This window comes from Clostridium folliculivorans, from assembly GCF_024341905.1.
Taxonomy (GTDB): domain Bacteria; phylum Bacillota; class Clostridia; order Clostridiales; family Clostridiaceae; genus Clostridium_AR; species Clostridium_AR folliculivorans.
In genome coordinates this window covers 115,343-173,013 of the sequence record NZ_BQXY01000002.1, presented here as the reverse complement: position 1 = coordinate 173,013, position 57,671 = coordinate 115,343, and the positions used below count along the sequence as shown (strand labels likewise).

General features: G+C 30.6%; 44 protein-coding genes and 1 pseudogene (2 of these 45 running past the window's edge). 9 read left to right on the top strand and 36 right to left on the bottom strand.

The window, feature by feature from the left end; genetic code table 11:
* On the bottom strand, positions 1-1,368 hold the 5' portion of the coding sequence (locus OCU55_RS07155; protein WP_261851641.1) for a glucosaminidase domain-containing protein. It extends 417 nt beyond the left edge of the window; only the first 1,368 of its 1,785 coding nucleotides appear in the window; its start codon is at positions 1,366-1,368; its stop codon lies beyond the left edge, outside the window.
* Positions 1,369-1,625: 257 nt separating this feature from the next.
* Positions 1,626-2,072, bottom strand: a complete 447-nt coding sequence (locus OCU55_RS07150; RefSeq protein WP_261851640.1) for a hypothetical protein — start codon at positions 2,070-2,072, stop codon at positions 1,626-1,628.
* Positions 2,073-2,314: 242 nt separating this feature from the next.
* Between OCU55_RS07150 and OCU55_RS07145 the strand changes: the two genes are divergently transcribed.
* The 5 genes and pseudogenes from OCU55_RS07145 (at position 2,315) to OCU55_RS07125 (ending at position 4,505) form a co-directional block, all read left to right on the top strand.
* Complete coding sequence (locus OCU55_RS07145) at positions 2,315-2,533, top strand: spore coat protein (protein WP_427847039.1); 219 nt, start codon at positions 2,315-2,317, stop codon at positions 2,531-2,533.
* Positions 2,534-2,549: 16 nt separating this feature from the next.
* Positions 2,550-2,912, top strand: a complete 363-nt coding sequence (locus OCU55_RS07140) for a spore coat protein (protein ID WP_261851638.1) — start codon at positions 2,550-2,552, stop codon at positions 2,910-2,912.
* A 17-nt stretch (positions 2,913-2,929) separates the two neighbouring features.
* Positions 2,930-3,824: pseudogene (locus tag OCU55_RS07135) on the top strand (alcohol dehydrogenase catalytic domain-containing protein).
* A gap of 28 nt (positions 3,825-3,852) precedes the next feature.
* Positions 3,853-4,071 carry a spore coat protein gene (locus OCU55_RS07130; protein WP_261851637.1) on the top strand — a complete coding sequence of 73 codons (219 nt, stop codon included), beginning with the start codon at positions 3,853-3,855 and terminating at the stop codon, positions 4,069-4,071.
* 104 nt (positions 4,072-4,175) lie between these two features.
* Entirely contained in the window at positions 4,176-4,505 is a 330-nt protein-coding gene (locus OCU55_RS07125) for a spore coat protein (RefSeq protein ID WP_261851636.1), read from the top strand.
* A 133-nt stretch (positions 4,506-4,638) separates the two neighbouring features.
* Here the strand turns inward: OCU55_RS07125 and OCU55_RS07120 are convergent, their stop codons facing one another.
* From OCU55_RS07120 to OCU55_RS07060, 13 genes are all read right to left on the bottom strand, one after another.
* Positions 4,639-5,007: a hypothetical protein gene (locus OCU55_RS07120; protein WP_261851635.1), complete on the bottom strand. Its 369-nt coding sequence runs from the start codon at positions 5,005-5,007 to the stop codon at positions 4,639-4,641.
* Between the two features lie 50 nt (positions 5,008-5,057).
* Positions 5,058-5,411 carry a hypothetical protein gene (locus OCU55_RS07115; protein WP_261851634.1) on the bottom strand — a complete coding sequence of 118 codons (354 nt, stop codon included), beginning with the start codon at positions 5,409-5,411 and terminating at the stop codon, positions 5,058-5,060.
* A gap of 295 nt (positions 5,412-5,706) precedes the next feature.
* A complete protein-coding gene (locus tag OCU55_RS07110; protein WP_261851633.1) occupies positions 5,707-9,462 on the bottom strand; it encodes an alpha-L-arabinofuranosidase C-terminal domain-containing protein in 3,756 nt (1,251 codons plus the stop codon).
* Positions 9,463-9,870: 408 nt separating this feature from the next.
* Positions 9,871-12,225, bottom strand: a complete 2,355-nt coding sequence (locus OCU55_RS07105) for a YhgE/Pip family protein (protein WP_261851632.1) — start codon at positions 12,223-12,225, stop codon at positions 9,871-9,873.
* A 127-nt stretch (positions 12,226-12,352) separates the two neighbouring features.
* Positions 12,353-12,679, bottom strand: coding sequence for an ArsR/SmtB family transcription factor (locus tag OCU55_RS07100; RefSeq protein WP_261851631.1), 327 nt, complete (start codon positions 12,677-12,679; stop codon positions 12,353-12,355).
* A 274-nt stretch (positions 12,680-12,953) separates the two neighbouring features.
* Positions 12,954-15,956 (bottom strand): exonuclease domain-containing protein, encoded by a 3,003-nt coding sequence (locus OCU55_RS07095; protein ID WP_261851630.1) that lies wholly within the window; start codon positions 15,954-15,956, stop codon positions 12,954-12,956.
* 375 nt (positions 15,957-16,331) lie between these two features.
* Complete coding sequence (locus OCU55_RS07090) at positions 16,332-18,566, bottom strand: MASE3 domain-containing protein (RefSeq protein ID WP_261851629.1); 2,235 nt, start codon at positions 18,564-18,566, stop codon at positions 16,332-16,334.
* 20 nt (positions 18,567-18,586) lie between these two features.
* Positions 18,587-20,584, bottom strand: a complete 1,998-nt coding sequence (locus OCU55_RS07085) for a PAS domain-containing sensor histidine kinase (RefSeq protein ID WP_261851628.1) — start codon at positions 20,582-20,584, stop codon at positions 18,587-18,589.
* Positions 20,585-20,826: 242 nt separating this feature from the next.
* Positions 20,827-21,555, bottom strand: a complete 729-nt coding sequence (locus OCU55_RS07080; protein WP_261851627.1) for a nitroreductase family protein — start codon at positions 21,553-21,555, stop codon at positions 20,827-20,829.
* A gap of 114 nt (positions 21,556-21,669) precedes the next feature.
* Positions 21,670-22,620, bottom strand: a complete 951-nt coding sequence (locus tag OCU55_RS07075; protein WP_261851626.1) for an alpha/beta hydrolase — start codon at positions 22,618-22,620, stop codon at positions 21,670-21,672.
* A 194-nt stretch (positions 22,621-22,814) separates the two neighbouring features.
* The gene (locus tag OCU55_RS07070; protein WP_261851625.1) at positions 22,815-24,194 is read right to left on the bottom strand and encodes an MATE family efflux transporter; all 1,380 of its coding nucleotides are present in this window, start codon (positions 24,192-24,194) and stop codon (positions 22,815-22,817) included.
* A 19-nt stretch (positions 24,195-24,213) separates the two neighbouring features.
* The gene (locus OCU55_RS07065) at positions 24,214-24,666 is read right to left on the bottom strand and encodes a MarR family winged helix-turn-helix transcriptional regulator (RefSeq protein WP_261851624.1); all 453 of its coding nucleotides are present in this window, start codon (positions 24,664-24,666) and stop codon (positions 24,214-24,216) included.
* Positions 24,667-25,157: 491 nt separating this feature from the next.
* The gene (locus OCU55_RS07060) at positions 25,158-26,327 is read right to left on the bottom strand and encodes a serine/threonine-protein kinase (RefSeq protein WP_261851623.1); all 1,170 of its coding nucleotides are present in this window, start codon (positions 26,325-26,327) and stop codon (positions 25,158-25,160) included.
* Between the two features lie 264 nt (positions 26,328-26,591).
* On the opposite strand from OCU55_RS07060, the gene OCU55_RS07055 reads away from it, so the two are divergent.
* The gene (locus tag OCU55_RS07055; RefSeq protein ID WP_261851622.1) at positions 26,592-28,274 is read left to right on the top strand and encodes a methyl-accepting chemotaxis protein; all 1,683 of its coding nucleotides are present in this window, start codon (positions 26,592-26,594) and stop codon (positions 28,272-28,274) included.
* Between the two features lie 94 nt (positions 28,275-28,368).
* On the opposite strand, the gene OCU55_RS07050 is transcribed toward OCU55_RS07055, so the two are convergent.
* The 8 genes from OCU55_RS07050 to OCU55_RS07015 form a co-directional block, all read right to left on the bottom strand.
* Entirely contained in the window at positions 28,369-29,412 is a 1,044-nt protein-coding gene (locus tag OCU55_RS07050) for a GGDEF domain-containing protein (protein WP_261851621.1), read from the bottom strand.
* A gap of 132 nt (positions 29,413-29,544) precedes the next feature.
* On the bottom strand, positions 29,545-30,036 hold the full coding sequence (locus OCU55_RS07045) for a diguanylate cyclase domain-containing protein (RefSeq protein ID WP_261851620.1): 492 nt from the start codon (positions 30,034-30,036) through the stop codon (positions 29,545-29,547).
* Between the two features lie 404 nt (positions 30,037-30,440).
* Complete coding sequence (locus OCU55_RS07040) at positions 30,441-31,421, bottom strand: ABC transporter ATP-binding protein (protein WP_261851619.1); 981 nt, start codon at positions 31,419-31,421, stop codon at positions 30,441-30,443.
* A 225-nt stretch (positions 31,422-31,646) separates the two neighbouring features.
* Positions 31,647-32,615: an ABC transporter ATP-binding protein gene (locus OCU55_RS07035; RefSeq protein ID WP_261851618.1), complete on the bottom strand. Its 969-nt coding sequence runs from the start codon at positions 32,613-32,615 to the stop codon at positions 31,647-31,649.
* 4 nt (positions 32,616-32,619) lie between these two features.
* Positions 32,620-33,471: an ABC transporter permease gene (locus OCU55_RS07030; protein ID WP_261851617.1), complete on the bottom strand. Its 852-nt coding sequence runs from the start codon at positions 33,469-33,471 to the stop codon at positions 32,620-32,622.
* Positions 33,472-33,476: 5 nt separating this feature from the next.
* Positions 33,477-34,430, bottom strand: coding sequence for an ABC transporter permease (locus OCU55_RS07025; protein ID WP_261851616.1), 954 nt, complete (start codon positions 34,428-34,430; stop codon positions 33,477-33,479).
* Between the two features lie 181 nt (positions 34,431-34,611).
* The gene (locus OCU55_RS07020; protein WP_261851615.1) at positions 34,612-36,189 is read right to left on the bottom strand and encodes an ABC transporter substrate-binding protein; all 1,578 of its coding nucleotides are present in this window, start codon (positions 36,187-36,189) and stop codon (positions 34,612-34,614) included.
* 639 nt (positions 36,190-36,828) lie between these two features.
* A complete protein-coding gene (locus OCU55_RS07015) occupies positions 36,829-37,887 on the bottom strand; it encodes an aldose epimerase family protein (RefSeq protein WP_261851614.1) in 1,059 nt (352 codons plus the stop codon).
* 820 nt (positions 37,888-38,707) lie between these two features.
* Here OCU55_RS07015 and OCU55_RS07010 point away from each other — a divergent pair.
* Complete coding sequence (locus OCU55_RS07010) at positions 38,708-40,117, top strand: glycoside hydrolase family 5 protein (protein WP_261851613.1); 1,410 nt, start codon at positions 38,708-38,710, stop codon at positions 40,115-40,117.
* Between the two features lie 244 nt (positions 40,118-40,361).
* Here the strand turns inward: OCU55_RS07010 and OCU55_RS07005 are convergent, their stop codons facing one another.
* The 3 genes from OCU55_RS07005 to OCU55_RS06995 form a co-directional block, all read right to left on the bottom strand.
* The gene (locus OCU55_RS07005; protein WP_261851612.1) at positions 40,362-41,609 is read right to left on the bottom strand and encodes a sensor histidine kinase; all 1,248 of its coding nucleotides are present in this window, start codon (positions 41,607-41,609) and stop codon (positions 40,362-40,364) included.
* A gap of 133 nt (positions 41,610-41,742) precedes the next feature.
* Complete coding sequence (locus OCU55_RS07000) at positions 41,743-42,429, bottom strand: response regulator transcription factor (RefSeq protein ID WP_261851611.1); 687 nt, start codon at positions 42,427-42,429, stop codon at positions 41,743-41,745.
* A 129-nt stretch (positions 42,430-42,558) separates the two neighbouring features.
* Positions 42,559-42,975 carry a hypothetical protein gene (locus tag OCU55_RS06995; protein ID WP_261851610.1) on the bottom strand — a complete coding sequence of 139 codons (417 nt, stop codon included), beginning with the start codon at positions 42,973-42,975 and terminating at the stop codon, positions 42,559-42,561.
* A gap of 204 nt (positions 42,976-43,179) precedes the next feature.
* Here OCU55_RS06995 and OCU55_RS06990 point away from each other — a divergent pair, with 204 nt between their 5' ends.
* Positions 43,180-43,671: a DUF6803 family protein gene (locus tag OCU55_RS06990; protein ID WP_261851609.1), complete on the top strand. Its 492-nt coding sequence runs from the start codon at positions 43,180-43,182 to the stop codon at positions 43,669-43,671.
* A gap of 208 nt (positions 43,672-43,879) precedes the next feature.
* On the opposite strand, the gene OCU55_RS06985 is transcribed toward OCU55_RS06990, so the two are convergent.
* From OCU55_RS06985 to OCU55_RS06975, 3 genes are all read right to left on the bottom strand, one after another.
* A complete protein-coding gene (locus tag OCU55_RS06985) occupies positions 43,880-45,253 on the bottom strand; it encodes a sensor histidine kinase (protein WP_261851608.1) in 1,374 nt (457 codons plus the stop codon).
* Positions 45,253-45,939: a response regulator transcription factor gene (locus OCU55_RS06980; protein ID WP_261851607.1), complete on the bottom strand. Its 687-nt coding sequence runs from the start codon at positions 45,937-45,939 to the stop codon at positions 45,253-45,255. Before OCU55_RS06980 ends, OCU55_RS06985 begins: the two co-directional genes overlap by 1 nt.
* A 429-nt stretch (positions 45,940-46,368) precedes the next feature.
* Positions 46,369-48,363, bottom strand: a complete 1,995-nt coding sequence (locus tag OCU55_RS06975; protein WP_261851606.1) for a methyl-accepting chemotaxis protein — start codon at positions 48,361-48,363, stop codon at positions 46,369-46,371.
* A 366-nt stretch (positions 48,364-48,729) separates the two neighbouring features.
* Here OCU55_RS06975 and OCU55_RS06970 point away from each other — a divergent pair, with 366 nt between their 5' ends.
* Positions 48,730-50,529 carry a DUF2207 domain-containing protein gene (locus OCU55_RS06970; protein WP_261851605.1) on the top strand — a complete coding sequence of 600 codons (1,800 nt, stop codon included), beginning with the start codon at positions 48,730-48,732 and terminating at the stop codon, positions 50,527-50,529.
* Between the two features lie 121 nt (positions 50,530-50,650).
* Here OCU55_RS06970 and OCU55_RS06965 read toward each other — a convergent pair whose 3' ends face one another.
* The 7 genes from OCU55_RS06965 to OCU55_RS06935 form a co-directional block, all read right to left on the bottom strand.
* Entirely contained in the window at positions 50,651-51,976 is a 1,326-nt protein-coding gene (locus tag OCU55_RS06965; RefSeq protein WP_261851604.1) for an APC family permease, read from the bottom strand.
* A gap of 432 nt (positions 51,977-52,408) precedes the next feature.
* Positions 52,409-53,458 carry an ACR3 family arsenite efflux transporter gene (gene arsB, locus OCU55_RS06960; protein ID WP_261851603.1) on the bottom strand — a complete coding sequence of 350 codons (1,050 nt, stop codon included), beginning with the start codon at positions 53,456-53,458 and terminating at the stop codon, positions 52,409-52,411.
* A gap of 80 nt (positions 53,459-53,538) precedes the next feature.
* Entirely contained in the window at positions 53,539-55,284 is a 1,746-nt protein-coding gene (gene arsA / locus OCU55_RS06955; RefSeq protein ID WP_261851602.1) for an arsenical pump-driving ATPase, read from the bottom strand.
* A 20-nt stretch (positions 55,285-55,304) separates the two neighbouring features.
* Positions 55,305-55,676 carry an arsenite efflux transporter metallochaperone ArsD gene (arsD, locus tag OCU55_RS06950; RefSeq protein ID WP_261851601.1) on the bottom strand — a complete coding sequence of 124 codons (372 nt, stop codon included), beginning with the start codon at positions 55,674-55,676 and terminating at the stop codon, positions 55,305-55,307.
* A gap of 17 nt (positions 55,677-55,693) precedes the next feature.
* Positions 55,694-56,044, bottom strand: a complete 351-nt coding sequence (locus OCU55_RS06945) for an ArsR/SmtB family transcription factor (RefSeq protein WP_427847038.1) — start codon at positions 56,042-56,044, stop codon at positions 55,694-55,696.
* A 183-nt stretch (positions 56,045-56,227) separates the two neighbouring features.
* A complete protein-coding gene (locus OCU55_RS06940) occupies positions 56,228-56,656 on the bottom strand; it encodes an arsenate reductase ArsC (RefSeq protein WP_261851599.1) in 429 nt (142 codons plus the stop codon).
* 339 nt (positions 56,657-56,995) lie between these two features.
* Positions 56,996-57,671 carry the 3' portion of a phage replisome organizer N-terminal domain-containing protein gene (locus OCU55_RS06935; protein WP_261851598.1) on the bottom strand. It continues 92 nt past the right edge of the window, so the window shows 676 of its 768 coding nt (coding positions 93-768); the start codon falls outside the window, past its right edge; the stop codon is at positions 56,996-56,998.

Here is a 57,671-nt window from a genome sequence, read left to right as displayed (position 1 = left end):
AATATTATTAGCCTTAGCTGCATCAATAAAAACCTGGCCTTCATTCGCAAGTACACCATCTGATCTAAATAATTTATTAAGGTCACTAGCCGTTGTGCCATCTACATAACTTAATTTTATAAATTGGTATATGTAAGTAGGGTCATTTATTATGTAACTTGGATCTATGTTTTTTTGTACAGTTTGCTTTATGTACTGGTACCCATCGGGAGAATTGGTCCATTTTTGAATATTAGTTGTACTTCCATCAGAATTTTGCTGCGGCTGCCACATATAATATCCTTGAATGCCGTTTTGAATTTGCGCATATCTCCATTCCCATTGCTTTGTGGTACTATTTACTACATCAACTGCAGGTTCATCAGCCATTTGCTTATCTAGCATACTTGTAAGTGATATGTTATAACTTGAATATACCACTTCTTTTTCGTCAACTAATAATATCCTAATTCCTTCTAGTCTTAAACTTTGTCCCTCAGTTCCAGCTGCTTGTCCATCTTTAACCCAATTCTGCCAACCTACATTTTGAACATGAACTTGATACTTTACATGTAACCACGCTGGAGCACCTTCTAGCATTATTTTTATACCTTCAAGTCGTAGACTTCTTCCGGAAGTACCAGACATCTGTCCATCATACACCCAACCTTGCCATCCTATATTTTGAACGTGAGTTTGATATTTAATCCTCATTCCAGAAGTTTGATTTTTTAATGCTATATTTATTCCTTCTAGTCTGTACGAAAGCCCTTCTGTTCCACTTAACTGTCCATCGTAAACATAATCTTGCCAACCAACATTTTGAACATGCGTCCTATAAGTAATACCTAATTTTCCATAAAGAGATGAATCTTCTTTTACTATCCTTATTTTCATTGCTTCTAGTCTTAAGGATCTACCTTCTGTGCCCCCAAGCTGTCCATCTTGTACCCAATTCTGCCATCCTATACTTTGTACATAAGCTTGGTATTGAATATGGTAACCAACTGGCGCCCCTTCTAACATTATCTTTATGCCTTCAACTGCTAAACTCTTGCCTGAAGTCCCAGAAAGCTGTCCATCATAGACCCAATTTTGCCATCCTACATTTTGAACATGAGTTTGGTATTTTATCTTCATTCCTGATATAGGGTTTTCAATAGATATTTTTATGCCTTCTAACCTATAAGATAAACCAACTGTCCCAGAAGTTTGCCCATCAAAAACACTATTTTGCCAACCTACATTTTGAACATGCGACGAATATTTAACACTTATAGATTCACCTGTGTTATCAATAGCAAACACATCTACTGGATGAATATAAATAAGTGCTAATAACAATATTATAGGCGCAATATAAAGTAACCGTTTAATAAATTTAATCATGTACACCTTCCCTTCAAGCAATGCCATATTAAATCTAAACAAAACTTCTTTAGCTAAAACATTGAATTTATAATATAAATATAATCAATCCATACTTATACCGCAAATTTCGATAAAAATCACTTAAATTTACCTGTGGTTATATGAATTATTATAATTTAATTATAATTTATCTTAATATGTACAAGCAATAGTGAAAATATCATAAACGGATGTAAATATTGCCATCTAGCTCTTATCTATATCTTTATTTCTATTTAAATACCAATTTCATCATCAACTTCTTTTTTTAGTTTACCAAAAGATAGTTCTTTATTTTTTGCGCCCAATGTAACATATCCTTTAGCAAGATCTTCAGTTGTATTCTCTAAAAGCTTCATAAATTGTGTATATGCAAAGTTAAGCTTAGGATCCTGCATGTCTTTTCCGAAAACTTCATAAAGGAGGTCCTCTATCATTTGATCCATCCCCCATAATTTAATATGCAAAAGTTCATGTATTACTAATTCATCTAAATTTGTTGACTTAGGATTAAAATTATTTATTAAAAGTATCGCCTTTTTATCTTCTGAATTTATCTTTACATCACCTGATTTTCTCCAATCTTTTTCAACAAACTGATATTGAATATCCCAATCTCTTAATCTTAAAATATCTTGCCATTTACCTAATAACTCTTTTAAATTGTCTTCTTCAAATCTCATAATACTTTCACCTCTTTTTAAGATTGATTCTACCCTTCATTTATAAATCTTTAATTAAATAAATATTTTAATAGAATCCATAAAATAATTTTAACATAATTAATATAAAATGGAAAATAAACACAATTAATTATTGCTATATAAATGCTTATCTTATTAAATATTTCATTATCAATGTATGCTACCTTTAAGTATAACTGATTTTTGTAAGTGGAATAATAAAGCTGTTATAACCATAGGAGGTGAATGTTTTGGAACAACAAACTTTTGCGCCAGCAGAAACTATGCAAATACATGAACTACTCAACTTCAAAACTATTTGTATGACAACATCCAAGATGATGGAAGGGGTAGTTTTTGATCAAGAATTAAAGGCTTTATTAGAGAAAGATGTTAGATTGTCAATTTCAGCCATAAATGACTTACAAGTTCTACTCGGAAAAGCACCAAAATTGAGATAGGAGGTGTAAACAAAATATGATCAATGATTATTTGGAAGTAAGAAATGCAGAAGGAATGCCGAAAATGGTAGATGAAACCATGTCTCTAGCTTTCTTATTAAATGCCAAAAACGGAGTAAGACATTATGCCATTGCTTTAACAGAAGCTGCTACCCCAGAGGTAAGAGCCGCTCTGAATGCTCAATTAAATGATGCGATAAATCTACATGAAGAATTAACCAATCTCATGATTAGAAAAGGTTGGTTTCATCCTGTTGATTTGGAAAAGCAATTTCAAATGGATATGGAATCCTCCAGAAACGCAGTACAGATTGCAAGTTTAAATCTTTTTCCTGAGGATACAAGCAGACTTGGGGACTTTGCAACTCCATATAAATAGTAAGGAGGTAAAATTTTATGAAAGCTGTAACATTTCAAGGTATTAAAAACGTAGAAGTAAAAGATGTACCTGCACCATCAATACAGAAAGCTGACGATATAATTGTGAGAATCACTAATACAGCAATTTGCGGATCTGATTTGCATCTTATTCATGATATGGTTCCCAATCTACATCAGGATTACATAATTGGTCATGAGCCAATGGGTATCGTAGAAGAGGTAGGGCCCGATGTAACAAAATTAAAAAAAGGAGACAAAGTTGTTGTTCCTTTTAACGTAAGTTGTGGAGAATGCTGGAGTCAAGCCTGGAAATACTGTGGTTATTTTAGGCTGTAGACCTGTAGGTTTATTAGCACAAAAATTTGCTTGGTTACATGGTGCTGAACGAGTTATCGCAGTTGATTATATAGATTATCGTTTGAAACATGCTGAAAAATACAACTTAGTAGAGACTGTTAACTTTGAGCAACATGACAATACTGGTGAATACTTAAAAGAATTGACTCACGGAGGTGCAGATGTTGTTATTGATTGCGTAGGAATGGATGGTAAGATGACACCTATGGAGTTTGTTGGATCAGGTTTAAAACTTCAAAGTGGTGCACTGGGAGGTTTTAATATAGCAACTCAAGCTGTTAGAAAAGGCGGGATTATACAAGTTACAGGAGTATACGGCGGAAGATATAATGCTTTCCCTCTTGGTGACTTAATAAACCGTAATATTAATATAAGAACAGGCCAAGCACCTGTAATTCCTTACATGCCAATACTTTACAATCTACTTACTGAAGGAAAAATTGATCCAAGTGATATTATCACACACAGACTTCCACTTGACGATGCACCTCATGGGTATAAAGCTTTTGATACAAAAACTGAAGATTGTATTAAGGTTATATTAAAACCATAAATTGTTATTTAATTAAGGAGGTTACAATATGAATGACCAGTTTATTACACCTCATGAAACCTTACAATTACATGAACTATTAACACTAAAAAATCTTAGTTTAACAAAGGCAATTACTATGTCGCCTTTAGTAGAGGATAATGAATTAAAATCAATTATGAAAGAAAGCGTCTCAGCTGAACAAGTTCAGATAGGAGAATTAAGAGCATATATGGAACAGTCTTATGTAGCTAAGTGCAATCAATAAAAAATTATATTGATGCCTTGTCTATATTTTTTACACAAAAACTATAATTTCCCTAAATTTTTTTAATATATAACCTAAATAAAAAGTCCTAAGGAGGTGATTTTATGAACTCTGTAATAGAAAATCTTACTGGCCTAAACAAGATGAGTGATCAATTAATTGCTACAGATTTTTTACTTTCAGCCAAAAGTGCTGTAAGAAATTACTCTATAGCATTAACAGAAGCAACTACTCCAGAACTTAGATTGACTTTAAGAAATCATTTAAATGCAGCTATTGCTACACATGAAAAGATTTTTAATTATATGTTAAATAAAGGTTATTACAATGCTTATGATATTGCTGAGCAATTTAAAATAGATATGCAAACTACAGATACGTCATTGAACCTTAAAGAAACTGCAGACAACTTCTTATCTAACTTACTTAAATAATAATATTATTAAAATTCAAAGTTTAGGGTTCCTAATTTAACCAATCTTACAGTTATTCTTTTTATAATTATATATTATAAAATAGCTGTAGACTAGGTAACTTATGGGAACCCTATTGCATTTTTCCATATCATTAGTGAGTCTTCAATGGATCATAATCGATTATAACATCTAATACTAATGTACCGTCTTCCTTTATATCCTTTATTGTTACTTTTATATTGTTTGAATAATTAGCAACTAATTTATCATAAATTGCATATTGGTACTTATAATTATTTTCATCATAATGATATAAGTATAGTGTTCTTGTTCCAATATATCCTTTATTATATATTGCAGTTATTGTAGTTGCTCCACTCTTTACTTTTTTAACTTTAACATCTGGCTTCGTATATCCATCCATAGTAAAATAGATATCATTTATCTGCTTTCCAGTCTTATTAGCAACATATATATTAGGCCATGATTGCATTATCATTGTTCCAGAAAATCCTGGCATATTAATTCCCCCATTTTTGAATTTTATAAAAGTCTCTGAAGTGATCTTCTTCAGTGAGTTCTTGTATTGTCATAATCTAAGGTAACACTGAAATGTAGAGAGCCTGTCTTATCTACACTTGTAATCAACACTCGTATATTATTACAATAACCAGCGGTCATTTGATCATATATTATATACTGATGTTTCACGTTATTTTTGTCATAATGATATAAATATAATGCTTTTGTTCCAGCATAACCTCTGTTATATATGCTTATAGTCTTGGTATCTCCACATTTTATTTTTTTTATCTTAGGGTCTTTTGCTCTATAATCTTCTATAGTAATAAATATATCTTCTAGATCTTGATCAGATTTATTTACTACGAAAATTGTTGGCAATACTTGTGGTATAACATACATTTTTCTCACTCTCCCTAAATCCTTAATTTACAAAAATTTGCATAACTTATAAATACATGATACTCTCCATTAAACTTAAAGTAAACTATAGAACCGTATATTCAACCTTAAGAAAAGCTTAATTTTATATAACTTTCAAAACAATAAGGACAGGTAGCTTTGCTTTACTACCTGCCATTATTGTTGCTTATTTAATTTTAACCAATGTTTAAGAATATTGTTGAAATAAAGTGGTTATGCATAAGATTTATCTGATGGTTAACCGCTTAATTCCAATACAGACTTTAACAAGTCCTTATATTATATCAAAAACTAATACATTAACAGAGTTTGATGGTAAATCTAATATTACACAGTTACTACTTAATTCAACTTCCACCTCAACAGGAATAATTTTTTCATCATTCTTCTTATTAACATTAGGAAGATGAACAATATCTTCTTCTCCAGTTAATAGAATTAGTTTAGCTCTATCAGATAAACTAATGTCTTGAATGTCTATATTTATTTTTTTATTAAAGTTGTCCGCATTTACAAGTTTAATATAAACATGTTCAGAATCTCTTGTTACTGAATTAAATATTTGGTCATTATAAGCTTCAAGTTTATATTCTAATACTTTACTATAATTTGAGCCATCATTATATGAACAAACTAAATTACAACCAGTAGTTCCACCATAATTTACTGTAATAGTATACGCTGTATCATTCTTAATTTCCTCGTACGCCGAAGCCCTTAAGTTTCCAGCCGCTGTACTAGATGAATAATCGCCTAAAGTATAGCCCTCTACCCCATTTTTAAAAACTTTCACACCAGTAGCATTACCACTGTAAGCAATTGCATACTCTAATACATTTTTACTTTCAAGCTCAATGTTAGTTAGCCCTACTCCAACATAGAATCCGTCAACCCCATTAATTTTAGAGGCTGAGACTTCTACTTTATAATTGTTCCATTTATCATTCATAATATATAATCCATTAAGACCTGATGCTTGAGCTTTAAGAACTATACCTTTTGTTGAATCAATTGTATAGCCTGTTGATCCTGGAATCATACTCCAAAGATCACTTAATTCCTTTGTGAAATCTTGTTCAAAAATTATTTTCCCACTTTCGTTACAAATAACCTTTACACTTTTTATAGTAATTTCTGCATTTCCAGTTGCAATTTCAATGCCTCCATGTGGAATTAATTCTTTCTTTTCACCTTTTCTGTAAGTTGAGAAAGAAGTCTTTAATGCTTTCTTTCCTATATATTTAGCAAATAATTGTTGTACATAATAGTTTGGTGTATGCCATACTGTTTCATCATCAAACCAGATACAATCTGGTGTCCATCTATAAACATCATCAGTTAATACTTTGTTGAATAAAGGTGCTGTTGCTGCAAGTCTTACTACATCTGAATTGTTTTCAAAACCAGTCATTACTGCTGCTTCAGCTATTGCTCCTGCTAATGTATTCTTATCTGTAGAAGCGTATTCTCCGACAAAGACCTTTGAAGTTTCATTTTCATTTAAACTACCGTCAGTATTATAAGCTCTATAATAATAGTTATACCTATCAACATTGTTTAGTAAGTATTGATTTGAACGATAATAATGTTCATCAGCAATTGTTTCCATGTAATGGCTTTGTTTCTTATACCAAGATACTTCTTCTTCAGTACTTATCTTACCGTCAGTAAAGCTTACTTTTGCAGTTCCTGTTAAATTACCACTTAAGAACTTCCAACCGTTTTGATACGCATCATCATCAGCCTGGGCTCCAACAGTTGAAATAATATATAGTACATAGCCTGGATAATTCTTTTCCATATATTCATCAATTGCTGCCTTAAATATTTCAAAACTAGCAAAAAACTCTACTCCCCAGTTTTCATTTCCAACTCCTAAATAATGAAGATCAAAAGCTGCTTCATGTCCCATCTTTTTACGTAGTTTTGCCCATTTATTATTTTCAAAATCAGTACTTATTGCGAAGTCTATAAGGTCAGTAAAGTTATTTATATATCTATCTCTAAGTTCTCCTCCTGCTGGGTTAGCATAGTCCGAACGAGCCTGACATAAAACTCCACAGGCCATTACAGGAAGTGGTGTTGCATTTAGATCTTCAGCTAATTGGAAGTATTCCATGTAGCCAAGTCCCATTGTCATACCATATCCCCATACATTAAAATTTTCCTTACGTAACTCAACATTGTCTACAGAATCTTTCCAATCATAAACATTGTCCCATATAAATGATCCTTCTGAAATACATCCTCCTGGAAAACGTAAGAAGGTTGGGTGAAGTTCTACTAAAGCCTCAACCAAATCTCTTCTCAATCTATAATTGGGATTGCCATTATAGTTAGAGTTAGCAGTCTTTGAGGTTTCTTCTTCAGAGATTCCCCATACATCTTCAGGAAATAAAGATACCATATCAATTGATACTTCACCTTCAAAACTTAACACAAGCTGACCAAGTACTGACTTAGAGCCAGTTAATACAACTTTACTTTCTACACCGTACTTTTTCCAACAATTATTACCTGCTACCTTAACTACCGCCACATCACTAATAGCATTATTATCACTATCTTTTAATTCAAGTGTTATAGTAGATTCTTTCTCTGCTTTTGCCCAAATTGTAAAGTCATATTTTGCGTCTTTTCTTACAAACATCGAACAATAGTTATTAGTATCGGAAAAGCCCCTGTTAGATATAGTTGCACCACTGGCAACTGTTACATAATAAGAGTTTATTTCTTTATCTTCTATATTAAAAAAATCATTTAATCCACCTTCATTTTTAACTGTAACCTTATCTAAATCTCCATACCAAGCTTCTAAAGGAGTATGATTTCTTCCTGTAGAAACTGCATTTTCTCCAGAGTTTACTGAATAAGTATCAAAAGTAAATGCTTCAAAGGAACGATTTCTTACCAGCTCTGCGTATATTCCGCCATCAGCAGCATTATTTATATCTTCATAAAATAGTCCATATAATGTTTCACTTATATCAACAACCTCATTGCTTCCATCAATTGTTAGTGTATATTGTGGGAGATCTTTAGGAAGAACAGATATTTCAAAAGACTTTTCTGTTGTATAACTCCCCTTTTGTAACTTAGCAGTAATTGTTATTCCTTGAGGTTTTTCTATGGCCTTTACTACACCTTCATCAGTTATAACATCTTTATTGCTTGATTGCCAGTAAACATTTACTTTTCCACCCATCAAAGTTGTAGGTAAGGTTACATCATTTGATAAAACAGACGCTGGAAATGATAAGTACTTGTCTTTTGCTAAATTTACTATTCCATCATCAGTCAAAGATTCACACATAACCTCAATAACTTCATCTTCACTTAAAGCTGCTCGATAAACACGAAAATCAGAAAGTGAACCACAGAAATCAACATCCACTTCATGTTGAGATTTACCTATGCTGTTGCTGCTATAATTTTCTTCATTATTAAATGTGTCAAACCATTCTCTTAGTTTTGCATAAGTTCCGCTAGAAGTTTGACTTATTAATCCGTTTGCAACTATCTTACCATTAACATATATGACTGGACCGGCACTACTTAAAGTTCCTCCTTCTGTTCCCAAAATCGTGTATGAAACATGGAGCCACTCTCCTACAGGATAAGTTTGTCCAGCATCAGCAACAATATCTGCACCTGAGTTTAAGACACCACGTAAATTACGAGTTAAGAATAAATATGGCCCAACAGGTCCTTTTCCAAAATCAAAAATTCTCTCCCATACACTTAATCCTTTATCTAAATATACCCATGTTGATATAGTTAACCCAGTGTTATCATTTACACCTTTAAGTAAATTAGAAGGTAACTTTATGTAGGAAGTTTTATGGCTTCCTCCTGCAAACTTTACAGCAGTTTTACCAGCAACTATATTAATAGTTGGCTCAACTTCTCCTAATACTTCTCCATGGTTTTTGTTATCAGAACTATCCTTACCTACGTGATTTAAATCATCAAATTTATAATGAGCAATTATATTATCACTATAATTAACCTTACTATTATACTGTCTCATGTAATATCTCCCTTCATACCATTTTGTTTATTAATAGTTTATATTTATATAAACTATTTTACCTTATTATAAAATAGTATGTCAATTTATAATTTTATAATTGGCATGTTAATATCCAAAAAAGCAAACTGTAAATCCTTGTTAAGCACCTGATAAAACCAATTACACACTAGCTTCATATAGTATTTTCATTTTTTAGAAATTATAATTATAAGTATTTTCTACTGTATATTGCTACATTTAATTCATATTATATTAAAATAATGATTTATCTTATTTATAATATTAAAATAAAGAAACAGTTTATTATAATTAATAAATTAATTTTAAAAAACTAATTGAAATGCAAAAAAAGTAGTTCAATTTGAACTACTTTTTCTCTATATATTATTAAATTATTTTGTTTATTTATGCTGCATTTAACTCTTGAGCATCATCATCATTATCTTTACTCTTAAACATATTAAGTATTATCCTTAAGGTATATCCACCACCTAAGAAAGCAATCATAAATGTTAAAAGAATAATTATATCTTTGTGTAGCACTGACGTATTTATTCCACCTATAATCATTCTAAGTGTATTTATCGCATAGGTCATCGGGAAGATTTGACCAACAACTCTATAAAAAGTTGGAGCAGTCTCTATTGGGAATGTTCCTCCTGAAGATGATAGCTGTAAAAGGAATATAATAAACATTATTGGTGTTCCTATTACCCCAATAGCATGAGATACTCCATACATTACACTAAAGAACACAATTGCAATAAAAATATTACTTATATAAAAGCTTGTTATGCTTGTAGCATCTATATTTAGACCTTTCACTAACGCAAAGCTTAAAATCAAGGCTTGTAAAGCTGCCGTTGCTGCACCAAACGCAAATTTGCCACCAAAGCTCTTAATAAACTTATTTTCAGTCACATTAAGTTTCTTCGCTATTGATAATACAAGGTTTATAAACATCGAACCTAACCATAAAGATAGACATACAAAGTATGGTGCAAGTCCTTCTCCATAATACTTAATAGCATTTATTGAATTGTCCTTAAGGGTAACTGGTTCTGATACAAACTTAGACATATTATCTGAGTTAAACTTCAAATTCTCATTCATTTTATCAAAACCACTATTTAGTCCATCTTTAAGTTTAGCAGTTCCATCGTTAGCATCATTTAATCCATTCTTTAGCGTTACGGATCCACTACTTAACTTATTAAGTCCATCTGTTAATTCTCCAGTCTTTACCACAGCTGTATCTAATCCATCTTTTAAACTAGTAGTTCCAGCACTGGCAGATTTTAATCCATCACTTATTGAAGTTGAACCAACACTTAACTGATTCAAACCATTAGAAAGCTCACCAGTTTTTTCAGTTGCTGTATTTAAACCTGTTTGTAAAGCAGAGCTTCCGTTTTGAATGGCCTTTGCTCCAGCTATGAGCTGATCTGCACCAGCTGCTGCCTTGTTTTGAGTTTCTGATAGGCCACTTACTAATTGATTTATACCAGAATAAAGATTCTTGGAACCGTCACTTAGCTGCTGTAAAGTATCAGGTAGCGGTTTTACTGCTTCTGCTAAACCTGAAAGATGCCCACCTAGGTTATTATTTTGATTAACAGTATTTAAGTTTTGAATAGTTCCGATTATCAAGGCTAACTTCTGCTTATCGGCATCAGTTAAAGTTGAATTATTAATATCATTTAGAAGGCTTGAATCAATCTTGCTATTTGCATTGCTAATCGCACCACTCTCTAAATTAACTCCATCTGCTAATGCTTTAACATTGTCATAAGTCAAATCTTTTGCACTAGACTTTAATGCAGAAGTTCCATCACTAAGTGCCTTAGCACCACCTACTAATTTAGGTATTTGATCATTGCTAGCTGTTAAGCTTTGTTTAAAAGCATTAAGGCCATCAACTAATTTTCCAGCACCATCAACAACCTGAGTTTCTCCATTAGAAAGTGTATTTAATCCTGACTTTAAATCTCCTGATCCATTAGACGCTTGATTAAGGCCACTTGATAAAGCATTGCTTCCATCTAATAATTGCTTAGTTCCATTTTCAAGAGTTGTAGCTCCGTTACTTGCTTGCATTAAACCATCTCTTAATTGGCCTGATCCACTTGCAGCAGTACCTAGTCCGTCAGCTAAAGTTTTACTTCCATCTAAAAGCTTCTGAGTACCATCTTGTAACTCTGCGGCACCATCACCAGCATCTTTTATAGAAACCTTAACATCGTATAAACTGTCAACTAATGCTTTAGAGATCTCTTTCTGAATACTTGAACTCACTTCAGTCTTTATACTTTCTGCTACCTTTTCTGATATTTGAGAAAACACGAAGTTTCTTCCTTTATTTCCTTCATAAATTACCTCAGGAGTATTAAATGTTCCATCCTGTGAAGCTGCAATTTTCTTTGAAAAATCTTCAGGTATTTCTATCATTGCATAATAGTCAGTACCTTTTACTCCTTTTTGTGCCTCTTCATAGCTCACAAACTTCCAAGCTACTTTATCATTTGTTTTTAGATTCTTCTCAAGTTCTTTTCCTACTGCATACTCCTTGCCATCCTTAGTAACTGACTTATCCATATTTACAAAGGCTACTGGCACATTGTCAAGTCTGCCATATGGATCCCAGAATGCTCCAAGGTAAATAGAAGAATAAAGCATTGGTATGAACATTACTGCTGCTAATGCTATGCTTAAAATAATAATTAATGTTTTTTTACTGCTTGTCCTATTTTTTCTGTTCATTCTTTTACCTCCCTTAAATATTGCTACTATTTTCTTATCATGTAAGATAAGTTTTTTAACTTGGGGGTCAAAATGGATAATATTTTAGTTTATTCGTTTAATCAATTAAACCAACACTACAAAAAATTTATCTAAAATGACAAGTGCCCTCTATAAAACTCATAAGTAGCTTAATTTTTTCTATTGGACTTTTTAGTGTAAGAAAATAATAATTTTCTGTACCTACTTTCTTTATTGCTACAAAACCTGCTTGCTTTAAAATCTTTAGATGATGCGATATTGCAGGTCTAGAAAGTGAAATTCCTTCAGTAATCTTATTTACATTAAGCCCTTCTTCTTCCTGTGCTAAAAGCATGATTATATTCTGTCTATTTTCATCTGCTAAAACATTGAAATAAGGAATGCACTGCCTAAATGTATCTATGATTTGCTGTTTATTTGGCCTATTATCCATATTAACCTCCAATCGTTTATTGGTTTAATCTCTTAAACATATTAATATAATAAAACTTTCTAATTTCATTGTCAATACATGTCGAATAATGTATACAATTACACGAAAATCTTATTTTTTTATTTTACATTATGTAGTTATAATAACTAATTTTGCCTTATAAATTATTATATATACGTTAATTTAGGCTTTGTTTAATAGTATTGTTAAAATTAAGTGGTTATAAAGCATAGGATTGATAACCACTTAATTTAATAACATATACAAAACAAACTTAAAGAATTAATATATCTTTAAAGTATTGTGTTATAGCTTTTTCACTATTTCCTAGATTTATTCTTACTTCATTTATATAAATCATTAATTGTTCAGAAAGACAAATATTTACATCATACTTCAAATTCCTTTTTTCATATTCCTTTGACATAAACTTATTCAAGTAAAGCTCAACATCTTTTATAGAGAAAAGTTCATTTTTTTGTTTCTTACCTTCTAATTCTTCTATTAAAATACTCTTAACTTCTTTCATTATTTTGTAAAGATTCATTTGTTTCCATCTTATTGTTCTTAGTTTTAAATCTTCAAAAATATCTTCTTGTTCTTTTCTAATTATAGGAACGCCATGTAGCTGTTTTTCAAGCTTCCTAATTGTTGAGTTGTTCCTATCAAATTTACTCATGATAAAAAGTGCTCCATAATCATATTCTGTTCTTATAATTCTTCCATAGATTTGTTTAAGATCAATCGATACAACAGGAAAATTAACATTCGCATAAGATTGCCAATAATCTTTTCCTTTTTCAAGCCCCTTTTCAACTAAAGATTTATATAATGGTTCTTTACTATTAATATTAGGTACCTTATCCAAGATTACAGTAGTCATAGTATCTCCAGGAATATCTATTCCTTCAAAATAGCCCTTTGATCCTAAAAGTATAAATCTTTTTTCTCTCAATTTAAGTTTTTCTATGTCTTTTTTTCCTTCTACAATTCTTACCCCTAAATTTTTAAGTTCCAGTGCAGCAGCTGATTTAAAAGCTTGCAATCTTTTTTTACTTGTAAAAAGAATAATTATGTTTCCTTCAATGTTATTTAAAAGCTCTAAAACAAAACTTTTCATTTCTTCCGAGAAAGCTCCAATATCATTTGGATCCATACCATCAAAACTGTATATTGCACTTCTTCCTTTATAATCAAAAACCGGCTCTATAGGAGGTACCTCTAGTATTTCTTTGTTTTGGGATTTAGCTATGTTGATTCCTAAGTTATTTTTTAAATTATTATATCCATTATCCGTACTTAATGTAGCAGATATAAACAAACAACTCTTAGTTCCATTAAGAACTTTTTCATAAAAATCACTTGAAACATCTAAAGGAATGCTTGATATCTTCCACCATTTAAGACTTTTTTCAACTTCAAAATAAAAACAGTAGTCATTTTTACTTTGTTCAATCACATTTTCAATTAACTTAATATATCCACTTATAGCTTCAACTTTTTCAATCATTATCTTAAGTCGTTTATCTTTCTCTAGAGCTGTTATCTCTTTTAAAACATTAACGGCCTTATCAATATTTAAATTTAAGTCCGCTACATCTTCTTTCAAATATTGTAAACAGTTTATAATTGGTGTTATATTAGGATTATTTTTATTCAAGTGTTCTTTTATATTATAATCTCTACTTATTAAGTTAGAATTTATGTAGTTATCAAAAGCTAGTCTTACATTGTCCAGCTGTTCTAAGCAACGATTTATTCCTACTTGTATATTTTTTAAAGGTAAATTATTATTTTTTGCTCGGAGGGAAAGGTAATATAAAAAACCATTTTTTCCTTCTTCATCATATATCTCTGTTAAAAACTTATGAAACTCGTATGATATAAGTGTTTCTTCAAAAGCATCATAAGCTTCCTGTACAAGATTATGAGCTTCATCAATCACGATATTTTCAAGTGGAGCTAGACTCTGATAGGGCCACTTAACTAATAAAGAATGATTCACTACTATTAATTGAGATTCTTTTAATGCTTCCACCTTAGCTGCATAATAGCACATATCTCGATATTTACAACTGTCTACATCACAAAGCTCTGAGTCACAAAAACACTGATCTAGCAAACCATTTAAATTAAACTTCTCTTTTATTAGGTAATTAATTTCTTCTATGTCACCAAAACTTTTTTCTGTTATCAATCTCTTTAAATAAATATATCCTATAAGACTTTTCATATCTTTCGGATACTCTATATCTTCAAATCTATCATAGCATAAATAATTACTTTTCCCTTTTATTAAAGTATAACTAATATCATTCTTCATATTCAATGCCTCTAAAAGGTTTGGAATATCCTTCTCTACCAACTGATTCTGAAGTCCTTTTGTGTTAGTAGAAATAATAACTTTCTCTTCTCTCAAATGAGAGTAAATAGACGCAGGCAGCAAATATGCCATACTTTTACCTAGTCCTGTAGGGGCTTCCATTATAGTAAACTTGTTTCCTTCTAAACCTTCTTTTATGAACTTAGATGCATCTCTTTGCTGAGTTCTAAGTTTATAATCACTTCTATTTCTTTTCCATATATCTTCATTTTCAAAAAGCTTTTCATAATCCTTAAGCGCAAAGATAGTATATGGTTTTTTATTTTCCACCTTAGTTTTTGAAGGAATATTAGAAATAAAATATTTAACATCATCCATATTAATATTTGTAAGGTATTTATACCAATCCCATGCTTCTAGCTCTGTTATACTCATTGGAATAGTAAAACCATTTTCAAAATAAAATATACTAATAGCATGATTAATTACCTCTATAGTATCTTCTGAATCACTAAGTCCTCTATGTATTTCTTTCCTTTCCTTAGGTAAAAGTTTTTTCATTAAGTATTGAAGATTAAATTCATGAAACTCAGGAAAAAGAATAGCAATTAGCTCAAGAGAGTCTAAAAAACTATTTTTTACTGTTAGAAAGCTCTTTTCGAAAGCTGCATTATGGCATATTAAGGGAAGTTCTTCAATAAAGTCAACAAATTTAGCCATAACTTCATCTAATTCAGGTGCACAATCCAATGCTTCTTGATTTATTCCAGTACACAAATCAAGAATGTTTAGTGGGACTTCTATTTTAGGATTAACTAGGCTGCTAAATCTAGCAACTATACCATCTTTTATTTTAACTGCACCAATTTCTATTATTCTATCTTCTAGTGGATTGAGACCAGTTGTCTCAATATCCAAAAACACTACATTATTTAATATACTAAAGGGATCCATACTTTCTCCTCGATTTTCATTAGTAATCTGTAAAAAAGCTGCCGAAGCCACCTTCTTCAGTGAGCTTTTTTTGCGAATCTGCTTTTCCGAGTATATACATAGGAAAACTTGGCAGCTGATATATGCTTCTTTTTATTTTTCTATTATATCTCGAACTAAATTTCTCTACAATAGTATTGAATTTTAAGGATTTGGTTAACATTTTATGAATTTCCATATTTTCTGCTCAATAATAGTATTTATAATACAAAATAATAGTAAATAAAATTGGAAGTAGGTGAAAGCATATGGATGTCAGTAGTATTAAATGTTTAACATTAAAAAGACTATAATTTCTACTTTAATATTAGAAATTATAGTCTTTTTAATTTCAAATTAATCCTCATCCAAATATGGAATAATTATTGTAAAAGTAGTCCCAATACCAACCTTACTATCTATCTCAATTCTTCCCTTATGCTCTTTAATAATTTGATAGCATGCATTAAGACCAAGGCCAGTACCTGTTTTCTTAGTTGTAAAGAAAGGCGTTCCTATCTTCTTAATTATAGCTTCACTCATACCTTTACCATTATCCTCTATTTTGATATATACTTCCTTAGATTGTTCATTAAGCCCTGTACTTATAAGTAATTTAGGATTCGAGACATTTTCCATCGACTCAACTGCATTCTTGCAAATATTTAGTATAACTTGTTTAATTTGAGTCTCATCGCATAATATATATCTTTCGTCATAATCTAATTCCAACGACACTTGAACTTTGCTCATTAATGATGAAGTCTTTATAGTACTTTTCATTGATGAGATTAAGTCATTAAATGCTACTTCTTCTAATTCAGTTTCTCTTGGTTTTGACAAATTTAGAAAATCACTTATAATTCTATTTACTTCATCAGTATCAGAATTTATTTTATTGGCAAAGCCTTTGATTCTATCATTATCAGTATATAGCTGTATTAATTGGCTGTTTCCTTTTATTGTCGTCAAAAAATTTCTTGTTTCATGGACAATGGTAGCCCCCATCTGTCCAAGCAAAGCTAATTTTTCTTGGTTTATCAATTTTATCTGATTCTCTTTCACCTTAGATACATCTTGTACAACTATCATTAATCCAATTCTCTCGTTATAAATATTCTTTATCACAGACGTACTTATCTGTATATTTTTTTTATTCCCACTTGGAGTCTCAATAACACAATCGATTCTACCATCTCTAAAATTAATTGGTGTAAATATTTGGTGAACTTCATTATTATTCAATTTTAGAAGATTGTTCAGTTCATATGTGTTCATTTTAATTATATCTTTATAGTCAACTTCTACTAAATCAGCAAAGTAACTATTGCATGCGATTATTTCTCCGTTATAATCAATTATCATTGTAGGTACTGATATAGAATTTAATATAGTTTGAGCCTGTAGATTTAGATTTTCTATTTGTTGTTCTTGTTTAATATCATTTGTAAGTATAAGAACACCGCCCTTGATCTTATGAGCATTAATCAAAACCTTTATTTCTTTATTATGTGAATCTAAATAAGTTCTAATTATATTTTGAGTTTCTTCTTCATTATTATTTACTCTGTATGGTAAGGAGTTTTCATAATTATTTCCTACCTTACGTAAAACTTTTGATATTTCATAATCATTTAAGCCTATAATACTTTTCTTTGAATATTTGAATAGTTCCTCAAATTTGTTATTAACAAAATCAACTTTATTATTCAAATTGTAAGTATGAATAGGTATAGGTATTGCATTAAGAATATCAGATAGCCTTTGATTATTTTCATTTAATTGATCATAAGGATAATTAATCAAACTTTGAAAAACTGCCTTATAAAGATAATAATAGCTACATATCTTTAAAACATGACCAAATACCACCCAAATTGAATCTGGGCTTTTGAAAAGTGTAAAACATACCTCTGAAGGAATTATCAAAAGAATTGATATATAAAGGAATTTAAAATTAATCAATTGTTTTGTAACAAGGTTGTTTTTTAATTTATATAAAGTTAAAGCAGCTAAGATTATTATAAAATACTCTAGAATTATTTTTAAAAGCGTAATTCCATTTACAGTGTAAAATGAAGGGGTAAATCTTTTATTTATTTGTAAAATATAAAATAGAAAGCTTATAAGTACTAGCGTTTTAAACATAGCAATATACTTATTACCATTTTTTTTATATGGTAAATACGAAAACATCAACAAAGTAAGAACTTCTATAATTCTTGCAAGCAGCCAATATTTTAAAGATGCATCACTATTAGCAACATCATGTAAAATAATATATTTATAAAAATAAGTATGTACTACATCCATTACTGAAACGATTAAGTATCCAAATCCTAATATAAAATTTATGCTTTCTTCTGAACTGTGCCTATTCCATATTATTAAGAAAGTAGATACCCCCATAAAAACACTTAGTAATTCAAGCGTCATATGAACCAACTCTTTATCCAAAGCCCAAAATTTATTGTATATAACTATTGATAAAATAAAGGATATAAATAGTACAATTATAAATGTAACTATTATATTTATAATTATTTTTTGATTAACGTCCTTACATATTACCTCGTACTTATTGTTTAACATAACTATAAAACCCCTTTATGTCAGATATAAATATCAGAAAATTCTATGTTAACCCTCTCATCTTTATCTTTATTCGCTATCCATCTATCTAAATATTGATCCGAATTTAATATTATGTTCTCATTTTCAATATTTTTTAACGGAAGTACAATATCAAATTGAGTAAACCTTCCATATTCGCTTGTAACGCTAATTGTTCCACCATGCATCTTTATCAAAGCCCTAGCTAGAGACAATCCAATACCTGCACCTTCGCTTGTTCTAGATAATGACTTGTCAACTTGAATAAATCTCTCAAAAATCGAATTTAGTTTGTCTTTTGGAATTCCAATACCTGTATCCTTTACGCTTATTTTAACTCTATCCCCTAGATCTTGGACTGCTACATCTATTTTCCCTCCAGGTTTAGTAAACTTTACGGCATTAGAAAGTAAGCTTAAAACTACTTTCTCTATTTTATCCTCATCACACCCAATTATCTTTTCTTCAACATCAGTATCAAATATTATTTGGATGTTTTTTTCTCTCATATAAGATGCAACAGATTGTGTTATATCTTCAACTATTTTTACAATATTGTAGTTATGAAAATTCAAGCCATAATAGCCGGAATCTATCTTCGTTATATCCAATAAATTATTTATAAGTCTTAGCAATCTGTAGCAGTTTTGCTTCATTACATTAGAATATTTCTTTATATCCATTATCTTAGGATTTGTATCATCAACAGCATATAATTCTATAAGCTGTAAAGAACTTAGCAATATATTTAAAGGAGTTCTCAATTCATGAGAAATATTCGAAAAAAACTCAGTTTTTAACCTGTCATACTCTAAAGTTTTCTCTAAAAGCAACTTATTTTCTTCAGCTTTCTTTTTTTCTGTAATGTCTCTTATTGTAGAAATAATATTTACCTTTTGATTATGAGAAAATCTCACTGATATAACTTCAACATCAATTAAATCGCCTTGTTTCGTAACAAACTTATATTCAATAGGTGGCAACACTATATTGCAACCTAAAAGAGAGTTTAATCTTTCAGTGACAACATCATGAAATTCTTTATTTGCAACTTTACCTAATTTCTTTCCAACCAATTCATTGGGACTATCATATCCTAATATCTTTAGATATGAATCACTAACAAAAGAAAATGTTTTTGCATCATGTATGCTTATCCCTATAGGTAATATATCAATTAAACTTTTGTACAATTCTCTGCTTTCACTAAGTTCAATCTCCAATTGCTTCCGTTCTGATATATCCCTAATAGTAGTCACAACTCCTTTTAATCCTTTCACAGTATAAGGGAATGAAGCTGCTTCAACCGTCAGCACTTCATTATCTTGTCTAATAACTTTTTGCTCTTCAAAATGCACTGATTTTAATTTATTGTATAACATATCTTTTCTATTATTAATATGATACACATCATCAGGATGGGCATAAGGCATCATGCTTTTACCTTTTATATCTTCAAAGTCCTCAACACCTAACAATCTAAGCCCTTCTTTATTGACCTTCTCAAATTTCCCATCAACTGTTACATATATACTAACAGGGAGATTTTCAAGAATATCATTATATCTATCGCCACGATTTTTAATGGCTTCGAATTTTCTTTTCTCATTACTGATGTCCCTTATATCTACAAATAAAAAAATACTATCTCCAACTCTTTCATCTTTACATTTTAGTTCTATATGAATTTCATTTCCCCTAGGATTTTTGATTTTGTATTTACCATCTTCTACATTTAAACGTTTTCTCATTTGATTAATAAATACTTTATCATTTTCTTCTTCAAGCAAATTAAATATTGAACTTCCCAATATCCACTCATAATCGCACTCCATAATTTTAAGAAGTGATTCGTTAACAAAAACTATTTCATTATCCTTTTGAACTACAATTGCGCCAGGCATATAATTAAAACAAGTAAAATCTAAATTTAATATCTGATTACTTCTTTCTTCATCCTCAAATTCAATATTGTCAACAGCTGTTGTTTCAAACATCTGATCAACTCCTCCATATGTTAGAAAAAATTTCACATTTTACTATAGTTCTTCATATTTTGCGAAATTCCTCTTACACCAACCCTTTATTTGTATGTTTTTCATATAATTACAACATAATATGCTATTATGTTAATAAGTCGGTTATTTACTCTGATTAGTATACTTTAATAAGCTTTTAAATGTTATAAAAACCCCTAAAGACTTATTCGATATGTCTTTAGAGGTTTTTATAATTAAATTTATTTTGTATTTTTTAAAAACTTTCCTGGGTTACCAAACTCGAAGTCTCCATCTGCTGCAATAGCAAAATGAGCCTTAGCAATTCCTAAATCAACTAAGTCAAAGACGTAAGTATTTTCTATTCCTGCAGTTATATTCCCTTCATTATAATTAAATTTTACCTTTTGAGTGTTCATAGCTGAAGGAGCTTTTTGTACAGCCTTGATTCCTTCTAAAAACCATTGAGGAACATTTCCAATTGATGTGTAAAACTCCTCTACTGATTTTGTTTTTCGATGTGATGCTTTATATATAAGTTTCTCCTTTATAGTTTGTGTTTCTTCAACATTTCCGATTGGAATAACACAAACTAAGATTTCATCATTTGCCAGCTTACCAATTGGAGTTTTCTTATCAAAAGTACCACCTACCCAACAAGTTCCTAAATCCAATTTAGTTGCCTCAAGTACTAAAAGTTCACCATAGTATCCTAGCTTCTCACCTAAATGAGGATCTTCAGCCTTTCCAATAAGCGCCAATATACTCTTAACGCCTGAAAACATTCCATAACTCTTTCTTAATCCATTGAACACATGACTTCCATCTTCAATTAATTGTATTGATATACCGCCTTCTTCATTATATTTAGATATAAGGCTTTCAATTTTTTCAATCTTATCCTTTGCTATTGGTGTAGACAAATAACTTCTACGAGATTTTCTTTTCTCTATTGCTTCTAAAATATCCATTTAAACTCTCCTATGTTTGTTATACTTGTAATTAAATTAATCATAATTACGCTTTTCATTTATGTCAACAAATTTGATTTTATATACAATCTTTTTTAATTTTTACTTTCATCACTATTTTATATATTTTCCAACAAACTCTTTAACCTTATTCTTATATGCTTCTGGAGCTTTAGTTAAAGATAAACCATGCTCTGCACCTTCAACAACAAGTATATCTTTATCACTTTTGCAAGCATCATATAATCTGTACACCATATTTGTAGGTACAAAAACATCATCTGAACCATGGATAAAAAGCATAGGTATTTTTGTCTTCTCAACCTGTTTTATAGCAGATGCTTCACTAAAATTATATCCAGCTTTAATTTGGGTTAGCAAGCTTGTTGATTGAATAATAGGAAACTCTGGTAAGTCATACATCCTTTTAAGCTGATAAGCTAATTCGTCTTCAACAGATGTATATCCACAATCCTCTACAATAACTTTAACCTGACTAGGTAACTCCTCACCACTTACCATCATAACAGTAGCACCACCCATAGACACACCATGAAGAACAATTTGGGCATTCTCCCCTACTTCTTCCAACATAAAATCGATCCATTTCAAATAATCTAACCGATCTACCCATCCAAAACCAATATAATTCCCCTCACTAACTCCGTGTCCACGATCATCAGGCATTAGTACATTGTATCCCAAATCATAGTAAATCTTTGCAAAATCCCCCATTGATTTACCTCTTCCACCATAGCCATGAGCTAGTATGGCGGTTTTGTTAGTCTTATTCTTCGCCTTAATATAATAACCAACAAGCTTAAGCCCATCAAAACTCTTTATACTTACTGTTTCATAACCAATCTCATTTATCCATCTTTCACTTCCACTAACTTTAGGCTTAGTATCAGTATTTGATACTGGCATATCTTCAGTCGTTGTTAAGAAAGCCTTACTATTTCTTGCAATTGCTAAATCATAAAAAAATGAACTAACGAAGATATCGCCTATCATTAACAATACAAGAAAAATAGAAATAATTATCAGTCCATATTTTTTCTTCATACTATTAATTCCTCCACTGATCTTACTACGTGACCTACAATGATACTTCATTATACGATAAAACATCATATAATGAGCTCCTAATTTAAAATTATCTATCTCTGCAGAAAAACTATGTTTCTTACATATCAAAAAGCTGCATCAAAATTTCTGATACAGCTTCTTATACTTTTTTATATATTATATATAAATTATCAATCTTCTAGAACCAATAAATCTTCATTCTCATTTTCTTCTTCATCATTATTTAGATGCTTTAAATCTTTCCATAACCAAATTCCAGTTAAGACTGCCGCCGAAAAATCAGCTAAAGGTCCAGCATAAAGAACTCCATCTAATCCAAACATTTTTGATAGTATTAAAATTGCTGGAATAAGTATAAGGACCTGTCTAGATAAGGTTAAAAACATAGCAGGTTTCATCTTACTAACTGCCTGGAAGTAATTAGCCCCTATAATCTGAAATCCTGTCACTGGTAAACATAAAAAGAATATAAATAATGCATGTGTTCCGAACTTAATCAATTCTTCGTCTGAAGCAAATATACCAATAAATTGATTTGGGAACAATCTAGTTAATATAAAACCAATAACTACAATAATTGTAGCTGCTGATATTGCTAGCTTTAATGTTTCTTTAATACGGTCATATTTTTTAGCTCCGTAATTGTACCCTATTATTGGTTGAGAACCTTGGCTAACTCCTATTACAGGCATTAACATCAATGTTTGAATACTATTAATAATTCCCATTCCAGAAATAGCTAAGTCGCCACCATATACAATAAGAGTTTTGTTCAAAATAACATTTAGCAAGCTATTTGATAATTGCATTGCAAAAGGTGGTGTTCCTATGGTTAAAATTTTTCTTACTATTCTTGAATCTAGCCTTAGGTTTTTTGATCTAAGTTTAAGAGAACTCTTTCCCATAAGAAAATATGACATTATCCAAGTACTAGACACTACTTGAGCTAAAGAAGTCGCTAGACCAGCTCCTACCATTCCCCATCTAAATATAAATATAAAAATTGGTGCTAATATTGCATTAATTAAAGCACTTATAAGCATTGTAAGCATTGCTATCTTTGGATTTCCATCAGCACGAATAAAGTTATTCATACCAAATCCAAGTGTACCAAAAATCATTCCTACAAGAATTACCTTAACATAATCTCTTGCATACGGTAATACTGCTTCACTTGCACCAAAAGCCTTTAATAACGGGTTAAGAAATATTAACCCCAAAATTGTTAAAACAATAGAAATTACTACTAGTAAGGTAACTGCATTACCCATAATTTTTTCTGCTTCTTCTTTTTTTCCTTCACCTAAACGAATTGATACTAATGAAGTTGCTCCAATTCCTATAAGCATACCAAAAGCCATCATTATTATTTGAATAGGAAATCCAATTGTTATTCCCGCGATTCCAAGCTCATTTACCCCATGACCTATTACAGCTCTATCAATAACATTGTACATAGCATTTACTAACATACCTATAATAGCTGGTGCTGAAAAAGTAACAAGGAGTTTTGAAATTTTCTCTTCCCCTAATCTGTTTGTTTTGTCCATACTTACACTCCTCTACGAATTATTTTATTTTCATTAAAATCTCTTTTAATCCTGCAACTGAAGCTGATAGTGTCATTAAATCTGCTTCGCTTAAATCTGATACCTTTTGTTTTAAAAACTCTTGCACTTTATATCTTTTGTTATCCAGGAAATCTTCTCCGACACTTGTAAGTTTGATAAAAGTGTATCTTCTATCCTTGTCATCAACGAATCTTTCTATATAGCTTTTATCTATTAATTTTTGAACAAGTGGTGTAAGATTTGCTTTACAAATCCCCAAATGTTTCCCGATTTCTGATATGCATATGCTTCCTTTTTCTTTTACCATAAAAAGTATAGTCATATGAGTACCAGTTAGGTCATTTTCTTTTTCTTTTTCCTCTTTATCAAAAGGCTTCACTAATTTAGTTTTAAGCAGAGGAAATGCCCAATATAGATTTTCAATCATTTCATCATATATCTGTTTATCCATTTATGCCTCCAAAAAGGATATAGTTTAAATATTAGTTATATTTATATAATAGTTATATTTTCATAACTATTATAGTATATATTTTTCTGCCTAAAGTGTCAACGATGTTTAATTAAATAGTTAGTTTTCTAACTACATTTTCTAATTTAGAAAAACTCTGCTATTTTATAATAAAAAAAGTCGGAGATTTTTATTTCTCCAACTTCTATAAAAATAATTAACAATGGCTATGTTTAAGAATATTGTTGAAATTGATTGGTTATACAGGAGAGGCTATATGAGCGAGCAACTAGAATTAAATGATTTTTTCAGATGCAATGGCGTTAAAAAACTGTACTGTTCGAACGTAGTGAGTTTACAGTTTTAGCCATGGAATATGACAAAATCATATTAATTCTTTGCGTAAGCTCATTAAAGCGTCGGATGATTAATCAATCAATTTCAACATGGTGCTTTAGCAGCGTCTTAATTTTAATTAAATATATATGATATTATTTTTTCTTCTTACCATTCCCTTTAGCTTTGTGCTGATTATAATATGTTGGCTGAGTATCTGAAGTCTGCTTATTAATGGTATTATCAGTTGCTTGATTTTGTAGTTTGTTATCACTAGCTGCATCCCCAGAATTACCATTTTGAACTTGTTCGTTGGTTTCTTTTGTTTCTTCTGGTATACTTTGTACATTATTTTCAACATTGGATTTATTTATTCCATCATCACCTTTATTACCTGTGCCACTTTCTCCTAAAAGATACATTGAAGCAAATAATAAAATTAGGAAGAAAGGGATAATTAAAAAAATTTTTTTAATCCTAAATTTTTTCTTTACCTTCTTGATTTTTCCCATTGAATTATTTAAAAGAACGGTCTTGTCATATTTTTCAATAATTGATAATTCAATAATTTCTTTTTTTAGATCATGTACAGAAGGATATCTATCTTTAATTTCGGGCTGTATACATTTCTTGATTATTCTTATAAAATCTTCATTTAAATTACCATTATAATTTTCATCAAATAATGGCTCTGCACCACTAAACGGAACTTTACCTGTAAGCATAAAATACATGACCATTCCCATTCCATAAATGTCTGTCTGTTTGCAGGATTGTGCTAGTCCATGTTGCTCTGGTGCAGCATAGCCACTTGATCCCATACAGATTGTATCACTATCGCTATCTGCTTTATAAATTTTTGATATACCAAAATCCACAAGAAAAACTTTTCCACTTGGATTTATTATTATATTTGATGGTTTTAAATCTCTATAAATTATTGGTGGATTAAGACTATGCAGATAATCTATTATTTCACTAATTTCAAGAATAATAGTTTTAATGGTTTCTACTTCAATTTGTTGTTCATCTTTTATATACTCAAATAAAGTTTTCCCTTTTATATAATCTTCAACTAAATAAAAATAGCTATTTTCATAAAATATATCAACTATCCTAGGAATACCAGTATGATTCAAATTCTTTAGTATATTGCACTCTGATAAAATATCTATATTTAGATTATCACATTTTTCAGTTTCTTTTATTGCCCAAAAGTTGTCCAGACGTATGTTTTTGCATAAATAGACTGTACCCATACCTCCAGAACCAATTATTTTTTTAACTTCATATTTATCATCTAAAATATGTCCAACTTCAAGCATACTTACCCCCATTTACTAATCTATCAAAATTTCGCCTAGTATTATATACGAATCCACTTTCTATTTTATGGGGGTACGTATACTTTTTATTATAAAAATTTATTTTTACATTCAAATAGGAGATTTATATAAATAAACTACTTCATATTAGAACTTATCCTAGGAGTTTATCTATATAATACCAATTAAATTACATTGTATACTCTAAAGACATTTGATATAATTAATCAACTAATAATAATTATTATTTACTGCGGAGGAAATATGAGAAAGCACATTAGCACTAAATTAGTATTAATTGTAATAGGATTAATTGTTACAACCTTAGTTGCAATCGGAGTACCAAGCTACTTTGTAATTGTCGGTGAATCAAACAAAGTATTATCTGAACAAATGATGGAGAGAGTTATGTGTGCTTGGGACGTTGCCTCTGGGCTAGATAAAACTGCAACTGATCAAGCGAAAGCAAAAGATGCATTCAATAAATATATTGTAAGCCGTACCGTTGGTGAAAATGGTAATGGCTTTGTTGTAAATTCAAAAGGTGTTGTTGTTTATAACAATGATAAAAGCCTTGTAGGTACAAACCTTATTGGTCAGTCTCAAATTAAAGAAATGGTGGATAATATTTCAAGCTTTACAACGCAAGAATATGGAATGTCTAAGGTCAAACAAGTATTATACACACAAGATGGAAAATCAAAATTTGCATACTATACATACTACAAGCCTTGGGATATGGTAATTGCATTAAATGGAAATACCGCTGAATTCCAGGGTGCAAAAGTAAAGGCAATGGAAGTATTGTTTGAAGTTGGGGCTATTACATTAATACTATCAATATTAATAATTTCACTTGTAGTAAGTAAGTCTACTAAGCCAATAAAAGATATTGCTAAAGCCATGGAAGAAGTTGAAAATGGAAACTTAGTTATAAATCCAGTTGTGGTTCATAGTGAAGATGAGATAGCATCTCTTGCTAATGGATTTAATAACATGCTATCAAATCTTAAGGAACTAACTACTAATATAAAGAAGAGTGCTGTTATTCTTGATAAATCACTTCAAGACACATCAAAAGATGTAAATGAAAGCAAGACTTCATATAACGATATATCTACAGCCATAAATGAAATAGCAATGTCTAATCAAACACTTGCACAAGACATAGAAAAAGGAAGTACCTCAATTAAACAAATATATAATTCTGCTAACAATACAAATACCTCAGCTAAGGCTATACAAAAAATAGCATCTAATACACAACAGGAAATCCAGAAAGGAAGCCGTATAACAGCTATTTTAGGACAAACTTCAGAGACCACTCATAAGGATTTTACAAAGGTTGTAGAAGATGTTAAAGCTCTTAAGGAACAGTCAGAAAAAATTAATCAAGTTACAAATATAATAAGAGCAATTTCTAACCAAACTAACCTACTTTCTCTTAATGCTTCAATAGAAGCATCTAGAGCTGGTGAAGCCGGAAAAGGTTTTTCAGTTGTGGCCCAGGAGATAAAAAAGTTATCTGAACAGTCTTCGGAACAGACTAAAGCTATATCAGAAGTAATAAATGATATTCAGAAAAATATAGACAATATAGCTAATAATGTTGATATGACACGAAATGTAATATCCGATCAAACAATTGCGGTGAAAGATGCAGAGAATGTATTTAGCTCTATAGAAAAGGCTACTTCAGAAATGTTCCAAAATATTGAATTTCTTTCAGTACAAATAAACGAAATAGAGGCTAATACATCTACCACTGTTAACGTGATAGAAGGCATATCTGCTGTAAGTGAAGAAACTTCAGCAAGTTCTGAGGAGGTTACTGCATTAACAGAAATTCAAAATAAGAATATTAATGATATTATGGAAAATATGAAAGAATTAAAAGATCTTTCTACTAACCTATCAGATGCGGTAAAAAACTTTAAAACAGAGTAATCAGTAAAATATATTTTTATAATATTATAATAATCAAAATAAAAATCGCTTTTTATTAATAAAAAGCGATTTTTTATATTCAAAAGTATTTTATTTATTCATTCATTGAAACATTCCATTTTATCACACGATTCTTTCCAATCGACTTTGCATAAGCATTTGCTTTCTCAGCTCTGTTTATCACATCATTAAATGTCTTCCCGTCACTTGGATAATGAGTTACTCCAATTGAAATAGTTGTTGGGTATATATAGTTTTTAGTTTTAGATTCAACGGCTCTTCTTACTCTTTCAGCTAATTTTAAAGTATTTAGCTCATCTATTTCCCTTACTATCACTACGAATTCATCGCCTGATAACCATCTGAACACCTTATCTTCGCTTCTTATGGAGTCTTTAATTATAGAACTAAGATTTCTAATCATTTGATTTCCTGCATCATAACTTATATTGTTATAACGTTTCAAGTTATCTCCATCTATAAACATTATTCCAAAGCCTTTTCTATTTTCTATATGTTCTTCCATTAGCTTTGATAAAAATAGTTTTCCAGCCCGATGATTCGATATTCCTGATACATCATCTATAAAAGCAAGTTCATTTGCGTATTTATAAGAATGAAGTGTGTTCCTTATATTATTAGTAAACATATGTATTATGCGTTTAATTTTCTTTCTAGAAACTTCTCTATTTTCTTCTAGTCTTATCGCATTATTAAATAACAATTCATAAAAATCTTCTACAGATGTAATCTCTTGGTCATATTGTAAAATGAACTTATTTAACTGTATATGAGAGTTTTCAAAAGTATTTATTCTATTGTTCAAGTTAGCTTCTACTTTATAAGATATTTTTTCGATATCAGCGAAATTATAGTTTGGAAAAGTAATTATTATATCATTAGTCCCTAATATAAAACCATACACATTTGGATATGCGGAAATTACACTTCTCACTAACCTGAAAATATCTTCTATATATAACTCGTCCTCTTCTTTTTGAGAATTAAAAATATTAAAAACTATAAATGCGCCTTTTTCTCCAAATATTTTACTAACATCAGCTTCAAGAAAATCAAAGAAGTTTGGACGTACTGTACAATAATTACCATAAACATTATCTAATGCTTTTATTTCCATTCAAAACCTCCTAATTATCATTAAGTTTACTCAAAAGCTTCCTTAGTTGCTTCTTTTAATATAAATATCATATAAATTAATATAATAAAACTACGTAATTTATCCTTAAACAATTTCATATATAGTTGTCCATTATATTCCGTTTACTCTCTTTTGTGATTCAAAGTATCTTGGCAAAGTTAAATAACTTTTCATAAAATCTTCTACTGAGGTAATTTCTTTTTTATATTCAATCATAAATTTATTTAACTGTGCTCTATTAAGGCCTAAAGAATTCACATTATCTTTATATTGTTCTTTGATTTCAAGCGAAATCTCATTAATTTGTTTTGTAGTATAATTAGGCAATATGACTACAAAATCGTTGCTTCCAAATCTAAAGCAATATGATTTCTTATATTTTGATGAAATAGTAGTAATTGCTTTTATTAAAGCTTTAGTATGTAAATCACCAAACTCTCTTCCATACTTTTCATTAATCTTTCTTAAACTAACTATATTGAAAACTATAAAACTGCCCTTTTTACCAAATACTTCACTGACATCAGCATCGATAAAATCAAAAAAGTTTGGTATTGCTGTTAAATAAGTCCAATATAAAGTTTTAAGTGTTTTTGTCTCCATGTCTATCTCTCCTGCTATTTATTATCTTATGTATTTATACCCTTACATCCATATCTTATAATTGATAGTCATATGATCACATAGCTACCACATTTAAATCTTTTTGACCTCCCCTATTTTAAATCCACTGTCCTACTCATAAATCTTTACTTAATAATATACGATTATAGTTTTAACATTTAAGGGGGTAAACCCATTTTTTATATAATTTATTATATAAATCTGCCATTTCAGTTTTTTAAATTGAATTAATTATGTGTTTAACAATTAATGTTAACCAAATAATATGTATTTCATTGAAAACTAGTATATCCCAATAACTATTCCTTGATAAATAAAAAAACTAGTCTTTCAGAACTATTCCTTACTTTACAAGGAATAGTTCTGTCTAAGACTAGACTTTTCTAATATAAGTGGCATGCCACAGAATGTCCACTTTCTACTTCTTTCATTTGAGGTGTTATTTCCTTACATATTGGTTTAGCATATGGGCATCTTGTATGAAACCTGCAGCCTGAAGGCACATCAATTGGACTTGGTATGTCTCCTTCAATTATTTGTCTTTGAGATGCTTTTGCCTTTAGCGGATCAGCTATAGGTATAGCTGAAAGTAACGCTTTTGTATATGGATGCAGCGGATTACTATACAAATCCTTGCTTCCTGAAATCTCTATAATATTACCTAAATACATTACACCGATTCTATCTGATATGTGTCTTACCATTGAAAGGTCATGGGCCACAAATAGATATGTCAGTCCTAGTTCCTTTTGTAGATCTTCCAGCATATTTACTACCTGGGCTTGAATAGATACATCTAAGGCTGATATAGGCTCATCACATAATATGAACTCAGGATTAGTTGATATAGCTCTTGCAATTCCAATTCTTTGACATTGTCCTCCACTAAATTCATGAGGGAACTTTTCCATGTCTGTTTTCTTAAGCCCAACCATCTCAAGCAAACTCTGAATCTTGTTAGTTCTTTCCTTATTAGAAAGATCTGTATGGAGCACAAGAGGTTCGCTGATTAGTTCTTCCACGTTCATATTAGGATTAAGTGATGAATAAGGATCTTGAAAGATAATTTGCATCCTTTTATTATATTGTTTCATCTCTTTTTTACTAAACTTTGCAATATTAGTTCCGTCAAAAAATATATCACCTGAGGTTACATCGTAAAGTCTAGTGATTGACCTTCCGAGAGTAGATTTACCACAGCCAGACTCACCTACAAGCCCGAAGGTTTCACCTTTCTTTATATCAAAAGAGACCCCATCTACAGCTTTTACAAACTTCTTTTCGCTTCCAATAAATTTATTCTTAACGGGAAAATACTTTTTTAAATCTTTTATTTCTATTAATACTTTATCTGAATTATCCACTTATATGCCTCCTTTACATTAACTTGCAGAATTCATCTTATTCTGATAAAAAAGTCGCTGAAGTGACCTTCTTCAGTGAGCTTTTTTAACGCATCTGCCTTTCCGAATGAATATGAGGAAAATTTGGCAGGCGAATAAGTTTTATTTTTTACTGTTAACTCTAAACAGCTTCTAAAAGCATTTAAATATTTAGGTTTAGCTACCTTGAAAATTATATAATTTACTCTACAGTAAAAAGCACATAGCTCTATGTGTGTCACTAAACTTTTTATAATCAGGTATCTCACTAAAACATTTTGAGTTTGCAAATTCACATCTTTCTGCAAAAGGACAGCCTTTAGGAGGATCTAATAAAGATGGAGCAGAACCCTCTATAGGTTTAAGTCTTACTTTTTCATTTCCCTCAACTTTAGGTATAGAATTCAGTAAAGCTTTTGTATAAGGGTGCTTAGCTTTATAAAAAATCTCTTCAGTAGTTCCCTCTTCCATTATCAATCCACCATACATAACTGCTATTCTGTTGCATATGTTTGCTACTACTCCTAAATCATGTGTTATAAGAATAATGGACATATCATTAGCTTCTTTTAAAGACTTTAAAAGTTCTAAAATCTGAGCTTGTATAGTAACATCTAGAGCAGTAGTAGGTTCATCTGCTATTAGTAATTTAGGTTTACAGGCAAGTGCCATTGCAATAAGTACCCTTTGCCTCATACCACCACTAAATTCATGTGGATACTGCTCTATTCTTTTTTCTGGCATTGGGATACCTACATCAGCTAAAAGTTTTATAGCCATTGTCTTTGCTTCTCTTTTATTAACACCTTTATGTCTAACTATTACCTCAACAAGATGCTCTCCAACCTTTTTTAATGGATTTAGAGCCGTCATTGGATCCTGAAAAATCATAGCCATCTCTTTGCCATTGATCTTTTTCATATCCTTAGGTGATAGTTTTAAAAGATCTTTCCCCTCAAAATGAACTTCTCCTGAGTCTATCTTGGCGTTTTCTTGAAGTATGTTCATCACTGATCTCATAAGCACACTTTTACCACTACCTGATTCACCTACTATTCCAAGAACATCTCCCGAGTTAACCTCAAAATCAACTCCTCTAACTGCTTCTATCTTGCTATTTTTATTATAAAATGTAGTCTTTAAATTTATTACTTTAAGAAGTATCTCGTCATTCATAATATTATCTACTACCTCCTGCTGTCTTTGGCTCAGCAAATACTCTTAAAACATTCCCTAATTTATTAAAAGAATATATTGTAAGAATTATTAATACACCTGGCAAAATAGCCATATAAGGTGCATTTTGTAAATTTGTTTGAGCATTTTGAAGTAAATTTCCCCAAGAAGACATAGGCTGTTGGATTCCAAGTCCTAAAAAGCTTAATGAGGATTCTGTCATTATAGCATCAGCTATGCTTGAAGTTGAAGCAATTATTATAGTGGGAAATACACTAGGAATAATATGTTTAAAAATCACATTTCTTGAGGCTTCTCCAATAGAGTTTGCATAAAGTACATATTCTCTTTGTTTTATAGATAGTGTTTCTGCACGTACCAATCTCGCGGTTCCCATCCAAGAAAATAATCCAATTACTATAATTATGGCTTGAAGCCCAGGTTTTAAAAATATACTTACTACAGTTACAAGTATCATCCAAGGAATAGATGATATAATATCAACAAACCTCATTAGAAGATTATCTATATGTCCTCCGAAATATCCACTTATTGTACCTACACCTATACCTATGCTAGTGGAAATAATCATAGCAAGGATTCCAACTATAAGAGATACTCTTCCTCCATAAATGGTTCTCGCTAAGTAGTCTCTGCCTAGTTCATCAGTGCCAAATAGATGGCTCATACTAGGAGTTTGTAATATACTTGAAGTATCAGTAGCATTTGGATCTATAGGCATTAAAAATGCAAATATTGATATAACTATTATAAATACAAGAAAGGCTATTGAAAATAAAGCACTTTTATTACCCTTTAACTCATCTATGACTTTTTTTAATCTTACGCTTTTCATAGGCCTTACTCCATTTCTTTTATTCTAGGATCAACAATTGAATATAATATATCTGATAATAAATTTCCTATTATTACCATAGAGGAAGATAGTACTAAAATAGCCATAACCACTGGATAATCTAAGCCTCGAACTGCTGTAACAAAATACGGACCTACTCCTGGCCATCCAAAAACAGTTTCTGTTATCATCGCACCAGTAACTAACATCGGTAGTGCCATACCTATCTTTGTGATGATTGGTAGAAGAACATTTTTACAAATATGCTTAAACAATATCTCACTTTTGCTTGCACCAAAAGCATTCTGTACCATTACATATCCCTCAGAAGTTTGTCCTATGGTTGAAGATCTTACATATCTAACAAGCTCTGGAGTATAAGCAATAACTAACACAAAACATGGCATTATATAATGTAGTAAAAAGTCCGATATAGAGCCTTCAACTCCTATAGTATTCATCCCCAATATAGGAAGTATAGATAGCTTGTATCCAAATATAAAAATTAAAATCATTGCAAACCAAAAGGTTGGAGTTGCTATACTTATTGAACAAAACCCGTCTATTATCTTATCTACAAGTTTGTTTTTATTAGATCCAGCTATAAGCCCAAGAACTATTGAAATAGCAAGAGAAATCAAATAAGCTGGAAAAACTAAAACCATCGTAGCTGGAAGTCTTGCACTTAGGTCGTTTGATATGCTTTCATGAGTAACAATTGAATATCCAAACTGACCAGTAAGCATCCCTTTTAGCCATAAGAAATACTGCACATAGGCAGGTTTATCAAATCCATATTTTGCTTTTATTAAATTAATCGTTTCTTGAGGCATTTTTGGAGTTGTCATAGCATCCACTGCATTGTAAGGCGCCATCTGAATCAATGCAAAACAAATAATACTAATAATTAAAAGCAGTGGGATAGCTTGTAGAATTCTCTTAAGTATGTATTTTGCCACTTATGCTCACTTCCTTAATTAATAAATTATACATGGAGAATATAAGTCTATATATTCCCCATGTATCTACATATGGATGTACCACTTCGTAATAAATTATATTATTTTAAAATTCTCTCACCAAAACCCGTGAGAGTTTTAAAAATTGGTTTCGGATCGAAGGGGTACATCCTTAAAACTCTTATTTATAATAAAGCTTAGACATATCTTCAAAAGTATAAACTGGTACTAGTTTAGCATCATCTACTCCTTGTAGGTTTGAACTCATAACAACAATTCTTTTGTTTTCAAGAATTGGGAAGAAATATGCATTTGCTTGAAGCTTTTGCTGAACTTGATTGTATATATCTTTTCTTTTTGCTTCATCTGTTTCTACTCTTCCAGCATTAAATAAGTCATCAATTTGTTTATCTGCAAAATGACTGTAATTCCATTGGCTATCTGATAAAAATAAGGAATTAAAAGTATCTGGATCTATTCCCATGATATATCCGCCAAGGAACATATCATAATTGCTATTTTTATCTTTCATTTGTTTACTTATAGCAGCATCTTCGCCTGCAGCAAGCTCAACATCTATTCCTACTGCTTTTAGATTTTGTTGAATTATAGCAGCTTCCTTTTGGTAAGGAACATTGCTACCTGGATATCCAAGTTTAAGTTTTAAACCCGAAACCCCAGCTTTTGCTAAAAGTTCTTTTGCCTTAGCCTGATCAAACTCATACTTCTCAACATTGTCTGTATGGAATTTATTTTCGTTAGGAAGGAAGGAATAAGCTTTCTTAGCATATTCTTCTGACCCGAAAGCAGCATTTATTAAATCAGTTCTGTTTAGTGCATAGAAAATTGCTTGTCTAACACTTGCATCCTTAAGTTTTGGTGAGTTAGAGTTAAGCACAGTATAAGCTATTCTACCTTCATCATACTTGTAAGGAGTTAAATTATTACCTTTTAATAGGCTATCCAAATCTCTTGATTGAACTGATAGAGCATTTATTTCTCCCTTTTGAAGAGAAAGCTTAGCAGTATTAGCATCTGGTATTACTCTAAAGATAACATTTTGTATCTTTGCTTTGCCTAAGAAGTAATCATCATTTCTAACCATTTTAACGTATTGGCCAGCTTTATATTCTTCTAGTTTATATGGACCAGTCCCTACTGGTTTTGCATTCTTAGTGCTATTTTCAAAATTAGTTTCACCTTCATAAATATGCTTTGGCATTATAAAGATGTTGGCTAAAAGTTCCATTCCAGGAGCACTCACTTCTGGTAATGTGAAATCTACAGTATAGTCATCAACCTTTGTAATCTTCACTGGTTTCCCGTTGAATACCAATTGGCTATATGCCCATCCAGCATTCTTTTCTTTTAACATTTCATTGTATGTGAAAACTACATCATCAGCAGTAAACTTAACACCGTCACTCCACTTTACATCTTTTCTTAGCTTTGCAGTATAAGTTAATTTGTCTGCTGATTGAGTCATGCTTTCAGCAAGGAAATAATTAATCCCATCAACATTGTACATATATAGTGGTGAGTATAATGCCTTTATCTCCATTAATCCATAACGATCACTAGTTGTTATTACATTTACAGAGTTACCTGGATCTCCATCAATACCATAAACAAAGGTATCTGATTTAGTTGCAGTTCCTGATGCATTTGTAGTACTTTTTGCTCCACTACCACAGCCTACTAATAAAAAAGCTGCTGTTGTTAGAGCTGTTACAAGCATTGATAATTTTTTAAATGTCATTTTTGTTCCCCCTTGTTAATTAATTAAATGTATAATAGAAAACTTTAAGAATATAATTGAATAACTGTGAAGTTTAACCATTATTAGAGCAATAAAAAAACTCCGTCTCAAATTCAGAGACGAAGTAAAATCCTCGTATTCCACTCTGATTTCCATGCAAATACACAAAATCTAAAAGTATGTTGGTACAAGCATACCGCAACGCTATATCGGGCGTTCCCGCTGAAGTCTACTTAAGATTCACCAACTCAATCTAAAAACTATTTTCTATACTCCTCTGAATTCTGTGAAGATATATTTAAAAATATATTTTTTATATGAAGTGGTATATCCGTATAATTTCGATTCAGAACTCAGAGATGCACTTCCATTAAGTTTTACCTAAAACCTCTTCCACCCAAGGAGATCTTTCTCTGTTGGCTCTTCTTAACTTACTCTTCTCATCATTGTTCAATTCCTATATTTCTTATAAGTTTTATATGTTTTAATAATAATCCACAATTTTCATGTTGTCAATATTTAATTAATATATCTTTAATAATTATATGCAGTTCACTTACATTATATTTCAGTAAAAAAATAAAACTAGCCTTAATCGGCTAGTCTTATTTTTTATGTGATTCATAATCTTATAGTATTCTACTTTAACAAAAATTTATATATAGTAGTATGTTTGTATTCCTGTCCTTCTTTAAATACTGGTGAAGGAAAACTTGGAACATTCATAGAATTTGGGTAAAATTGAGTTTCAAGACACAAAGCAGATCTCTTATTATATACAGTCTTATTTTTTCCAATTATAGAACCATCCAAGTAATTTCCCGAATAAAGTTGCACTCCAGGCATTGTAGTATATACTTCCATGATACGTCCGGTTTTATCATCTATTACTTCTGCTGACTTTTCTAGTAAATTGCCATCAGCATTAAGACACCAATTATGATCATAACCTTTTGCCACGATCAGTTGTTCATAATCATCATTGATTCTCTCACCTAATTTAAAAGGTTTAGTAAAGTCCATCGGAGTTCCTTTTACATCTCTAAGTTCCCCTGTTGGAATAGATTGACTATCAATAACTGTAAATCTATCTGCATTAATCATAACCTTATGATCTAAAGCTGTACCAGAAGCATGTCCTGATAAATTAAAATATGAATGATTCGTTAGGTTAATCACAGTATCTTTATCTGATATTGCATCATAATCTATTTTTAGTTCATTGTTTTCTGTAACAGTATATCTTACTTTTACCTTCAGATTTCCTGGGTATCCTTCTTCACCATCTTTACTTAGATATGTTAGCTCGATACTTGGATTTTCTTTATCGTTTATAATAGCAACCTCCCAGAGAACCTTGTGAAATCCTGTAAGCCCTCCGTGCAGTTGATTCTCCCCTTCACTTTTAGTTAAATTATATCTAACTCCATTTAGTTCAAAAGAAGCATTTTCAATCCTGTTTGCATATCGTCCTATGGTTGATCCTAAAAACGCTGGATTTTCAAAATATCCTTCTATTGAGTCATATCCAAGAACAATATCATCAAACTTTCCTTCATTATCAGTAACTTGAAGTGAAGTTAAAATAGCTCCATAATTTATTATCTCAGCTTTCATACCTTTTGAATTTTCTAATGTATAGCAATATACTTTTTCTCCATCTCTGTTTTCACCATAAACCCTTTTACTTATACTCATAATCTACTACTCCTTTATATATATTTAAAAAATAATAAACTTAATTTAATTAATCTTTATTCTAAAACCAAACAATCTTAGAATTCTCATTTTCCTGAGTCTTATATTGAGTTTTAATTTTATTATATTCTTTGATAGAATGATTTGTATTTTTTTTAATGGTGATAAAATATCTTAAATTACTTGTATTTTTACAGCCACTACTTAAATCGTTTACTTTTCTACCACTACACTCTCAAAGGCTAATAATATAAACGATTCTCGGAAAAAAACAAAAGGATTTTCCTTATCATCATACTATACCATTATAGCATTTTTATTCTTGTGTCCACTATAATAATACCATATTATTTTCTCTCTGTTTACACCCTATTTTAAATATCACATTTATTCTCTTTAGAAACTCCTATATCAAAGCAGTTTTTCTTCTATACTACTTCGCATGTACATCTGTATTTATATATATTCCATCATTTTCTTCGTCAATAATTAGTTTTTGTAACTTATTTTCTTAATTATTGTAAATTTATAACATAATATTTAATATATAGATATATACTTTCTATATATATTTATCATTAATTAATACATTATCTTAAGTAAGCTTATAAAACAAATTTACATACCGTAAAAATTTAAAACTTAATTATACCACTTCTTGTTGAAATATTTACACTAAAATTTCACTAAAACTTCTCTATTCATACTACCTAATAATTCAAATAAAGGAGGTGCACACCTTTAATCTCAAAATTCAATAAATTGTTGGTCGTCTAAAATTTTGATTATCTAAAATTATTAATATTAAGGGGATTTTATAATGAAAAAATTAACAAGACTAATTTCGTCACTTGTTATTGCATCTACTGTAATTACGACTTGTTCCTTTTCTAACATTCAAAATGTAAAAGCAGCCGATACAAATAATGATGATTGGCTGCATTGCGTAGGCAATAAGATTTATGATATGAGTGGAAAAGAGGTTTGGCTCACTGGTGCTAACTGGTTTGGCTTTAACTGCAGCGAAAACGTATTCCATGGTGCTTGGTATGACATTAAAGGCATTTTAACAAATGTTGCAGATAGAGGTATTGGTTTTTTAAGAGTTCCTATTTCCTCTGAGCTTCTATATAGTTGGATGATTGGAAAACCTAACAAAGTTTCAAGCGTTACAGCTGCTAATAATCCACCATATTATGTTTGTAATCCCGACTTCTATGATCCTACAACAAATGGCGTAAAAAACAGCATGGAAATATTTGATACAATAATGAGCTATTGTAAACAGTTAGGTATAAAGGTGATGATTGATGTTCACAGTCCAGATGCCAATAATTCAGGACATAATTATCCACTTTGGTATGGCGTAAATACACCAACTGCTGGAGTAATAACCACCGATAAATGGGTAGATACCTTGGCATGGTTAGCTGATAAATACAAAAATGATGATACAATCCTAGCCTTTGATCTTAAAAACGAACCTCATGGACAGAGAGGTTATACAGCTGCTACTCCTACAAATATAGCAAAATGGGATAATTCTACCGATGAAAACAATTGGAAATATGCAGCTGAAAAGTGCTCAAAGGCAGTGCTTGCAAAAAATCCAAAGTTACTAGTAATGATCGAAGGTGTTGAGCAATATCCAAAAACTGAGAAAGGTTACACTTATGACACTCCTGATATATGGGGAGCTACTGGAGACCAATCACCTTGGTATGGTGCTTGGTGGGGCGGAAATTTAAGAGGTGTAAAAGATTATCCAATAAACTTAGGTTCACTTAACAGTCAGATTGTATATTCGCCTCATGACTATGGCCCTTCAGTTTACAATCAAACTTGGTTTGATAAAGACTTTACGACACAAACTTTGTTAGATGATTATTGGTATAACAGCTGGGCATATATAAATGATAAAGGAATCGCGCCACTTCTAATCGGTGAGTGGGGTGGCTACATGGACGGTGGAAAAAATCAAAAATGGATGACTTTATTGAGGGATTATATAGTAAGTAAGCATATTAATCAAACCTTCTGGTGCATAAATCCAAATTCAGGTGATACAGGCGGACTTCTCGGCAATGACTGGAAGACCTGGGACGAAGCAAAGTACGCTTTATTAAAACCTGCACTTTGGCAGTCTGGAGGAAAGTTTATAGGACTTGACCATCAGATACCTCTCGGATCAAATGGCATTTCTCTAGGACAATATTATACTAACAAATAGTTTATCTATACTTTCCATAACTATAATCATTCAAAGCACTTGAAATTACTAAGTTTAGCTGTAATTAAAATTTTATAATTCTCAATACAATAAAAAGTGAGAGCAACTTTACGGTTGAAGCTGCTCTCATTTTTATAATTAACCACGCTAGATATGTTTCCGATTTATATTTCTTTTAGTATATCAAAGTATAATTTTATTATATAGGTATAGTTGTCTTCGCTAATAGTTAGTAATCTAATTACTATATTAACTGCGATAAGAAAATATTTATTTTAGTACCTTCACCTAATTTACTTTCAGCAGAAATTGTTCCTCCGTGATACAGTATGATTTGCTTTGCTATAGAAAGCCCAAGACCAGTTCCTCCCGTAGTCTTTGTTCTCGACTCATCAACCCGATAGAATCTGTCAAAAATCTTAGATAAACTCTCTTTAGGTATACCTATTCCATTATCTGTTAATGTAATAATTACTTCTTTGCCTCTTTCCTCTGAATTAATCATTATTTGCGCCGAATCTTTACTAAATTTTATACTATTGTCAATGAGGATTCTCATTACTTGTTTTAATTTGCTAAAGTCAGCATAAACCTTTACTTGTGGATTAGAATAATATGTAATTTCAACATTGCTATAACTTAGCTGAGTTTCTTCAACTATTTCTTTAAAAAGTGAAGCGATTTGAAACTCTTCCTTTTTAATTGAAAGTACATCATTATCTCCTTTTGCAAGATACAATAGATTTTCTATCAATTTATTCATGTTTTCTGTTTCCGATTTTAGAGTTATAAGTGATTTATTCAGTTGCTCAGTATCATTCTTCCCCCACCTATAAAGCATATTTACATGTCCGTGTATAACAGCCAGAGGTGTGCGAAGTTCATGAGATGCATCTGATACAAATCTTTTCTGATTATCAAAATCTACTTCAAGCCTTTCAATCATAAGATTAAAAGTATCAGCCAAATCACTAATTTCATCTTTTGCACCATTTGTAACTATTCTTTTACTAAGACTCTTTGAAGTTATTTCCTTTGCAGTTTTTGTAATATCCTTTATAGGTCTAAGCAGCTTTTTAGATAAAAAGTTTCCAGAAATTAAAGATACAATAATCCCCAAAATGCTTATAGTAAAAAGAATTTCAGCTATATATCCAATCTTATCTCCTATGTCTTCAAAGTCTTTTGTTACAAATATATAATAAATCTTTCCTTTTACATCTACCACCCTACTTGTGGAGAGTGTTCCATTTAATTTTTCAAAGGAATCTTTGTTGCGTAATTTTTTGTTTTGTCGACGTTCGGTATTTAGAATTAAGTTTCCTGTGTTCGAATAGATAATATTTTTATTTTCATCATACACAATATAATAAATTCCAGCGCTTAAATTAATACTACTTACATTTTTACTATCTATAATCTTCATATTTTCAATATAACTTGAAATAATATCTGCATTTGAAGATATTACAGCTTCACTATCCTTAACCATGAAACTTCTTATCAATATAAACGTAAACAAAGTAAATATGATTAATATACCCATTAGAATTGAGGAGTAGATCAAAGTAAGTTTTTTTGAAATAGAAAGCCTCTTAGTTATGAGAAAAATATCATCTATTTTATTAAGAATTTTCTTTCATAACATATCCTACACCTCTTATCGTAGTTATATATTTATCACCGACACTATCTTCGAGCTTATTTCTTAAATAACTAACATAAACATCAACCACATTTGTATCACCTACATACTCATATCCCCATACTGAATTCAAGATGTGGTCTCTAGTCAATACCTTCCCCTTATTCTTAACCAAAAACTCCAATAATTGATATTCTTTTTTGGTGAGCTCTATATGTTTGTTACCTTTTCTAATCTCGCATAGCCCTTGATTTAAGTCAATATCTCGAAAAGATAATATTCTATTTTCATCTTTTTCAATATTAATTGAATTTATTCTTAAAGCACTTCTAATTCTTGCTAACAGCTCTTCGATTGCAAATGGTTTGGTTAAATAATCATTAGCACCATTATCTAATCCAGTGACTTTATCTGAGACCTGATCACGCGCAGTTAGCATTATAATAGGTATATTCGAAGTTTTTCTAACTCTCCTCAACACTTCAATTCCGTTAAGTCCAGGAAGCATAATATCTAGCAGTATTATATCGTAATTGCCACTTTGGATTTTTTCAAAGCCCGTTCTCCCGTCAAGTTCCCAGTCTACTTCATATCCTTCGTAAGTTAACTCTGGCTTTAAAAAACTTACTATCTCAGTTTCATCTTCGATAATCAAAACCTTAGTCATTTTCTCCTCCCAGTTTTTAAATACTTAATTAAAAGCCGAAAAACATTTAGTTTTTCGGCTGTCTTTCTGTATTATAAATAATACTTGCAATAATTACAATAATGTTTGGCCCAGTATAAGTAAATTATTTTATTTTCCTTGCATTGAATTACGTTGACCATTTCCTTTAACGCTTTTTCCGCCTTTATTAATTCTATTCCTTTTCTCTTTAAGATTCCTATTGTTCCTATCTCTTACACTTATAATATCACCGGACAAGTTCTTCATTATTTCTACTCTGTCTCCAACTTGTATGCTATTCGATGTTGTCTGGAAGTTACCTATGTCTACTGTTTTAGTGGTAATGAAATTTGCAACTGTAACTTTGCTTCCATCAACATTAGTAACTGTGCCCTCCACTTGGAAAAGTAAACTGAATGCTACCCTTAATGCAATTACGATTACAATTGCTACTAATGCAGCAATAACAGTCTTTTTGTTAAAAATTCTTCTACCAAATTTCTTTACTTTTTCATTTTGAAAAAACAATTTTATTTTATCTTTCATTTATATTCTCCTCTCTAAATCACTTTATAGTGAAATTATAATACTTATATCTTCATAAGTTATAAGAGAAGTCATAAAGTTTGATTAAAATTTTCTAATAAACCATTATTTTCCAAAAAATAATACCTTAATTTATTCGCTTCATATTTTCTTCATATCATTCTAGTAACATTTTCCTATAAAATGTTTTGGAGGTATAAAACTATGAATATGACTCATTATATGTCATTATTGGCATCAAATCAGCCTTGGAACTTGCTTATATTTATGGCAATTCCAGTAATATGTGCTGAGACCCTTACAATCTCAGAATTCTTTATCATATTTAACAGAATAAAAAGCGGCGGTATAAGAACTTTAAACAAAGCTGTTGCAATTTTCGATGGCTTCTATTTTACAGGAATTTTTATTTATCTTTTTACAACAGCAGTAATACCACTAACAAAGACAGGTGGTTGGCATACTTGGGTAGACGTAGTTGCAGTAGGTTTTTATTTAAGTGGCGTAATCTTCCTTTTACCACTTGCTTTATTAGAATTAGGTTTAATATTTAAGAATAAAACTGATGACGAAAAGATGAAAATACATTTCATACTAGTAGGTGGCTTTCTTGTAGTTGCACATATAGCAATGATTTTTGGTATGGTAAATCCAGAAATAGTTAACAATATGGGTACTATGGATAGTATGAAATAATTAGTTCATACTACTAGAAAGTATATTTATTAATAACCAAAAAGTAGCTAAAGTAATATCTAGCTACTTTTTTGTTTATCTACATTTTCAAATCGTACATGATAAACCCTGACAAGCCAATAACTTTTGCATATATATATTAAAATATTACCATGCAAATTGTATAAATACTTCCCTAAATAAAAAGCTTACTTGGATATCTTTGTTTTTAAACAATAACTTTATCAAAATAAATAGTAAACTTTGTGCCCATTTTTTCTTTACTTTCCACTTCTATGTCAGCAAGATGAAGATCTAAAATATTTTTCACAATTGTTAAACCTATACCACTTCCGTCTATCTCATTTCTACTCTTATCACCTCTATATAACCTTTCAAATATAAACGGTTGATCTTCTTCTTTTATCCCGATTCCATTATCTTTAATCTCTACAATTATCTTTTGATCTTTAGGATACATATTAACATTTATTTTTCCACTATCTTTAGAAAACTTAATAGAATTAGAAATTATATTTATGAAAACTTGTCTTAATTTATCTTTATCGCCAGTTATATAGTACTGTTGATTTTTTTGAACATTATAATCAATTTGTATCCCTTGGTTTTGAGCTTCCATATAAAAATCTTCACATATACTCTTTAATATCTGATTTACATCAACTGTTTCAAAATTAGCTTTTATGCTTTCTGATTCAAACTGCTTTAATAACTCCAGATTACTTAATAGCTTACCGAATCTTATAACTTCATCATTTAAATCTTTAAGTCTGTCATCAGTAATCGGAAAAATACCATCTATCATTGCTTCTAAATTATTTTGTAGTATATTTAATGGAGTCCTTATTTCATGAGAAATATCAGACACAAGCCGCTTTCTTAACATATCTTGCTGCTTTAGTTTTTCTGCTAATACATTTACACTGGTTCTCAAATTTTCTAGTTCCTTCATATTACTCTTTGTAACAGACTTAGTATCAAAGTTTCCTCTTGATAAGCTTACAGACATTTTTGAAACTTCTTTAATAGGTCTTGAAAATTGTTTAGAGAAATATAGACTAATAACAATTGTTATTATCATGGCTATAAAACCACTAGCAATAATACTTTTATTTATAGATAATTTAAAATTAACATCTTCTTCAGATAATAAAACTGATGAATACTGTCCTATATCTACATAACCTACTTTTTTATTATCCACTTCTATAGAGAATCTTTTGGATGTATATACCCCAGTATCCTTAACCATCATAGTATTGAAATTTAGATTATTCTTAATATCATTAGCATCCATTCCCCATATAGTCTTTTCATTACTATCAAGTAGAGTTAGACAATAATTCCCCATATATGCTTCATGCATCATTTCAATACCAGAATCTTTTGACCATTTTCCTTCTCTTTTATAGATTTCTTGAAAATAAGATACAATTCTTTCGTACCTTTTATTTTGTGTGTCTACCATATAATCATCAAACTTTTTTGTTATGGTTAAATTGACGAACACTGTTATAAGTAAAATTGCTGCAAGAGAACATATAAAAAACATAATACTCAGTTTTCTTCTTATACTTTTCACTAATTGTCACCACCAAATTTATAGCCGACTTTTACTACTGTTACAATATATCTTGGTTTTTTGGTGTCTTCCTCAATCTTTTTACGGATATTCTTAATGTGAACATCTATGGTTCTATCATATCCATCGAAATCTATCCCGCCAATTTTATCTATTAATTGTTCCCTTGATAGTACTTTTCCTTTATTGATAATTAGTGCATATAAGATATCTAGCTCATTTGAGGTCAAAGGAACTTCTTGATTTTTAACTTTCACAAGCCTTTTTTCATAATCTACTATTAAATTGCCATCATCATAAAGTAATCTAGAATTATCCTCTTCATGGGAAATTCTTCTAAAAAGAGCATTTACTCTTGCAGTTAATTCTCTTGGACTAAAAGGCTTTACAAGATATTCATCTGCTCCTATTTCTAACCCTTCAATTTTTTCGTTCAATGACCCCTTTGCAGTAAGCATAAATATATGTACGTTTGATTTTTCTCTTATAATTTTACATATATCTTCTCCACTTATATCTGGAAGCATTAAATCAAGAATTACTAATTTAAACTTCGTTGATTCAAATAGTTCAAGGCCTTTTAAACCTCTAGTTGTAGCATAAACGGAATATCCTGCTTTTTCTAAATAAGCTTTTAGCACATCTAATACATTTTGCTCATCTTCGATAATTAAAATATTACTCATAATTCAGCCTCACATAACTTTCTGTTTTAGTATTTTATAAATTATATCAATTTTCATGTTTTAGTTTACTGCGCTTTCATTTAAAAATTAGTTTATCTATAGAGCTTGCACATCTCTATAGAGTTGAAATGTAATAACTTTTCACTTACATTCCTAAATTAACATAAACTTATGAATATTATATGAAAAAATTTCACATTGAAATGAAAATCATTAAATTCAAATCAATTCTCCATCATTATATTAACATTTTCTTTTACTGGTTATCTATTGGTTTTATGAGTAAACATGCAAAAAGCCAGCAATATCTAATCATTTTGATCAGAAATTACTGACTTTCAACACAACTTTATTATAAATCATAAAATTTTCATATCTAAATTGTACCTAGTTGAATTTAAATATAGGAAATGGCTATTAAATTACAATTTAAATTTTGAACTTATTTACTTCCTCAAGCATTTCACCAGTCATAGAGCTAAGTATTTGGGCTGCTGCTACCACTTCTTCTGTAGAAGCATTCATCTCTTCTGACGATGCTGCAATTTCTTCTGCTGAAGCTGAAACCTCAAGAGCAACTGAGGACACCCCATCTACTCTAGCTAAAATAATATCTTTATCATTGTCTATACCTTCAGCAGAATTCTTAACTGTTTCTATTTTAGGAATTATTTCACTTACTGCTCCTATAATATTTCCAAATGATGTTATTGAACTGTTTATTATTTCAACTTGATTTACAAGTTCATCATCCATTTCAACAGAATCTTGAACTATAACATCTGTATTATTAGATATTTCACTGATCAATCTTCTAATATCTTCTGATGACACCTTAGATTGTTCAGCAAGCTTTCTTATTTCATCTGCTACAACCGAAAATCCTTTTCCAGCTTCTCCAGCTCTTGCTGCTTCAATAGCAGCATTCAATGCCAATAAATTGGTTTGTCCTGCTATGTTATTAATTATATTCGTAATTTCATTTATTTCATTTATGTTTTTTCCAAGTCCAATAATCTTGGTATTAAATGTCTTAAATGATTCACTAACTTTTGTTACAGACTGATTTAATTTATTCATTTCACTACTACTCTCATTAGCCATTAAACTAATTTCTCTAGAGTTTGAATCTACAACTTGTATTTCATTTACCATTTCAGATAACTTGTTACTAAATTTATCTATAATTTCTGTTACATTTATTAAATCCTCAGACTGATTTCCTGTTCCTTGTGCAATTTCATTTATCGCTTCTGCAACATTTTGTGTTGTACTTGAGATCTCCTCAGCAACAGAAGCTAGGTTCTCTGATTGTCCATTAATATTTGAAGAATTTTGTTTTATTCGACTAATCATTTCTCTAAGAGAATTCTGCATTATTTTCATTGAATTAGTCATTTCTCCAACTTCATCCTTTGACTTTAAATATTTAGGAGAAACTTCTTCACTTAAATTACCCATTGCTAACAAATCTAAGTGTTTTGAAGTTGATTTTATTCCCTTGGATATACTGTTAGAGATAGTATAAACTGTTGCTAACCCAATTAATAAAAATAATAGCGCTGATACCATAACGGTAGTTTTTAGACTATCAAGTTCTGATAATACCTCTGACTTTGATATTACAACTGCCAGTGACCATTCTGTTCCCTTTACAGGAGCATATCCTACATATTTATCTACACCCTGAAATAGATATTGATCTAGTCCCATTTGACCTTGAGTCATGTTCTTTTCTATATTTGCTAATCCATTTAAACTAGAATCTTTTTTTGCTTCTTCAATTGGATTATACAATTTCATTACTAAATCTTTATTGCTATGAGCTATAACCGTTCCATCTTTCTTTATCATGAACGCATTGCCTGTTTGTCCAAATTTAATCTGATTGGTTAATTCACTTAATTTATTGCCATCCCTGCTGCTGATCAATACTCCTACAATATCATTATTATTTTTAATCGGCACTGCATATACTATAACTATGGAACCATCAACTTTACTAATTAATGGATCTGACACATTATTTTTACCTGCTAAGGCATTTTGAAAATATGATCTATCTTTAATGTTAGCACTTTTCCCATCAGTATATTTTACATCACCATTTTTATCAGCAATACCCATTTTTATGCTTCCACTTCTTTTAACTTCTTCTACTAGTATAGGCACCTTGTTTTCCCATGCTTCATTAAGATTTTTTATATCGTTTCTTGATGCCATAACTTCTAATGAACTCAACTGCCCTTCAACTCTACCTTGAATATTACTTGCTGATTGCTCCGCTATCTTCGGCAGTGTCTTTGATAAGTTTGAAGTTAGTGCCTTTGATGAATTAAAAAAAGAAACTATACCTAGACCGATGCATATAGCACCTATTAATAGACCTAAAAATAATATTAATTTTCCTTTTATGCTTTTCATAAATCCTCCCATTTAGTTAATTTGCATATACTTTAATTGTTTTTTTAATACAATAATATACTGCGTTAAAATTTTATCACAATATATCGTATTAGTAAATATATTGTCAAAAACTACATTATTTTGTCATGAAGTATACTTTTTTTATCTAAGTTAATAAACTTAGAATTTTTAGTTCACACCTATTATGTTTATTTTTTATATTAAGCATTAGTTGTTCTAGTGAGTATTTTACTGTAAAATAAAACATATATATCCAATTGACATCTTATAATACAAACTTTTCTTTAAACTATGTCGAAACATTATATTCTTCAACCAATTTTAAGTATTGGTTGTCTAAAAAATTAAGATAAGGAGATTTCTATGAGAAAGTATTTTAAATATCTAGTAGTTCTTTTACTATTTACACTTTTACTTTCAACTCATACCGTATATGCCGATAGTAAAAGTTTTTCTATTGACAGCCTCGCCATAGATACCGCCATAAACACCTCAGGTGATCTTGAAGTATCAGAAGTTTATGAATATAACTTCAAGGGTGATTTTAATGGAGTCACTAGAAATATTAATTTTAGTCAAAGCTCAGGAGTTGAGAATATTGAAGTTAGTATATTAGATGGTTCAAACAACACACCTTTTAAAAACAATGATAGTAAAGAAAATGGAACTTTTACAGTAGCTACAGATGGAAACTACAAAAAACTTACCATATACTCAAAAAACAGCAACAAAATTGTTAAATTCAATATTAAGTATTCCATAATTGGAGCTGCTACTAAGTATAATGATGCAGGTGAATTATTTTGGAAGTTTTACGAAAATTCATCTAATGTAGATATAAATAATATATCTCTTAAGGTAAACTTTCCAACAGGAAATCTAAAAGACGCAAAATATTGGGGCATAGGTCCAGCTTCTGGAACCGCAAGTAAGGCTGATGATAATAATTTCTTGTTTAATGTTTCAAAGCTCAATTCTGGAGAATACTTAGGTTGTCGTATACTTTTCCCACTAGATTATCTTAAGGATGCTAAAAAGATAGTCAGTGAAGATGCCTACAATAGAATTTATAATGAACAGATGAATAACGCTTATACTCCAGAAACTAATTCAAACAGCATAAGTAGTTCAAATAATTCTATTAATTCACCTATATATGAACCACCTGTAAATCATTATGCTGATAAAGATGATAGTATCGGTATTTTTATATTGGTTTTAGTTATAGTAATATTAGTAGCTACTATATTGATCTATAATGCTAAAGAAAAGGAGAAGTTTCAAAAAGAGCTTGAAGAATATAGAAGCACAGAACAATTTTTTAATGATCCTTATTGTGATTCAATCCCTAGTGGCTTAAGTCCAGCTTTAGTAACTTATCTAATAAGTGAATATATAGAAATAAATGATATAATAGCAACTTTACTGGATTTATCAGTACGAAATATATTATCCTATACTACAAATTCCTATGTAGAAAAAAAATACTTTTCCAAAGATGAAGAAAAGATAGATTTTACTTTTTCAATAAATACTCATGCTTTAGACTTTTGTTCTATTCACGAGAGATATCTTCTTAATTGGCTTTCTTCTTATGGAAATTACCCTTCCTTTTCACTAAAAGATATAGAAGTACAAACAAATAATCGCAAAACAGCACTGGATTTTAAAAATAAATTTAACGATTGGAAATTCGCAGTAAAAACAGAAGCAGATTCAAAGCCTTTCCATACTAAGATAAGAAACCGTTATGTATTAACTAATACCTATCAAAACGAGTATTTAAAATGGCTTGCCTTTAAAAATTTTTTATTTGACAGCATAAATTCAAGTAAAAGTGAAATTTTAACTCCAGCGCTATGGAGAAAATATTTATCTTATGCCTTAGCTTTAGGGTTAGCCGACAAATTAATTGAGTTCTCCCCTAAACTGGCAAATGATGACTATATGTACTCAGATCCTTTATTCTATAACATGCATTATCTTAATTTCATTTATTATGACTTTTTTGATGATTTCCAAAATCAATTAAATCATAACACTGCAGATAACAGTTCTAATAGTTCTAGTGATTTTGGTGGAGGTTTTGGAGACGGAGGTGGCTTTACCTCTGGTGGAGATGGTGGATCTAGTGGAGGCGGTGGAGATTCTGGTGCATTTTAGACAACTTGAAAAAACACACCTTATCAGATTTTGATAAGGTGTGTTTTTTCTTAATAGGTCATCATTAATTTGCTTCAGATATAGCTTTACATATCAATAAGCTACCTCTATTACCGCTTCATTAAACTCCAGTTTCTTTGCCTTTCTTCATATAGAAGTAGAATGGCACTCCAAGAGCTGCCAATAATGCTCCATAACCAATTACTTGCCAGCCTGAACCATATATAGCCCAACATGCATATACAAATCCTATTAGGGGAATCAATGCACACTTAATAAAAGTTGAGAAATTTTTAATTTGTCCATTTTTTATCATAATTTTTATCTCTGCAAGAGCTGTCATAGCATAAACCGGTAAATATGCCAGTGTCGCCAATAAAATTACAAATGTGAAGGCTCCTACTAGAGATTTATTGTAGTTCATATATAAGAGAATATTTAATAATACCGAACCTATTATTAATGATACATAAGGTGTTTCGAATTTTGGGTGAACTTTTCCAAAAGCCTTTGGAAACACCCCGTTTTCTGCAGCTGCAAAGCCTACACGTGCTGTTGAAAGCAGCCAGCCTACAGTTGTACCAAGTATACTGATTATAACTGCTAAAGTAATAAATGTTGATACTCCTCCTCCAAAGTACTGGGAAAGAATGTCTGCAAAAGGTGCCTTACTGTTGGCCAAAGCTTCTTGAGAAATGGAACCCATAGCAAAAAAGTTAATGCATATATATATAACTGCAGCTATGGAAATACCAAGTATTGTACTTCTCTTAACATTTTTCTCCGGATTTTTTATTTCACCAGCAGTAATAGCTGCACTTTCAAGACCAATGAAGGCCCAAAGTGTATTAACAGCTGCTCCGTTCACTGTTGATAATCCTTTTCCACTTGGAAACAATGGTTTGATATTTGCTACATTAAAATGAAGTGCTGTAATTATAATAAAGAATATAAAAAAACATATCTCAAATATAGTAATGACTGTCTGAATTTTCCCCGCTCTTCTTACTCCAAGAATGTTAATACCAGTAAATATCCATAATACAATAGTTCCAAATATGAAGGCAACATGTCCATTAGACAAAGCTGGTACTAAACTAGATGTATATGTACATATAGCGAGAATAACTGCGGCATTTCCAATCCACGACCCATTCCAGTAAAGCCATGCATTCATAAATCCTGTAAATTCACCAAAAGCAACCTTTGAATACTCATAAGGTCCACCTGTCTTTGGATACTTCGATCCCAATCTTGCAAAGGTTATAGCAAGACATATAGAACAAGCTGCTGAAATAAGCCAAGCCATAATTGTTCCACCAGGGCCTGTAATTCCTGCCAGAGTAGCAGGCAACATAAATATACCAGATCCCATCATATTACCAGCAACCAATGCTGTAGCAATAAGTAGTCCAATATCCTTTTTTAAATTTGTCTTTTGTTCCACGATTATTCCTCCTAAAGGTATAAATTTTTAATCAAACACTAAGTAAACTAATCTATGTACAACTTCACCGCGTTAAAGTTTTAACTGCGCACTTTTGCATCATTTTCTTTACTACGGCTTGATAGTGCTTATCTGTACTTTACTAATATTATATAACGCATCACTATCTCATATTTATTCGTAATTGCATTAACATTATGCATAAAAACTCGAATTTTGTCAATAATTAAGTTTTGGCACCATTTCTATATTTTTATTAAAACAAGACCTATTGAAGATTTTTCCCACCATAAATATTTCTTGCAACATAAAACGATTACTTCAAAAAACTACATTTATGTATTTAATTGCTTTAAAAACAAAAACCCTCTCACCAGGAGAGGGTAAAATATTTAACTTATTATTATCAATATATTTAATACTGTTCTTTAATTATTGCTGTTGCTTTTGGAAATATTTCTTTCTCCAATAAAGAGCTACATTAACTAATCCAATCATTACAGGAACCTCAACAAGTGGCCCTATTACAGCAGTAAATGCTTCCTTTGATTCTATTCCAAATACAGCAACTGCAACCGCAATAGCAAGTTCAAAGTTATTACTTGCAGCTGTAAATGCTAAAGTTGTAGTTTTCTTATAATCAATACCTGATTTATAGCTTATATAGAAAGATGCTGAGAACATGATAACAAAGTATATTAAAAGTGGAATTGCCACTTTCACTACTTCTAAAGGTAATTGCACGATGTATTGTCCTTTATAAGTAAACATAATTATAATTGTAAATAATAGTGCAATCAATGCTAAAGGACTGATTTTAGGTATGAACTTCTTTGTATACCATTCTGATCCCATCATTGGTTCCAAGATTAATCTAGTTAACATTCCTAATGCAAAAGGAATTCCTAGGTAAACCGCCACAGACCTTGCAACTTCACCCATGGATATATTAACTTTGTATCCAGTGAGCCCAAATACTGGCGGCAATACAGTAATAAAAATATAGGCAAAAACTGAATAGAATATAACCTGAAATATTGAGTTAAAAGCTACTAATGCTGCTGCATATTCACTGTCTCCATCAGCTAAACTATTCCAAACTATAACCATGGCTATACATCTAGCTAAACCAATCAGTATAAGCCCTGTCATTAAAGCCGAATCCGATCTCAAGAAAACCATAGCTAGAATGAACATAAGCACAGGTCCTATAACCCAATTTTGTACTAAGGATAATCCTAAAACTTTCGGGTTTCTAAATACTTTACCTATTTCCTTATAATTTACCTTTGCTAGCGGTGGATACATCATAACTATCAACCCAACCGCAATAGGTATTGATGTACTACCTACAGATAAATTTGATAAAGCCTTTGATAACGCTGGTACTGCCCAGCCCAAGGTAATCCCTAAAGCCATAGCTAGAAAAATCCATAATGTAAGATACCTATCAAGTAATGAAAGTCTTGATTTACTTTTCAAATAAAATCCCCCTTAAAATAATATTATTACTTAACCTCATTAAAGTATCAGCTGGTTAACCACTTATTCAACACGATGCTTTATTTTAGAAGCTCAACAAGCTTTTCACCTTTTATTTCTTCAGGTTTCCATTCTATAACTGCAAAATTGCCATTAGATATTTCTTCTACTTTATTAATCCAATGTATTTCATTACTTGCTTTTGCCTTTAAAATAATATTTGTTGTATTCGTAGCATATAAACTCGAATTTATAGCCCACCATTTGCTCTTTATTCCTGCGCGTTTTAAATCTTCATCAAGTCTCATTGCCTCGTAAACCGGTGTAGTTTCTGCCAAAGTTACAATTACAACCTCTGTCTCCTTTGGATTTCTTAGCTTTGGTAAAAGCTTCTTAACTGACTCTGGAGTATCTCCTTGAGAACGTGATATCTCCTTATTATAGCTTTCTGTTGAATCCAAAAGTAAAAGAGTGTGTCCTGTTGGAGCTGTATCAATTACAACCACTTCATCTTCTGATTTTTCAACTATTTCCGCAAAAGCTCTAAAAACAGCGATTTCTTGAGTACATGGAGATCTCAAATCCTCTTCTATATATTCAATATCTCCCTCAGACATAGTTTCTCTAGCTTTACTTAGTACTTCTTCTTTATACTTTTCCAGTTCTTTCTTTTCATCTATATTACTTAAGCTTATCCCTTGCTCTTCATCTAACACAAATTTCAAATGAGCAGCTGGATCAGTAGTAGTAAGATGAACCTTCTTGCCTTTATTGGCTAAGCCTAAAGCAATTGTAGCAGCTATTGTTGTCTTGCCAACTCCGCCTTTTCCCATTGTAAATATAACTTTTTTATCTGTATTATATAAATCATTAATGATATCCTTAAGACCTAACATGGCACTTACTTTAAGCTCTTCATTGTTCACTTTAATATTATCTTCCTTTAAAAAAGCTCTTACATTCTCCAGACCTGTAATATTATAAGGTCTTAATGGAATCTCAAAGATTTTTAAAGTTTCTAGCTTTTCTGGGATATCTTCAAGTGCTCTTCGTTGTTTATTATAAATACTACGTGATAACTCATCATCTGCATTATTGAGCACTCCATTTATAACTAAAATCTGATTATTTACCCCTATTTCTCTAAGTTCCTTCGATGCTCTTTCCGCCTCTTTTAAAGGTGTTATCTCTGGCCTTGATACTAAAATAAGAGTAGTAGCCTTTCCATCAGATAATGTCTTAACCGCCTCACTATAGACTTCCTTTTTATCTTCAAGTCCTGCAAGTTGCCCTAGACAAGATGCTCCATGAGTACTTTCACTTATAAAGTTACTCCATGCTGAAGGTAATTGCAGCATTCTTAACGTATGACCTGTAGGCGCTGTATCGAAAATTATATGATCAAATTCCTTTTGAATACTATCATCAGTTATAAAGTTAGTAAACTCATTAAAAGCTGCAATTTCAACTGTACATGAACCTGAAAGCTGTTCCTCCATATTTTTAATAACAACTTCAGGAAGCTTACCTCTGTACGGCCCAACAACACTTTCCTTATATTCATTTGCGGCTTCTATAGGATCAAAATTAGCAACCATAAGGTTTGGTACTTCTTCTATTTTTACTCCTTTATTATTTAACTCTCTGTTAAATACATCTTGAAGATTTGAAGCTGGATCTGTGCTTACTAACATAATCTTTTTACCTTGATCAGCTAAAGTTATAGCAGTAGCACAAGCGGTAGATGTCTTTCCTACTCCACCTTTTCCAGTAAAAAATAAATATTTAGTTAACTCTATATCACTTGGATTAAATAATTTCCACATATTTAAACACCCTTCCTTCGCTAACAACATCCACCTTTACACCCACAGCCATTTGTCTTTTTCTTGATTTGTAGCTTCAAGTAACTTTCAGGAACATCAAGCATAGCACAAAATTCTTCATTTGTTGGATATGCTTTTGTTTTAACAACTTCTCCATCAACAATGGTTACAGGTAGGCACTCTATTCCTTCACTATTTAATAAATGATTGATGACTTTGTTATCTACAAAAGCCTGAGGATTATTAGTTAAGTTGAATCTATCCACTATAATACCTCTGCTTTTTAAATTATTTAAAACAGTAGAAACTCTTAATAATTCTGGATCTATACTTGGTCCACAAACCCCTGTGGAACAGCACATTGCTGGATCAAAAATAATCATTTTTTTCATAATACATATCTCCCTTTTTATTCACATTCACATTTTGATTTATCTTTACATATACAATCCTCAGTATCAGTTATAAGATTCATAATAAACAGCATTAGTTTATTACAGTTTGTTGCGTTTAATGAATAATGGCTCCATAACCCTTCTTTTCGACTCTTTACAAGACCACACTCTATCAAAACCTTCATATGATGAGAAAGTGTTGGTTGAGTAAAATCAAAGTTTTCTAGTATATCACAAGCACATTTTTCTCCGCAAGATAAAATATCTATTATCTTTAATCTATTTGCATCAGAAAGAGCTTTAATTACTTTTGCGTTTTCATTATAATCAAGTTTCAATTTATCACTCCTTATATAGATAATCATCTATGTATAATATAGACCTTTATCTATATATAGTCAATATTTACTTTGTAATTACTGCAACCTTTCAATATTAACATCTATATTGGTCTATATTACATACTATGATTTCATTAAAATAATGTGAATAAACAAAAAAAGCCAGTTTACACTGGCTTAAAGTCATATCTATTCACTTAGATGCTACTAAATCTCCCCTATAGCACTTAAGCTAATTTCATTATTTTTAATTCTTCTTTTTAAATCCTTTACCTTCTCTTCAATTGCTTTTGCAGTTTTAATGAATTCCTCATCACTTTTACCTGATGGGTCATCTAAGCCCCAATCTTCCTCATGTTTCGAAGGCAAGAACGGACAAATTACATTACAGCCCATCTTTACAACAATATCTACCTCAGGTATGTCTGTAAGTAGCTTCGATTTTTGTGTTTCATTCATATCAATATTATATAAATCCTTAATTATTCTTACAGCATCTTGATTTATTTGTGGTCTTAATTCAGTTCCAGCCGAATAAGACTCAAATACATCTGAAGCAAACATTTTCCCTAATGCTTCTGCCATCTGAGATCTACAAGAATTATGCACGCATATAAACGCTACTTTTGGTTTCATTATTAATCCCCCATTTTTTAAGTCTAAGTGTTTTTAAATATAATTAAAATGATTTTTAAGGAGCTACCTTTACAAGCATGACTATTCTTATTGTCGTCTTGTCAAATAAAGATTTTATCACTTGCATTAAATCTGAACTTCTTAACTCATTCATGACCATATTCAAAATATAATCATATGATAATTAAAATGATTTTCTATGTCAATGTTTTTCATAATTGCAGTTCACTTTAATTTTACAAACTGTTTCAGTAAATCATAAAGCTTAATAAAAATCAAACAAAGCAATGCTGATGAGTTCAGAACTTTTTTGTTGTATAATTATATTTAAGCCAATCATCAACCAAAAGACCATTGTGAAGTAACAACCTCACCTTTTCCTAAAGGTATTTCCTCTTCATTTGTCCATTCAATTATTTCATCATCATCTGTAAATACTTCACCTATGTCTTCAGCATATAAATTACTGCTTTTCTTCTTCTTCCTGCCCCTTTTACTTTTTTTAATTTCTATTATATCAGTGCTATGTTCTTCTTTATTATCTCTATTATTATCTCCTTCAATATCCTTAGAGATAATAGGATCTTTAGTGCTAATTTCCAAGTTTTCAGCATTAACTACTTCTTTATTTTCTATCTTAAGCAAAGCCTTATCCTCAAACCCTTCATTATCCTTTTCTTCAGTATTCTTTGTATCAAGTTTACTATCACAAGCCTCATTTAACTGAAAATCTATAGTCTTTGCTTCAGCTTTTTCATTCTTAGTTATTTCTTTTTCTTTTACTTTAATATTTTGGTGCTTAGCAAAATTTTTCACTCTATATATCCTATCTTCAGTCAACTCGACCATTTCTAAATCAACAAAGAGTTCTAAGGCAAGCTTAACCTGATCAACATCTCTATTAAACTCTATTGCTAAAGTTTCTATTGTATATGGAATGTTTTTTGAAAAAAACAGTTCCCCTTCTAGATTAACCTTCCCCGCAAGTAATACAATTCTATTCCAAATATAATGA

Excerpts from the sequence above, each read along its gene's own strand:
- OCU55_RS07090 (WP_261851629.1), bottom strand. The coding sequence starts at position 18,566 with ATGTTAAACAATAAGTACGAGGTAATATGTAAGGACGTTAATCAAAAA.
- OCU55_RS07030 (WP_261851617.1), bottom strand. The coding sequence starts at position 33,471 with ATGAAAAGCGTAAGATTAAAAAAAGTCATAGATGAGTTAAAGGGTAAT.
- OCU55_RS07140 (WP_261851638.1), top strand. The coding sequence starts at position 2,550 with ATGATCAATGATTATTTGGAAGTAAGAAATGCAGAAGGAATGCCGAAA.
- OCU55_RS07015 (WP_261851614.1), bottom strand. The coding sequence starts at position 37,887 with ATGAGTATAAGTAAAAGGGTTTATGGTGAAAACAGAGATGGAGAAAAA.
- OCU55_RS07020 (WP_261851615.1), bottom strand. The coding sequence starts at position 36,189 with ATGACATTTAAAAAATTATCAATGCTTGTAACAGCTCTAACAACAGCA.
- OCU55_RS07065 (WP_261851624.1), bottom strand. The coding sequence starts at position 24,666 with ATGGATAAACAGATATATGATGAAATGATTGAAAATCTATATTGGGCA.
- OCU55_RS07105 (WP_261851632.1), bottom strand. The coding sequence starts at position 12,225 with ATGAACAGAAAAAATAGGACAAGCAGTAAAAAAACATTAATTATTATT.
- OCU55_RS06940 (WP_261851599.1), bottom strand. The coding sequence starts at position 56,656 with ATGAAACCAAAAGTAGCGTTTATATGCGTGCATAATTCTTGTAGATCT.
- OCU55_RS07085 (WP_261851628.1), bottom strand. The coding sequence starts at position 20,584 with ATGTTTGAAACAACAGCTGTTGACAATATTGAATTTGAGGATGAAGAA.
- OCU55_RS06990 (WP_261851609.1), top strand. The coding sequence starts at position 43,180 with ATGAATATGACTCATTATATGTCATTATTGGCATCAAATCAGCCTTGG.
- arsD (WP_261851601.1), bottom strand. The coding sequence starts at position 55,676 with ATGAAAAAAATGATTATTTTTGATCCAGCAATGTGCTGTTCCACAGGG.
- OCU55_RS07120 (WP_261851635.1), bottom strand. The coding sequence starts at position 5,007 with ATGCCAGGATTTTCTGGAACAATGATAATGCAATCATGGCCTAATATA.
- OCU55_RS07035 (WP_261851618.1), bottom strand. The coding sequence starts at position 32,615 with ATGAATGACGAGATACTTCTTAAAGTAATAAATTTAAAGACTACATTT.
- OCU55_RS07110 (WP_261851633.1), bottom strand. The coding sequence starts at position 9,462 with ATGAGACAGTATAATAGTAAGGTTAATTATAGTGATAATATAATTGCT.
- OCU55_RS07055 (WP_261851622.1), top strand. The coding sequence starts at position 26,592 with ATGAGAAAGCACATTAGCACTAAATTAGTATTAATTGTAATAGGATTA.
- OCU55_RS07130 (WP_261851637.1), top strand. The coding sequence starts at position 3,853 with ATGAATGACCAGTTTATTACACCTCATGAAACCTTACAATTACATGAA.
- OCU55_RS07100 (WP_261851631.1), bottom strand. The coding sequence starts at position 12,679 with ATGGATAATAGGCCAAATAAACAGCAAATCATAGATACATTTAGGCAG.
- OCU55_RS06995 (WP_261851610.1), bottom strand. The coding sequence starts at position 42,975 with ATGAAAGATAAAATAAAATTGTTTTTTCAAAATGAAAAAGTAAAGAAA.
- OCU55_RS07095 (WP_261851630.1), bottom strand. The coding sequence starts at position 15,956 with ATGGATCCCTTTAGTATATTAAATAATGTAGTGTTTTTGGATATTGAG.
- OCU55_RS06980 (WP_261851607.1), bottom strand. The coding sequence starts at position 45,939 with ATGAGTAATATTTTAATTATCGAAGATGAGCAAAATGTATTAGATGTG.
- OCU55_RS07070 (WP_261851625.1), bottom strand. The coding sequence starts at position 24,194 with ATGGACAAAACAAACAGATTAGGGGAAGAGAAAATTTCAAAACTCCTT.
- OCU55_RS07005 (WP_261851612.1), bottom strand. The coding sequence starts at position 41,609 with ATGGTTAAGGATAGTGAAGCTGTAATATCTTCAAATGCAGATATTATT.
- OCU55_RS07075 (WP_261851626.1), bottom strand. The coding sequence starts at position 22,620 with ATGAAGAAAAAATATGGACTGATAATTATTTCTATTTTTCTTGTATTG.
- OCU55_RS07050 (WP_261851621.1), bottom strand. The coding sequence starts at position 29,412 with ATGGAAATAAAAGCATTAGATAATGTTTATGGTAATTATTGTACAGTA.
- OCU55_RS07080 (WP_261851627.1), bottom strand. The coding sequence starts at position 21,555 with ATGGATATTTTAGAAGCAATAGAGAAAAGAAAATCTCGTAGAAGTTAT.
- OCU55_RS07045 (WP_261851620.1), bottom strand. The coding sequence starts at position 30,036 with ATGGAGACAAAAACACTTAAAACTTTATATTGGACTTATTTAACAGCA.
- OCU55_RS07060 (WP_261851623.1), bottom strand. The coding sequence starts at position 26,327 with ATGCTTGAAGTTGGACATATTTTAGATGATAAATATGAAGTTAAAAAA.
- OCU55_RS07000 (WP_261851611.1), bottom strand. The coding sequence starts at position 42,429 with ATGACTAAGGTTTTGATTATCGAAGATGAAACTGAGATAGTAAGTTTT.
- arsA (WP_261851602.1), bottom strand. The coding sequence starts at position 55,284 with ATGTGGAAATTATTTAATCCAAGTGATATAGAGTTAACTAAATATTTA.
- OCU55_RS07010 (WP_261851613.1), top strand. The coding sequence starts at position 38,708 with ATGAAAAAATTAACAAGACTAATTTCGTCACTTGTTATTGCATCTACT.
- OCU55_RS07115 (WP_261851634.1), bottom strand. The coding sequence starts at position 5,411 with ATGTATGTTATACCACAAGTATTGCCAACAATTTTCGTAGTAAATAAA.
- OCU55_RS07150 (WP_261851640.1), bottom strand. The coding sequence starts at position 2,072 with ATGAGATTTGAAGAAGACAATTTAAAAGAGTTATTAGGTAAATGGCAA.
- OCU55_RS06970 (WP_261851605.1), top strand. The coding sequence starts at position 48,730 with ATGAGAAAGTATTTTAAATATCTAGTAGTTCTTTTACTATTTACACTT.
- OCU55_RS07125 (WP_261851636.1), top strand. The coding sequence starts at position 4,176 with ATGAACTCTGTAATAGAAAATCTTACTGGCCTAAACAAGATGAGTGAT.
- OCU55_RS06945 (WP_427847038.1), bottom strand. The coding sequence starts at position 56,044 with ATGATTATCTATATAAGGAGTGATAAATTGAAACTTGATTATAATGAA.
- OCU55_RS06975 (WP_261851606.1), bottom strand. The coding sequence starts at position 48,363 with ATGAAAAGCATAAAAGGAAAATTAATATTATTTTTAGGTCTATTAATA.